We start from the raw sequence: 57,671 nt of genomic DNA, 5'->3' as shown, positions 1-57,671 counted from the left end.
CAGCATACAGCCCACATTTTTCTCGATACAAAGATCGCGAATAAGTTTTAGGATTTGATCTTGAATTGATACATCCAACGCTGTAGTTGGCTCATCTGCAATGATTAAATCGGGCTCACCCGCTAGAGCGATGGCAATAACAACACGTTGACGCATACCACCAGAGAACTGGTGAGGGTATTGCTTCAAACGGTTTTCAGGCTGTGGAATCCCCACTTGATTCATTAACGACAAAGCGCGTTCATACGCTTCTTCGGCCGATACTTTCATATTGGCATGGATCGTTTCGGTCAATTGCTGCTCAACCGTGAATAGAGGATTAAGAGAGGTCATCGGATCTTGGAAAATAAAACCAATTTTCGATCCACGAACTTTTCGCATTTGCTCAGGAGTTAGGCCAGATACCTTTTCTCCATCTAAAAACACTTCACCACTTGCGATAAGGCCAGGAGGGCTCAGTAGATCAATAACGGCGTTACCGACCGTTGATTTACCTGCTCCTGATTCGCCAACAACACCTACAATTTCACCACGTTCAATATTAAACGAAAGTGATTTAACCGCAGCGTGAACCCCATGACGAGATGGGTACTCAATACGAAGATTTTGAACTTCTAATAGCGACATTTATCAGACCTCGACTGCTTTGACAGTTTTCTGCCCTGTCTGATACCAGTATTGCGCGCAAACATACTGATACAAATTGAATCCATTCTTGCCAGTAGAATGTTCTGGCAATTAACAAGGTCATCAATTTGGCAAAAAACTCACAGAAAAGCAACAAATAGAGGATAAAAAGTCGATATCAAACAGATTAGGAGCAAAGTGTGTGGATATATATGCAATAAAACTGCATTTAATATTGGTAATACCAATTAAGTGCATCTTGCACCAAGATAGAATTCAACAGCACTTTCACCTAAAAGTATTACGTAAACCCGTAGATCATAAAAACACATTCGTGAATAATTTCTCACAAATAATATAACGGTTAAAATTAACAAAACAGAAACATCAACCAATAAGCTATATAGTTGTAGTTAAATAAACCATATCCATAGTAAATAAGTAGATGATAAAACCAAATCAATCCAACTTTCATTTAAGTAGTGACGATTAGTTTCAGGAACAATATAGGTTAGCTCAATATAAAAACTCCAGTGTGATTCAGTTCAAAAATGCTAGGGAGAGTTTCATTAGAGCATGAGCACCTAGACTTCAGGCCCTATAGCTAACTATTTTATTCTATTTTCAGTAAACATATTTTTACAAAAATGAGGCTGCTCTTGAGATACCCCAACCAAACATTCATTCAACTAAGCTTCAGATGTAAAAAAGCCCCGTCATTTCTGACTGAGCTTCTTAATGCTGGTCGGTGAAGAGCCTTATTTAGAAACCATTGGGAACCCCCGAGCTTCTAGCCCCAAACCAAGCTTCAATACTCCGATCTACAGATGTAAAAAAGCCCCAGTCTTTCGACTGAGGCTTCTTAAGGTGGTCGGTGAAGAGCCTTATTTAGAAACCATTGGGAACCCCCGACCCTCTGACTCCAAACTATGCTTCAATACTCCGATCTACAGACGTAAAAAAGCCCCAGTCTTTCGACTGGGGCTTATTAAAGTGGTCGGTGAAGAGGGATTCGAACCCCCGACCCTCTGGTCCCAAACCAGATGCGCTACCAAGCTGCGCTATTCACCGACAAGGTTTTATTTCGATTTAACGAAAAAGGAAACTTACGTTACCAAAATTAATGGGGTGGCTAACGAGATTCGAACTCGCGACCACCGGAATCACAATCCAGGGCTCTACCAACTGAGCTATAGCCACCACTAATTTTTTATATAACCGCTGTTGCGATTATTGAAATAGTGGTCGGTGAAGAGGGATTCGAACCCCCGACCCTCTGGTCCCAAACCAGATGCGCTACCAAGCTGCGCTATTCACCGACATTGTATTTTTTTACTTGGTTTGAGTTGTACTTAAACAACCTTTCCAATTTCGTTTCGATTCTTAGGGTGTAACTTGAATCAAAACCGGAAGCTTTTATTTACTGAGTAAACTGAGCTACCTAAATAATGGGGTGGCTAACGAGATTCGAACTCGCGACCACCGGAATCACAATCCAGGGCTCTACCAACTGAGCTATAGCCACCATTATGTTTTTTGCCAATATGCCACTTACTTGTGCAAGCATCCGGATGGCGCGCCCGAAAGGATTCGAACCTTCGACCTTTGGCTCCGGAGGCCAACGCTCTATCCAGCTGAGCTACGGGCGCATGCCCTATCGGCGGAGTGGAATAATACGTATATCACCCTAGGCCGTCTAGTACTTTTTCAACTTTTTTTATCGTTTGGTGTCTTTTTGGGCAATTAAAGTGTGACAAAGACCTATTTCACAAATAATAATCATTGAATGGACGATAACTTGTTGTTTAATGCAACAACTTATCAGGATATAATCACCCACTGTTTACATTGATTTAACAGACTTTGGCGTCCTTAGATCAACATAAAAACTATTAACTATATAATTGGTAAGCATGTACTTACCTTGGGAATTTAAAGTGAGTTTAATGGATATGTCTCAACGAATCTTAACTGTATTTTTCGCCGCTTTACTAAGCTCTACAGCAGCATACGCAGGTAGCGTTAGCCCAGAAGAGTACGATGCCATTTCTGAACGCATCAAGCCTGTAGGTAATGTATACCTAGCTGGTAGTGAGCCAGTCGTCGCTGAAGCAACTGGCCCTCGTGACGGTAAAGCTGTGTATGGCATGTTCTGTACCGCTTGTCACAGCATTGGCGTAAGTGGCGCTCCTAAAACAGGTGACGCGGGTGATTGGGCTCCTCGAATTGCTCAAGGTAAAGATGTTCTTGCTGACCACGCGATCAACGGCTTCAATGCAATGCCTGCAAAAGGCGCGTGTATGGATTGTTCAGATGATGAAATCATCGCTGCTATTGAGCACATGATTGAAGGCATTTAATAACACCCTTCTCCTTATAAAATAGAAAAGGCTCGGTTAACTATATCGCTATAGTTAACCGAGCCTTTTCTTTATTCAGCATTCCGCTTATGACGTTACGTTTACTTTTTAAACATGGCTCGCAGGTTGGCAATATGCGCTTGCCCTTTTTCCATTCTCTCTTCTGCTGAGACTGGCTTCTTGGTTGATTCCCACTCAATATCATCTTGTGGCAACTCATCAAGGAAACGGCTTTGCGATGGCTTAATAAGTTCACCGTACTGACGACGCTCTTTACACATAGTAAAGGTCAGCTCTTTTTGTGCTCGTGTAATTCCTACGTACATCAAACGACGTTCTTCTTCGACATTATCTTCATCAATGCTGGTTTGATGCGGCAAGATACCCTCTTCAGAACCTAGTAAGTAGACGTAAGGGAACTCTAGCCCCTTAGATGCATGAAGCGTCATCAATTGAACCGCATCGTTGTCTTCGTCATCTTCACCGCGCTCCATCATGTCTCTTAATGTCAGCTTGAGGACCACCTCTTTTAATGTTTTCTCTTCTTGGTCATAGTTATCACCTTCTAAATCAGCAACAATCCATGAATAGAGATCAGAGACGTTTTTCATTCTCATCTCAGCCGCTTTAGCACTTGAAGAAGTTTCGTATAGCCAATCTTCATAGTTGATATCACGAACCAATGAGCGAACCGCTTCAACGGTATTGCCACGCTCGGAATTGTCCGAAATGGCCACAATCCACTGTGTGAAACGTTGCAGATTTTCTAGACCTCGCCCGGTTAGATGCTGTTCTAAGCCCATTTCAAAGCTTGCAGCAAACAGGCTTTTTCCGCGCATATTGGCGTAACTGCCTAATTTTTCTAAAGTAACAGGGCCAATTTCACGTCGCGGCGTATTAACGATTCTCAAAAACGCATTGTCATCGTCTGGGTTCACTAAGACGCGTAAGTACGCCATGATGTCTTTAATTTCAGCACGTGAGAAAAACGATGTGCCACCCGATAGTTTGTAAGGCACTTTGTTTTGTACTAGCCACTTTTCAATCAGACGTGATTGGTGATTACCACGATACAAAATTGCGTAATCTTTATAGTTGGTTCGGTTTAAGAACTTGTGAGCAATAATTTCACCCGTAACACGCTCAGCTTCATGCTCTTCATTTTTAGCAAGAAGTACTTTGAGCGGTTCACCTTCTGGGATCTCTGAAAACAGCGTTTTTTCATACACGTGGGGGTTATTAGCAATCAAAATATTGGCTGCGCGCAGAATTCGGCACGTTGAGCGATAGTTCTGCTCAAGCTTAATCAGCTTCAAACTTGGGTAATCTTGCCCAAGAAGCACTAAGTTCTGCGGTTTGGCACCACGCCATGAATAGATTGACTGATCATCATCACCTACCACGGTTAATCGCTCTCGCTCACCGACCAAAAGCTTCACCAATTCATATTGGCTTGTGTTGGTATCTTGGTATTCATCCACCAACAGATACTTAATGCGGCCTTGCCAGCGTTTACGTACGTCTTCATTCGTACGTAGTAACAATACAGGTAGTGAGATTAGATCATCAAAATCAAGCGCGTTGTAGGCTTTCATCTGCTTTAAATACATCTCGTAGCAGAAAGCAAACAGCTGATCTTGCTCACCTACCGCTCTTGCTAAAACTTGCTCGGAGGTGAGCATGTCGTTCTTCCAATTAGAGATGGCACTCATCAATTGGCGCAGCAGATCTTTATCACCGTCCAACTGCTTTTCAGTTAGCTCTTTCAATAACGCCATCTGGTCTTGGTCATCAAACAGGGAAAATCCCGCCTTTAAACCAAGAACTTTATATTCACGACGAATGATATTGAGACCCAAAGTGTGAAAAGTTGAGACCATCAAACCTTTTGATTCCGCTTTCCCTAATGTTTGCCCAACACGCTCTTTCATTTCTCGCGCGGCTTTATTGGTAAAGGTCACCGCAGCAATATTTCGTGCTTTATAACCACACTGCTGAACCAAGTAAGCAATCTTATTGGTGATTACCCTGGTTTTACCCGAACCAGCTCCCGCTAGCACAAGGCATGGCCCTGATACGAACTTTACTGCTTCATCTTGTTGTGGGTTCAGCTTCATGATGTTCTCAATTTTGTACTCATTAGGAGAGCTATAATAATCCTGCAGCCCAACGAATGCTATCGTCCAATTAATAACATTTCCTTACAGTGATTCAATTAAATGTTGCATTGAATACCACTTATCGATCTATAATGAATGAACGTTCATTCACTTCTGGTGTCCTATGACAAGCAAACCAACAGATGATAAGCGTCAAAAGATTTTGCTCGCGGCTGGAACTGTCATTGCTGACGTAGGCTTACAAGGGCTTTCAATGCAACGACTGGCTAAAGAAGCTGGTGTCGCTGCAGGTACAATTTATCGTTACTTTGACGATAAAGAGCATCTAATTGAAGAACTTAGGTTGCACGTCGCGCAACGCGTTGCTGATGTGGTACAAACCGACGTTGATGAGTCTATGCCACTTAAAGAGCGCTATCGAAAGATGTGGCTCAATATTTGGGGCCTAGTGGGATCAGATATTGCGATGCTAAAAAATCGCATTCAATACGATTCAACACCGATAGGTCATTGCAGTGCTACTCGTCAAGAGGAGCGCGGTATGTTTAAAGAGGTTTTTAATCTATTTAAACAAGGAAAAGAACAAGGGGTATTTAAGCCCCTTGATAACGAACTGCTTTCGGCGTTGAGCTTGGAAACAAGCGTAACACTCGCTCGTAAGCACACTTTTGGATTATACCAACTCAGTGATGACGCTATTGAAGCAGCAATCAACGCCAGTTGGGACGCTATTACTAACCACTAACTTTGTTAAGAACAACTAACTCGGAGTCACCAGCAAAATGAAAAAGTGGACTTTCTTTATGCTACTTATCGCCATTGTCTTATTTGGCAGTGTGATAGGTTTCAATCTATTCAAACAGCAAAAAATTGCTGAGTATTTAGCAAACCGCCCTGAGCCAGAGTTCCCTGTGACTGCTGTTGAAGTTGAAGCAGTTAACTGGGTTCCTGTTATTGAAGCAATTGGTTTTATTGAACCTAACCAAGGTGTGACCATTGCTAACGAAACCAATGGTGTGATTGATAAGATCACTTTTGATTCAGGTACTCAAGTTGAAGAGGGTCAATCTTTAGTTCTGCTTGATTCTGATGTAGAAAAAGCAAACCTAAAAAGTGCCAAAGCTCGTTTACCTGCAGCAGAAGCGAAATATAAGCGCTACCAAGGCTTGTATAAGAAAGGCTCCATCTCAAAAGAAGCATACGATGATGCAGAAGCAAGCTTCTACTCTCTTTCTGCTGACCTTGAAAGCCTAAGAGCCTCTATTGATCGCCGTGAAATCAAAGCACCGTTCTCTGGCGTGGTTGGTATTCGTAATGTCTACCTAGGTCAATACCTACAAGCAGGTACAGATATCGTTCGCCTAGAAGATACGAGCGTGATGCGCTTGCGCTTTACTGTTCCGCAAACCGATATTTCTCGTATTCGAATTAACCAATCCATTGATATCTTTGTTGATGCGTACCCAGAAAGACCATTCAAAGGATCAATCAGCGCTATTGAGCCTGCAGTCAGTGTACAAAGTGGTCTAATTCAAGTTCAAGCGGACATTCCAAACAGCGACGGTCAGCTTCGTAGTGGCATGTTTGCGCGTGCCAACATCATTCTTCCTGAGCTAGAGAATCAAGTCGTGCTGCCACAGACTGCGATTACTTACACGCTCTACGGTGATAACGTCTATATCGTTAGCGGAAAAGATGGCGAGCAACGTGTGAAACAGCACGTAGTTAAAATCGGTGAACGCAGTGCAGATATTGCGCACGTTTTAGAAGGCGTCACTGTAGGTGATATGGTCGTGACTACAGGTCAAGTTCGCTTAAGTAATGATGCTAAAGTCCGTATCGTTGAAAGTGATGCGACGACTACCCCTGCTGAAACACCAATGCTGTAACTGGAGGAATTATGCGCTTTACTGATGTTTTCATAAAACGTCCAGTTCTGGCTATCTCAATCAGTTTCTTGATTGCCTTGCTTGGTATGCAGGCGATCTTCAAGATGCAGGTTCGTGAATACCCAGAAATGACGAACACGGTAGTAACGGTAACCACCAGCTACTACGGGGCAAGTGCTGACTTGATTCAAGGCTTTATTACTCAGCCCTTGGAGCAAGCAGTCGCACAGGCCGATAATATCGATTATATGACTTCGCAATCGGTGAATGGTAAGTCAACCATCACGGTAACGATGAAGCTTAATACCGATCCTAACGCGGCGTTATCTGATGTTCTAGCTAAGACTAACTCGGTTCGATCACAGCTGCCTAAAGAGTCTGAAGATCCAACGGTAACTATGTCGACAGGCTCTACAACCGCGGTACTCTACATTGGTTTTACCAGTGATGAGCTGGCGTCTAGTCAGATCACCGACTACCTTGAGCGAGTGATCAATCCACAGCTCTTTACGGTTAGTGGTGTTTCTAAGGTCGACCTTTACGGTGGTATGAAATACGCACTGCGCGTATGGCTAGACCCATCTAAAATGGCGGCTCTGAACCTTACAGCCACTGATGTAATGGGCGTTCTTAATGCCAATAACTATCAGTCTGCAACAGGTCAGGTAACAGGCGAGTTCGTTATTTATAACGGCAGTGCCGATACTCAAGTATCCAATGTTTCTGAGCTTGAAAACTTAGTCGTCAGGGGTACTGAGGGTGAGATTATTCGCCTAGCGGATATCGCTAAAGTAAGTTTAGAAAAGAGTCACGACGTTTATCGAGCGAGTGCAAATGGTCAAGAAGCGGTTGTTGCCGCAATTAATGCTGCGCCAAGTGCTAACCCAATCAATATCGCTGCTGATGTTCTAGACCTACTACCAGCACTTGAGAAGAACCTTCCAAGCAACATCTCAATGAACGTGATGTACGATTCAACCATCGCGATCAATGAATCAATCAATGAAGTTGTAAAGACTATCCTTGAAGCGGCGTTAATCGTTCTGGTCGTAATTACTCTGTTCCTTGGGTCATTCCGAGCTGTACTTATCCCTATCGTCACTATCCCACTGTCTCTTATCGGTGTGGCAATGGTGATGCAGGTAATGGGTTTCTCTTGGAACCTGATGACACTGTTAGCAATGGTACTTGCCATCGGTCTAGTGGTTGATGACGCTATCGTTGTACTTGAGAACGTAGACAGACACTTAAAACTTGGCGAATCCCCGTTTAGAGCAGCGATTATTGGTACGCGTGAAATCGCGGTTCCCGTTATCGCAATGACATTAACGCTGGGTGCGGTATATGCGCCAATCGCGATGATGGGCGGTATTACAGGTTCTCTATTTAAAGAGTTTGCATTAACGCTTGCTGGTGCAGTATTTGTTTCAGGTATTGTCGCATTAACACTATCGCCAATGATGTGTTCAAAAATGCTCAAGGCAAATGAAGAGCCAAGCAAGTTTGAGAAAACTGTCCACCATATACTTGATGGCATGACTAATCGCTATTCACGTATGTTGAAATCAGTGATGGATCATCGCCCAGTTGTGATCGGATTCTCTGTCATCGTATTCGCGGTATTACCTGTTTTGTTTTCGTTTATTCCGAGTGAGCTTGCTCCTTCAGAAGATAAAGGCGTAATCATGCTAATGGGTACAGCGCCATCAAATGCAAACCTTGATTACATGCAAAATACCATGAACGATGTAAATGAAATTCTTTCTGCTCAACCAGAAGTTTCCTTTGCTCAGGTATTTACCGGCGTGCCTAATGCTAACCAAGCCTTTGGTATTGCCTCCATGGTGCCTTGGAGTGAGCGAGAAACGAGTCAAGAAGAAGTCGCCAATCGAGTAACGGGCTTGGTTAGTGGCGTTCCAGGTATGGCGGTAACGGCATTCCAGATGCCAGAGCTTCCAGGTGCAGGTTCAGGCTTACCACTTCAGTTTGTTATCACCACACCAAATAGCTTTGAAAGCCTGTTTACGGTAGCTTCTGATGTACTTAGTGAAGTAACAGCAAACCCAATGTTTGTTTATTCTGACTTGGACCTTAACTTTGACTCTGCAACGATGAAAATCAACATCGATAAAGACAAAGCGGGTGCGTATGGCGTAACGATGCAGGACATTGGTATTACGCTAAGTACTATGATGGCGGATGGTTATGTTAACCGTATCGATCTTAATGGTCGTTCATACGAAGTGATTCCACAGGTTGAGCGTAAGTTCCGCTTAAATCCGGAATCAATGAACAACTACTACGTTCGCGCGGCTGATGGTAACGCAGTTCCACTTGGCAGCTTGATCAACATTGATGTGATTGCTGAGCCTCGCTCACTGCCTCACTTCAACCAGCTAAACTCAGCAACAGTAGGCGCTGTTCCAGCTCCGGGAACCGCTATGGGTGACGCGGTAAATTGGTTTGAAGGCATTGCAACCGACAAACTACCAAGCGGCTATAACCACGACTACATGGGTGAATCGCGCCAATACGTGACGGAAGGCAGTGCTCTGTATGCGACCTTTGGTTTGGCACTGGCGATTATCTTCTTGGTACTGGCGATTCAGTTCGAGTCTATCCGAGATCCATTGGTTATCATGGTTTCTGTTCCACTGGCTATTTGTGGCGCCTTGATTGCATTGGCTTGGGGCGCGGCCTCAATGAACATCTACTCTCAGGTGGGTTTGATTACACTGGTTGGTTTGATCACCAAGCACGGTATTCTTATCTGTGAGGTTGCTAAAGAAGAACAACTGCATAATCACAAGTCTCGTATTGATGCGGTTATGGAGGCTGCGAAAGTACGTCTTCGCCCTATCCTGATGACAACGGCGGCGATGATTGCAGGTCTAATCCCACTGATGTACGCAACAGGTGCAGGTGCAGCACAACGCTTTAGTATCGGTATTGTTATCGTTGCGGGTCTTGCGATTGGTACGCTGTTTACTCTGTTCGTACTGCCAGTTATTTATAGCTACCTAGCCGAGAAACACAAACCACTCCCTGTGTTTGTTGAAGATAAAGATCTAGAAAAGCTAGCGCGTATTGATGAAGCAAAAGCAGCTCAACGTGAGATATCTCACCCGAGCTAACTAAATGCGTTAATGATTGGATAGATCACTTACTTAATAGGTCACTTCGGTGGCCTATTTTTTTACCTTGCCTTTGGCCACCATCCATCATCACCGAACATTTTTTCCACCAAGTAGCGACTTTTATGTCCGCTTTAAATAGAATGTAGGCAAATTGATAGGAGTTTAAGCCAACATGTTTGACCCAAAGAAATTAGAGCAAATTGCTAAACAAATTCATGATTCAATGCCAACCCCTGTTAAAGAGCTTGGTGCTGATGTTGATCAAAAGGTTCGCCAAGTAATCCAAGGCCAACTAAACAAGTTAGATGTTGTGAGCCGTGAAGAGTTTGATGTTCAAACTCAAGTACTTCTTCGCACTCGCCAAAAGCTAACAGAGATGGAGCAGAAACTTGCTCAACTTGAAGAGAAACTAACGGATAAGTAACCACTTACCTCTCCTCTTCATAAAGATCTAAAAAGGGCTTGGTCATCACTGACCAAGCCCTTTGTATTTTTAATCTAGAAGAACTTTTTGAAGCTATAGAGCTTAAGGTCGAGGCGGAAACACGGAGTTTGCGAGTAGCAAATGAGTATTTCCAACAAAGAGCTTAGGCTCTAGAGCAATAAAATTAGCCGCCTACTGCGATGTTCTTCATATCAGTCATATACCCACGTAGCTCTTCACCGATGTACTCAACTGGGTGATTACGAATGGCATCGTTCACTGCGATTAGCTTGCCGTTGTCTACTTGGTTAGAAGTCTCACCTAGACCGCGACCGATTACGTCAGTTGCTACTGAAGGCATGAACTTCTCACGTAGAAGTGGTGTTGCTACGTTAGCAAATAGGTAGTTACCGTATTCTGCTGTATCTGAGATTACTACGTTCATTTCGTATAGACGCTTACGAGCAACCGTGTTTGCGATTAGCGGCAGTTCGTGTAGTGATTCGTAGTATGCAGACTCATCGATGATGCCAGATGCTGTCATTGCTTCGAATGCTAGCTCAACCCCTGCACGTACCATTGCAACCATTAGGATGCCGTTATCAAAGTACTCTTGCTCTGAGATTTCTACATCAGACGACGGGTAGTTTTCAAATGCCGTTTCGCCTGTCTCTTCACGCCAGCCAAATAGGTTCACGTCATCGTTCGCCCAGTCAGCCATCATAGTGCGAGAGAATTCACCTTGGATGATGTCATCCATGTGCTTGTTGTAAAGTGGACGCATTAGGTCTTTAAGCTCTTCAGAAAGGTCAAAAGCTTTTACCTTAGCTGGGTTTGATAGACGATCCATCATGTGAGTAATACCACCAAACTTAAGCGCTTCAGTGATTGTTTCCCAACCGTACTGTAGAAGTTTACCTGCGTAGCCTGGTTCAATACCGTCAGCAATCATCTTCTCGTAAGAAACGATAGAACCCGCTTGAAGCATGCCACAAAGAATTGTTTGCTCGCCCATTAGGTCTGATTTAACTTCAGCAACGAAAGAAGACTCTAGACAACCAGCGCGGTGACCACCTGTACCTGCTGCCCAAGCTTTAGCGATATCCCAGCCTTCTGCTTTAGGGTCATTTTCTGGGTGAACAGCGATTAGCGTTGGAACACCAAAGCCACGCTTGTACTCTTCACGTACTTCAGTACCAGGACACTTAGGTGCAACCATAACAACCGTTAGGTCTTTACGGATTTGCATACCTTCTTCAACAACGTTGAAGCCGTGCGAATAACCCAGTGCAGAACCCTCTTTCATTAGAGGCATTACCGTTTCAACAACATTTGTGTGTTGCTTGTCTGGAGTCAAGTTTACTACTAGATCAGCTTGAGGAATTAGATTCTCATAGCTATCAACAACAAAGCCGTTCTCTTTTGCGTTTTTGAACGACTGACGCTGCTCGTCTATCGCAGCTTGGCGTAGTGCGTAAGAAACGTCTAGGCCTGAATCACGCATGTTTAGACCTTGGTTTAGGCCTTGAGCACCACAACCTACGATAACCACTTTCTTACCTTTTAGGTAATCTGCTTCTGTAGCAAATTCACTGCGGTCCATAAAACGACAACGACCTAGTTGGTCTAGTTGCTCACGTAGATTTAAAGTATTGAAATAGTTAGCCATGTTGGGCGCTCCTTGTTGATTCTTCCGTTATGGTCGGCGCATTATCGCCGAATGAGTTCATACTAAAGCAGACATCTAATTGCCGAAAGTGATATATTCACAATTAGTAATTGCAATTAATGCAACGTACAGAAAATTGGTGCAGGACTACTTTTGTACATAAAAACGCTCTTGTTACCAAACAAAGTTCGCTTAGAAGATCATTATGGATATTAAAAACCTGCAGATGTTTATTCATCTGTGCGACAGTAAAAGTTTCAGCAAGACGGCTTCTGCCATGCATATCAGCCCTTCTGCTTTAAGTCGCCAGATTCAAAAGCTAGAACAACAAACCAGTCAAACTCTATTCTTACGTGACAACCGCAGCGTCGAGTTAACCCCTGCCGGAAAACAATTATTGCCCGTAGCAATGAAAATCCAGACTGAGTGGCAACAGTATAATGCTCAAATTAAGGGGCATGAATTAGAGTTGAAAGGCGAAATTCGACTATTTTGTTCAGTCACCGCCAGCTATAGCCACTTACCTGAGCTCCTTTCTGAATTTCGTTTGCAGCATCCATTTATTGAATACAAACTTTCAACCGGTGATCCTGCTCAAGCGATCGATAAAGTACTAAAGGATGAAGCCGATATCGCTATATCTGCGAAACCCGATCAGCTTCCTGCTCGCGTTAAGTTTGAAACGGTCAGCGAGATCCCTTTATCAGTCATCGCTCCATCAGGTGTCAGTAGTTTTGCGGATCAGCTTCAGCAAGAGAAGCCTGACTGGTCGAATATTCCCTTTATTGTACCTGAAGCCGGAACGGCACGTGACCGTGCTAATGCTTGGTTCAAAAGCATGAGAATTAAACCGACCATTTACGCACAAGTCTCTGGTCATGAAGCTATAGTAAGTATGGTTGCACTCGGCTGTGGCGTTGGCATCGCTCCTGATGTGGTGATCAACAACAGCCCAGTAAAAGAGAAAATTCAGAGATTAAAGGTTAAACCAGTAAAGCCATTTGAACTTGGGGTTTGCTGTAAGCGTTCTCAGCTTGATAAGCCACTGATAAAAGCGCTCTGGGATGTAGCCGCTGGAAAGTACATCGCTCCTTAGTTTGCTCTCTTTAAACGAAAAAGCCACGCAATAGCGTGGCTTTGTTAATTTGAGCATCTTACGATTTAGATAACTCGTGAGAACTGCTGCTGACGCGCTCTATCACGGAGGTATTTATCAAAACACATACAAATATTACGAATAAGCAGTCGTCCACGTAGCGTCACTCGGATTTCTTTGTCATCAACTTCGACTAATTCATCATCGATAAAAGTTTGTAGCAACTGTAAATCTTCTTTGAAGTATTGGTTAAACGTCACTTTAAACTCAGACTCAATGATGGTTTTATCCAGTTTGAAGTTACAAATAAGTTGTTTTATCACTTCACGACGCAGTAAGTCGTCACTATCAAGGGCAACCCCTTTCCATAAAGCATGACGCAGCTCATCAACCTGAGCGTAATATTTCTTAAGCTCTTTCTGGTTTTGCGCGTACGCATCACCAACCATTGAGATTGCTGACACGCCGAAACCAACCAGATCAGCTTCGCCTTGAGTGGTATAGCCTTGGAAGTTACGATGCAGAATGCCTTTTCTCTGAGCGATAGCCAGTTCGTCATCAGGCAGAGCAAAGTGATCCATGCCAATAAATTGGTAACCTGAGCCAGTAAGGGTCGCGATACTCTCTTGTAGAATACCCATTCTTTCACTCGCTTCAGGTAAATCTTCTTCTTTGATTTTACGCTGTGCAGCAAATAGCTGAGGCATATGAGCATAATTAAACACAGAAAGACGCCCTGGCTTCATCTCTAAGACTTGTGCCAATGTTTGTGCAAATGACTCTTTAGTCTGCTTTGGTAGGCCGTAAATCAAATCTAGGTTCGTTGAGCGGAAACCAAGCTCTTTAGCTCGTTCAACCATCGCGATGATGAAGTCTTCGTCTTGTTCGCGGTTAACCAGCTTTTGAACTTCTTTATTAAAATCTTGTACACCAATACTGAGTCGGTTGAAGCCTTCACCACGCAGGTGATCAAGCATATCAAGCTCGATCTCACGAGGGTCAACCTCAATACTAATTTCACCACCATCGGTAAATTGGAATTCAGCGCGTAGAATTGCCATCAAACGGCTGATTTGCAGTTTAGTGAGGAACGTTGGTGTGCCGCCACCAAAGTGAAGCTGAGTAACTTTACGTCCTTGAAGCAGTGATGCGCGTTGGCGAATCTCATGCTCAATCACATCAAGATATTCATCTGCTTTGTGAGAGTGACGAGTAATGACCTTGTTACAGCCACAGTAGTAGCAAAGCTTGTGACAGAACGGGATGTGGATATAGAGAGAAAGTGGGCGCTCAGGGTATTGAGCACACGCCATGTCATAGTCAGCAACAGTAAAAGCCTCATGAAATTCCAACGCTGTTGGGTATGAGGTGTAACGAGGTCCTGAATAGTTGTACTTATCCAGAATAGCTTGATCCCAGACAATTTGTTGCCCGGATACGACTTGCTGCGACATGGGATTATTTCCGTTTCTAACTGTAATCGGCGTAAAGATTATTTTGACTGGCTATTTTGCCACATGACTATGGCTTAGGTAGGAAAGCTAAACACATTTTTGTAAGAAAATTTCATAACTGCTAACTCGATCACTCACTCTAACGAATGAGTAACCCAGTTTTTAGCATCGGCACAAAATGTGATTAGATAACTTGGATGTTTATCTGATTATTTAGTGGCGCTATATTTTTTTGCAACGTCTTAAGCTCTTCAACAACAGCTTCTGCCAACTTCACTTCAGCTTTATGACGAAGTAAATTTTGTTCCATCTTCTCTTTTTTTGCTAACGCTTGGCGATCATCAGCTCGCGCCATATCTTTAACCACATGATAAAGCTCAGAGAGTGCAGGATAATGCTGGTCAAAATCAATGCGACTATCACCTTGAACGTAATCCATAATGTTATACACACGAATACTGATTTCAGATAAATCACACTGACCTTGAATACCGGCTAAGCAGAGCGCATTAACGTTTTCATAGATATTAGCATTACGCTTATCTATCGCTATCTTATGCTGTTGTTGCTGCAAATCCTTTTGCTTCTTAACTTGGAGCAGAAGGTAACCTGCATAGCATGCTAGCCCTGCAATAATCAGCGATCCTATCAAAGCTAATATGGTTACGTTCATCAGCTAATTACTCTTTAAAGTCGTTGATATCAAGACCTTCAAATTGAGATAGAAGCTCTTCATCTGTCGATGGCTTATTACTTTTCTTAATTGATTTAGGCACAACAAAAGACTCTTCTTCAGAATCCTCGAACTCACCTTCATCTTCGAACTCTTCTTCAACGAAAAGACCAAGCTGCTTCATCAGCACTTCGATGCGATCTAGCTTTTCATCGACTAACTTCTGCAGACCCGCACCTAGGTTTTCACCATTTTCGATGCGATCAAGCAATACGTTCAACTGCGTATCTGTTTCAAGCATCTCTAGCTCTTTTTCAGCAGATAGTCGACGCTCTTGCTTGTTAGGTTTTTTCTTCTCTTCAACCACTAAAGCAATTTTCTTTTTGCTGCCTAAACGTGGATCACGCTTCGGTTGGCCTTGGTGTTGTTTTACATCGTCCACTTCTGAATTACGGTTACCCGTTTTCAGACCTTTGCGGTTTTTAACACGCTTGCGTAAGCGGCCTTGAACATCAGATTCACTGCGATTACGGGTTACGTTTTGCTCTGGAGCGCCTAGAGCTCCTGGCTTTCTTGATTTCTTACTACGGCTCATTACTGGGTCTTCCTCAGTAAAATTACATCATTTCCAACAAATTCTAGTTCGAGCTTATCTCGCTCAGCCAGATACTCAAAGGTCTTACGGCTAAAGAAGATGACATGCGTAACATCATTCTTATAGTGCCAGTTTTTAAACGCTTCAAGATCAATAACCATTTTGGTCATAAGACCAATCCAGCCACAAGGCTTAACTAAATTTAACCATTGCTGCCACACGAGGTCGGGCTGATAAACATGCTCGATCACCTCCGTCGCAGTCATAAAATCGTAAGTCTGTGCCAACACCGTTTTGTCTGGGTGGTAGTAGAGATCATACAATTCAATACTGTGGCCTTGCTCTTGCAACATTACGGACAATGTAGGACCAGGACCACAGCCAAAATCTAACCCATGAGCGTTAGATGGGATTCTTTCTATTATAGGATCTGCAATTCGTGATAAAAATCGACGATACCCCTCATCACTCGGATCATTCTCATGAAGATCATAGTGAGCTTTTTCTGCTTTTGCATCTAAGCGCTGAGTTGGGTCAACAAATACCAAATCACATTCTCGACATTGTAAATAAGCTCGGCGCTTATCCTCAAAATAGTGTTGAGTGTCTTGATTGTGGCATAAAGGACAGTTGTGCATGCATTCATCCTCAAACAGGGATGCGAAACATACCAGAAAGTGAGATCCAAGTGGAGTGATATTGTGCAATTAAACGGCAGATCAGTGAAATAATGGCTTTTAATAAGATAAAAAAGCGATAGGTTTCCCTATCGCTTTCAAAGTGCCATGGTTTGGCAAATATGTCTGCACACAGATGGTGCTCAACTATCCTGTTGTTATTGATGCTTTCCCTGCAAAAATTTTGTTCTTCATCGTCCTGATGAATTTTAATAATCCTTTCGACATCCTGTATCTGGGCTATCCATTAGCCTGATCCTTTTCGACGTCTAATCCTAAGACAATTCAATCATCCTTATCTAGCCAGCTCCTAGCCCGCTACTATCCTTCGTCCAACTTTCAGGTATTCCTTACCTGCTTCCTTGGAGACCACCTTGGTCTAAGTTCCTATTCAGCTCCTTGCCGATGGGGGTAATTTACCGTGATTAGTAACAGAAACAACACCATCACTTCAAAGTTCACATCTAATATTCTGCAACAACTTACAAAGTGTTAAGTTTCAGCCGCTTACATTAACACCAGCTACAACTTCTGATTAAGGTATGGCAAATCTCTTACAAGACTACGAGTGAAAAATGAATCTAGCTCTTTTGTATAAGATCAGTATTGCTATCGTTTAGATATGAAAAAGCCCTAGCATTTATGCTAAGGCTTCTACGTACTGCTTTCTGTCAGCTAAAACAGATGCTCGAACAGGTGATCCGTTAGTGAAGACCACCGACGTATTGAGATAATACTTCAATATCGTCATCGGTAAGCTTTTTAGAGATATCACGCATCATCTCATTCATATCATTGTTACGTGTTCCATTACGGAACTTAATTAACTGAGCTTTAATATATTCTGCGTGTTGGCCAGAGACTTTTGGAAAGCCTGACAACTCAGTACCATTACCACGAGGCCCGTGACATGCGATACAGGCAGTGATGCCTCGTTCGATATCTCCAGCGGCGTAAAGCGCCTTACCTTTTTCTACAACATTTTCAGGTGTTGTTTTCGCAGCAATAGGTAATGATGCATAGTAGGCAGACAGGTCAGCAATATCTTGATCGCTTAGAGCCATCGCCATACCACTCATCACAGGGTCCATACGACCTTGTTTACCACCACTAGTCATACCCAGTCGTAGATCTTTTAACTGCTTTTCTAGATACTTCGCATGTTGACCAGCAATACTTGGGTACATAGCTAGTTGGCTATTACCATCAGCGCCATGACAGGCACCACATGTTATTGATTTTGATTTACCAGCTTCGATGCTGCCTTGAGCCCATACTGTGCAGCTGGCTAAAAGACTCAAGATTAGCGCTAATTTTTTCATGACATTCCATTATAATTATAAAGCTTCCAGTACCACTCTGTGTTGCCACACGTGATATAATAGCCGATCATATGTCGAGCACAGTTATTTTACACAATTTCACAAAAAAGTAATCAATCGACTACACAAAGTCGAGATGGAGTTAACAGTGAGCGTAAAAATTCATTACCAAAACACGCATTTTATTACCAGTGCGCCAGATATTCGTCATTTACCAGAAGACGAAGGGATCGAAGTTGCGTTTGCAGGTCGCTCTAATGCTGGTAAATCTAGTTCCCTCAACACCTTAACGAATCAGAGAGGCTTAGCGAAAACAAGTAAAACGCCTGGTCGAACTCAGCTGATTAACTTATTTAAGGTTGATGAAGGTTGTCACATTGTTGATTTACCCGGCTATGGTTATGCTCAAGTTCCTCTGAAGTTGAAGGAGAAATGGCAGAAATCACTGGGTGAATACCTGCAATGCCGTAAGTCCCTAAAAGGCCTTGTGGTACTGATGGATATTCGTCATCCAATGAAAGATCTAGACCAACAGCTGATATATTGGGCAGTTGATAGCAACATTCCGGTGCAAGTACTACTGACAAAAGCTGATAAGCTAAAAAGTGGCGCTAGAAAAGCACAAGTGTTGAAGATACGTGAATCGTCTAAAGGATTTGGTGGCACGGTTAAAGTTGACGCATTTTCGTCACTAAAAGGGATCGGTGTTGACGTTCTACGTAGCACTCTTGATGGCTGGTATGCCCCTGCTTTTGAAGTGACCGATGAAGAGCTTATCGACGTTGTCGATGAACAAGAGAGCGTCTCTGATAACGACTAAGTGAATCATTTAATCGGAAAAACATCAAATTAAAGCCTTACTGTTGTGAGGCTTTTTTATGCTCGCTAATCAATGTATACCTCGATTGAAGCAGGCACAGCATCCGGAAAGAACCTTAAATTGCAGGCATAAAAATCCCCACCATCCTGGTGGGGCAACGGGAGAGAAAATATTACTCGTTATTATTATTCTATTAGCATCCTCTATCACTCGTCGTATTTCAACCGCTTAACACCTGTCAACAGATGCATCCACGCACTCTCGAAATAATCGTAAGCAACTGATTTAAATCAATTAAAACAAACTCACAAGCCAACAATATATGTCTTGTTTTTTTTGAGAAAATAATAGAAGTGTGAGTGGTATAAAATTACAACTAAGTTTAAAAAAATCAAAAATAGATCGATTTATTTTTGGTAATTCAGTCACGGAAGAGGAAAATAAGTGCTGTTCAAAGAGAGATATATGGGTATTTAATTTTTTCTTTGCCACAAGAAAAAACGCCCCAGTCAAATACTGACTGGGGCGGCTGAATCAGCCTAATCCAATAACGTGAAACAAAAGGTCTGAAAGATAGAACATCTTACCTCTGTACCCTACGCAGACTAATGTACAACAATTGGTCAGAAATGAAAACTTTTTTTGTAGTTTATTTTCAGCTATTTTTGTTTTGCCTACACTTTTAGAAATTGAATCATTTCTTTTTTTACTCGCACAAAAAAGCCAGCGTTTGTGCGCTGGCTCATGTTATTGATTACTATTAGCTCAAAAAGTGTCTAATGAGCCTGATCCCAGTTGTCACCATGACCAGCTTCAGCGATTAACGGAACATCGAGATCCGCTGCTGATTCCATTAATTGTTGTACTTTACTTTCAATTTCGCCCAATACCGACTCTTCGACTTCAAGTACCAATTCATCGTGTACTTGCATCAGTAACTTAACGCGTCCTTCCCCATGAGACTCTATCCACTCATCGACAAGCAGCATCGCTTTCTTGATGATATCAGCAGCAGTACCTTGCATGGGTGCGTTAATCGCTGCGCGTTCAGCCGCTTTACGACGCATTCCATTACTCGACTTAATTTCCGGAAGATACAGACGACGCCCATAAATGGTTTCAACAAACCCTTGTTCAGTCGCTGCGCTTCGCGTGTCTTCCATGTATTGCATCACACCAGGATAACGCTCGAAGTAAGTATCCATATACTGCTGTGCTTCACCACGGGCAATGCCCAGTTGCTTCGCTAAGCCAAATGCGCTCATACCGTAGATAAGACCGAAGTTAACGGCTTTAGCTTGACGGCGCTGTTCGCCGCTGACTTCCTCAATAGGAACAGCAATAATCTCTGCAGCAGTTGCTGCGTGGATATCTTTGCCTTGTTGGAAAGCTTCAAGTAGAGCCTTGTCACCAGAAAGATGCGCCATAATACGCAATTCAATTTGCGAGTAATCGACAGCAAGAATTTTGTAGCCATGCGGTGCCACAAAGGCTTGACGAATGCGTCGGCCTTCCTCATTACGAATTGGGATATTCTGTAAGTTTGGATCAGTCGAAGACAAACGCCCTGTTGCTGTCACCGCTTGATGGTAAGACGTGTGGACACGACCTGTTTCTGCGTTAATCATCTTAGGCAGTTTATCGGTATACGTTGATTTTAGCTTCGCCAGACCGCGGTACTCCAAAATCAGTTTTGGCAATGGGTAATCTAGCGCTAGTTCTTGCAGTACCTCTTCATTGGTTGAAGCGGCCCCAGAAGGCGTTTTTTTAATAACGGGCAAGCCCATTTTTTCAAACAATATTGCTTGAAGCTGCTTTGGCGAACTTAAGTTAAATTCTTGTTCCGCAATTTCATACGCTTTTTTCTCTAGCTCATCGAGACGAGCCGCAATCTCTTGGGATTGAGTTCCAAGCATCATGTCATCGACTAATACGCCTGTTCTTTCAATGCGTGACAATACCGGTACTAGCGGCATCTCAATCTCTTCGTAGACTGTTTTAAATTGGCTATCTTTTGCTAACTGCTCTGCAAGGCGATTATGCAAACGTAGCGTAACATCCGCATCTTCAGCAGCATAAGGCGAGGCTTGCTCAAGATCGATCTGATTAAAGGTTAACTGCTTTTTGCCTTTACCTGCAATTTGTTCAAACGAGATACAGCTATGCTGAAGAAAACGAAGTGCCAAGCTATCCATATTGTGCTTACCGCCTACGCTGTTAAATACGTAAGAAGCAAGCATGGTATCGTGCTTGATACCTTTCATGTCGATATCATAACGAGCTAAAACACTAGCATCGTACTTTAGATTCTGACCGACTTTCGCTTGACTGTTATCTTCTAAGATAGGTTTTAGCTGCTCTAGTACCCAGTCACGATCAAGCTGCTCTGGTGCATCTAAATAATCGTGAGCAACAGGAACATAAGCCGCTACGCCTTCTTCAGTGGCAAACGATAAGCCAACCAAGTTAGCAACCATATAGTCTAAGCTGTCAGTCTCAGTATCAAAGGCAAATAGTTCTGCACCTTTTAACTTCTCTAGCCACGTTGAGAATGTCTCTTTATCTAAGATAGTTTCATAGAGACTGCGATCAATAGTGACTGCTGAAGTATCTAGCTCGCTTTCCGAAGATGTTGACGAAGTAGATTGACGCATTGCACCAGATTTTTCATCCGCTTGTACAACACCCGTTCCACCTTCTAGTAACTCATTTAACCAAGACTTAAAGACCATTTGTCCATATAGCTTAATTAGCTCATCAACATTAGGCTCAGACTTAACCAGTGATTGCGGTGTCTCTTCTAATTCCACATCAAGCTTAATGGTTGCAAGCTTGTAAGACATGTCAGCGTTTTCTTTATTATCTACTAGCTTCTTAGCCATGGTTTTAGAACCACGGAAACCTAGAGCAGCAATGTCATCAAGATTGTCATAGATCTTTGTAATACTACCGAGACCTTGTAGTAGAGCCGTAGCTGTTTTATCACCTACCCCAGGAACACCTGGAATGTTATCAACCTTGTCTCCCATTAGAGCCAAGTAATCGATGATCAACTCGGGTGGAATACCAAACTTTTCAATCACGCCTTCACGATCCATCACCACGTTCGTCATGGTATTGATCAGTGTGACATTCTCATCAACAAGTTGAGCCATATCTTTATCACCAGTACTGATCAGCACTGGCATGCCTGCGGCCGAAGCTTGAGATGACAACGTACCAATAACATCATCGGCTTCTACGCCCGGAATAGAGATCAGAGGCAAGCCCATTGCTCGAATCATATTGTGCAACGGCTCTATTTGGCAGCGCAGTTCATCCGGCATAGATGGACGATTTGCTTTGTACTCTGGATACATATCATCACGAAAAGTTTTACCTTTCGCATCAAAGATCACGGCAATACGCTCAGAAGAGAACTGACGCATCATACTGCGTAGCATGTTGACTACACCATAGATGGCATTAGTTGGAATATCTCCATTGGTCATCGAGTCTGGGTAAGCATGAAATGCGCGGTATAGATAAGAAGATCCATCAATAAGAATGAGCGGATTGTCGGGAATGCGAGCCATAGTCTTTTGTATCCAAAGAATTGCATTTAGTAAGATCTGCTTAGGATGCCATGACTATTAACATGAATCCATTTTAACTCTTCAATGGAGCTAACTCATTTTTAAAATTATTCAACTCAAAAACAACCAAACTGTGGATAACTCTGTTTATACTTTTATTTACCTCATTGCTTACTTATAATAAAAAACACCATGCAACAAATTAAACCCTTGATTTAAAGTGTAATTTAAACAGATCGAATATTCCCACAACGATCCTCAAACGATCCGGCACTGTGGAAAAAAATAGCCAGTTTATTTTATTCACCGTAAATTGATCATAAATTGCAAGCAAAAAAAAGCGACATCTAAAAGATGTCGCCTAGCAAAACAAGGTTGAAGCTGAAAACAGAAATTCTGTTCAACTCTACCAGAAGCTATAAATTACACTGGAAGCAATGTGAGCAATGTCGTGTCAAAAAGAACTTGTGCAAGTTCGTCTCGTTCAATTCATTACCTTCAGCGTATTCGATTCTGGTAACGTCATGTCCTTATGAACTTTCTCTCATTCCCTAAGACAAGGTTAATAATAATGATTCTCATTTAATAATCAATACCTAAATGATAAAAATTCTCATTTAATTTATGTATGTCTTGAAAAACTCTCACTTTAGAGTAATGAAACCACTTATAAATCTCATGATTTCAACAAGATATGACCAAGTAGCCAAAATTCAAATACGAGAAGATTATTATTTTCGACCTCACTTTAATTGTTGAAACACTATGTACTGCTCTTTCTGATAGCAACAAAAAAGGCTAGCAAGTGCTAGCCCAGTTATTCGCTTCTTAAATCGTATTAGTCTTTATTAAGGTGCGTAGCCGCTTGAGCATTGTCAGACGCTAACCACTCAGCCACATCTTTAGCAAAGTAAGTTAAAATACCGTCTGCACCAGCGCGTTTAAAACACATTAATGACTCCAGTACCGTATCTCTTTCACTTAACCAGCCATTTTGAATTGCCGCTTTATGCATGGCGTACTCACCAGAAACTTGATACGCAAAAGTCGGCACCTGAAGTTCTGATTTAACACGACGAACCACATCAAGATAAGGCATACCCGGCTTCACCATCACCATATCCGCACCTTCATTGATGTCCATTGCCACTTCTTGCAATGCTTCATCGCTGTTCGCAGGATCCATCTGGTAATTCTTTTTATTGCCACCTTTCAGATTTGAAGATGAGCCAACCGCGTCTCTAAATGGACCATAGTAGCTTGAAGCATACTTAGCAGAGTAAGCCATTATCTGAGTATGAATATACCCTGCTTCTTCTAATGCTTCGCGAATTTTACCAATGCGTCCATCCATCATATCTGAAGGAGCTACAACATCAGCGCCCGCTTCTGCATGGGATAAGGCTTGTTTAATGAGAACCTCTGTCGTTTCATCATTAAGAACATAGCCGTCTTCATCAATAATGCCATCTTGACCGTGCGTCGTGAACGGGTCTAAAGCAACATCAGTGATGACACCAATTTGTGGTATATGCTCTTTCAATAAACGAACAGCTCGTTGGACAAGCCCATCTGAGCTGTAAGCTTCGGTAGCACATAAGCTTTTTGCATCTTGGTTAACAACAGGAAAAAGAGCAATTGCTGGAACGCCTAAATTAGCAAGGTACTGTGCTTCTTCAAGCATTAAATCGATCGAAAGGCGTTCAACACCCGGCATTGACTCAACACTCTCACGTCGATCTTTGCCCATCAGAATGAACATTGGATAGATCAAATCACTGACTGAAAGCTGATTTTCTGCCATTAAACGACGGCTAAATTCATGTTTACGCATACGGCGCATACGGCGGCCTGGGAACTGGCCTTGGATAGATACAGACACCTGATTCTCCTTGTCTGATGAAAATGCAAAGCAAAATCATATCACTCCTTGTGCCTGGCGCTAGCATCTATGAATAAAATTCCTAAAAATGACCAAAGGCTCACACTGCCGTATACTCAGAAAAATAATTCGGCACACAATCAAATGAGAAAATCATGATCGATACCCACGCCCACATTTACGCCAGCGAATTTGATGGTGACCGTGATGAAGTCGTGCAACGCGCTCTACAGCAAGGCATCACCAATATTCTAATGCCCAATATCGACCTAGAGTCGATTGAGCCTATGCTAAAGACTCAAGCTGCTTATCCGGATATCTGTCGCTCTATGATGGGATTACACCCTTGCTACGTTGACGGCAATGTTAAAGAGACTTTAGCAACCATCCACTCTTGGTTTGAAAAACACAACTTTATCGCTGTCGGTGAAATAGGTATCGACCTCTACTGGGACAAAACCTTTAAAGCAGAACAAGAGATGGCGTTTATAACCCAGCTAAACTGGGCTAAGGAGATGGATCTTCCGGTTGTTATCCACACGCGAGACTCAATTGAAGAGACACTTGGGCTGCTTAGCAAAGAACAAGATGGTTCTTTACGTGGTGTATTTCACTGTTTTGGCGGCAGTGTTGATGAAGCAAAAGCGATTAACAATCTAGGGTTTCATTTGGGGTTGGGTGGCGTTTCAACATTTAAAAACGGCGGTATGGATAAAGTCATCCCACACCTAGACATGAACTATATACTCCTTGAGACAGACTGCCCTTACTTAGCACCTGTCCCACACCGAGGAAAACGTAATGAGCCTGCGTACACTCGGCTTGTTGGAGAAAGAGTTGCGCAACTTAGAGGCTTGGATTTAGAAGAAATAACAAGTATCACCAATAAAAACGTCAACTCGTTGTTTTTATTGTGAATACTATCAATATAACACTTAAGAGTTACATACCATAAGTGTGATACTGATCCAAAGTATATGTTTAATGTGACATGACTTTCACATAAAATCGGGCGCATAATAACAAGTGAAGGCGTCAGTATGTGTAATCATAGTAATTATTATCAAAGGGCTCACCGAACTTTTTGGCAAAAGTTGTTTGGTGTTAAAGAAGTATATAAGTGCATCAATTGCGGTCATGTTATGACTGTAAGATAAAAAGCACTACTTCACGGGCTTAAGTTAAATAGAAAAAAGGTTGGCAAATGCCAACCTTTTTCGTTTCATATTCAAACAGAATTAAGACTCTTCTTGCTCAGACTCTTCTCTATCTTCATCCTTCTTCGTATAGAAACGAGCAAAGAAAAGACCGACTTCGAATAGTATACACATTGGAATCGCGAGTAACGTCTGAGAAATCAAATCAGGCGGGGTTAGCATCATGCCGACAACGAATGCACCAACCACTATATATGGTCGCTTTTCAGACAATGACTTAGGCGTTGTTGCCCCTGTCCAGCACAGTAAGATGATCGCTACTGGCACTTCAAACGCGATACCAAAAGCAAAGAACAGTGCGAGCACGAAATCAAGATAGCTTGATATGTCCGTTGCGAACTCTACCCCACCCAATGAAATCGCGGTGAAGAAGCTGAATACTAACGGGAAAACTACAAAGTAAGCAAAAGCGACACCACAGTAAAAGAGCAATGAGCTTGAAAACAGCAAAGGCATAATCAAGCGTCGTTCATGTTTATACAAACCCGGTGCTACAAAAGCCCAAACTTGATACAAGATAAACGGTACTGCTATAAAAACAGAAGCAATCAGCGTCAGTTTTAGTGGAGTAAAGAACGGTGATGCAACGTCTGTTGCGATCATTGTTGCCCCTTCAGGAAGACGATCTACAAGGGGGGCGGAAACAAATTCGTAAATATAGTTAGAAAAATAGATCAAACCTAGAAAGATAATCAATATCGCAAGCATTGCTCGCAATAAGCGATTTCGTAATTCTAATAAGTGACTGATCAAAGGTTGAGTCTGCTCAACAGAAGCCATGTCAAACCTCTATGCTAAAACATCGAATAAACGATAAGATCAAAAAGGAGCCGCGCATAAGCAGCTCCTCGAATGCGAGACTATTCGGCTTTTTTATCTGCCGTGGTATCTTGTTTGTCAGTAACCGATTCAACTACCGTGCTATTTTGTACGGGAGTTGCAGCTTTAACTGAATCAGAACTCTTTGTATTAGAGGTTTCTGACACTAAGCTTTCTGTGCTCGTGCTACTGGCAAATGGTCGCTGGACGTCTTGCGCTGCTTGTTTAAGCTCTTCGACTGAAGATTTTAGCTCTGGAGAAAGATCTTCCATCCCCATCTGCTCTGCTTTTTTCAAGTTATCTTGCAACTCTTGAATCTTCAATTCATGAGTTAGCTCGTCTTTCACGCTGTTTGCCATGCTTTTCGCTGAACTAATAAATTTAGTAACACTACGAATCGCATGTGGCAAACGTTCAGGACCAAGAACAACAAGCCCTACAACAGATATCAATACCAGTTCCCAAAAACCGATATCAAACACTATCTATGCCTGCTCTTTGTCTTTCTTCGTTTCTGTAGATTGAGCATCAGCATTCACTGACTCTGCTTTGGTCTGCTCAATATTTTTTTGCTCAAAGTCTGCGTCTTTTTTCGCAGTCTCATCTTCGCTCATCGCTTTCTTAAAGCCTTTTACTGCACCGCCTAAATCACCACCAATGCCACGCAGTTTTTTTGTTCCAAATAACAATACAACGATCACAGCAATAATAAGAAGTTGCCAAATACTGATACCACCCATTCTATTTACCTCGGGTTATTATTTACGAAATTAATATAAGTTTACCGCCTATTGACGGTAAGCTCGCCAACTAAGCAACCAAAATGTGACACCACAAAGGCCGCTTGCTAAAGATAACTGCTCATACGGACTGTTAATTAAGATCGCTGAGCATACAATTAATGTTGCACCAACACCAAACAAAAACCGACCTGTTGCTTGCTGTCGCTTACTTTGACGGTACCCTTGATAAAAAGATTCCATCCTTTGATTCAGTGTATTTCCCTGCTTTAAGCTGTCATATAACAGTTCTGGTAACTCAGGTAGTTTCTCTGCCCAGAAAGGTGCACGATCTTTAACAGCGTTAATAACAGCTTGCGGGCCTACTTGCTGCATCATCCATTTTTCTAAAAATGGTTTCGCGGTTTCCCATAAATCCAACTGAGGGTAAAGCTGACGCCCTAACCCTTCGATGTACAATAATGTCTTTTGCAATAGAACCAGCTGAGGCTGTACTTCCATATTAAAACGACGCGCTGTATTGAATAGGTTAAGCAGCACATGACCAAAAGAGATTTCGCCCAAAGGCTTGGCAAAAATAGGCTCACACACAATACGAATGGCAAACTCAAATTCATCGACGTTGGTTTCACGTGGAACCCAACCTGAGTCGACGTGCAATTCTGCCACACGACGGTAGTCTCTATGGAAAAATGCCAGTAAATTTTCTGCAAGATATCGTTTGTCTTCGCTATTTAGCGTACCAACAATGCCACAATCTAACCCTATCCACTGTGGATTTTCAGGGTGATCATGTTGGACAAAAACATTGCCGGGGTGCATATCGGCGTGGAAGAAGCTATCGCGGAACACTTGTGTGAAGAAGACACTCACGCCACGTTTGGCCAATAGTTTCATATTGGTGCCATTCGCTTGCAGTGTTTCAATGTCTGAGACCTGAATACCATAAATACGCTCAGAAACCATGAGGCTTTCGCTACTAAAGTCAGGGATGACCTCCGGAACGTACAGCTCTTCACTACCTTCAAAATTTCGACGCAGTTGAATCGCATTCGCCGCTTCTCTGCGCAGATCGAGTTCGTCTAGGATGGTTTTTTCATATTCACGAACCACTTCAACAGGCTTTAATCGTCTTGCATCAGGTAGCGCTTTAGCAACAATACGAGCCATGCGATACATCAGCTTAATATCTGATTCAATTACGGCATGAATATCAGGACGAATGACCTTTAAGACAATTTCTCGGCCCGACTCTTTCAGCTTAGCAGTATGAACTTGAGCTATAGAGGCCGATGCGAGTGGCTCTATATCAAAATCAGTGAACCAATTCTCAATTGGACCACCAAGTGACTTCTCCATGTGGTGCTTTGCAAGAGCGCCATCAAATGGGGCAACTTGATCTTGCAGCAGCGCGAGCTGGTCAGCAATAAACGGAGGAAACAGATCACGACGTGTCGACATCATTTGACCAAACTTAATCCAAACAGGCCCAAGCTCTTGTAATGCCAAGCGAAGTCGTTCACCCAACTCTTTATCCGGGTGTTTATTCTTAATCCAAAACAACGCTTTTCTAGCAAGCAATGGCGTCTTAGTCAGCTTGTGTTCTGGCAGAAGTTCATCTAGGCCATATTCTAGCTGAACCTTAATAATTCGATATAAGCGCTTTAGCTCTGTTGGGGTCATGCTTTCTCTAACAATTTATTTAGTAGTGTTTCAATACGCTCAGCTTGAGAGGCAAGCTCTTCAACTTGGTCACAAAAGTAAGCAATCTCTAACGGTGGTGGCGTAATTTGCCACTCTTCCGTGATGACTTGAGCAAGATGAGACTGTTTTTTACACGCTTGTTTTTGAACAAAGCCAGAAAGGTCTTTTACGCTTTGTACCAAGCTATGCGCCACAACATCACCAGTTAAACGTGACAGCCACTCTTCAATGTCTGGCTTACAATCTTTCATCAGTTGGGCAAACTTTTGTGCCAGCTGGATATCACCTTGCAGATCGAGCTTATCTTGCTTAATCAGATCGGTGATGTTGGCTTGTTCTCGTAACTCAGGCAGGACAGAAAGATTAAGTGATAAATAACAATCCGCTTCACCTTCATAATCCGCCAACACATCAACTTGCTGACTGAATACAAAAGTCAGTGTTTTATTGAGCTCTTTAAGATGAACTTGGATCACCTGACCTTTTAAGCGCGCTAAACGACGGCCTAGCTCAGGATCATCTTGAATCAGTCGATTTAACGAGGTTTCCACCACCGCTGTGACTAAGGGATCGAATGGCATAATTGTCCTTCCTGCTGTGTCCGCTTTAATGTTCTAACCTTTTGATTAAAACTTATAGCCACGGTGAAGTGCAACAATGCCACCGGTCAAATTGTAGTAATTGGTTTTTTCAAATCCTGCGCCCTGCATCATTCCTTCTAATGTATCTTGATCAGGGTGCATGCGAATAGACTCAGCTAAGTAACGGTAACTATCTGCATCGTTAGCGATCAACTCGCCCATTTTTGGCAATAGGTGGAAAGAGTACGCATCATAAACTTTAGATAATGGCTCTAGAACGGGCTTTGAAAATTCAAGCACCAACAAACGACCGCCTGGTTTTAATACACGGTACATAGAGCGCAGTGCTTTATCTTTATCAGTCACGTTTCGCAGGCAAAAGCTAATGGTAATGCAATCGAAGTAGTCATCAGGGAATGGCAACTCTTCTGCATTGGCTTGAACGTAATGAACGTTGCCGACAATACCGCTGTCGCGAAGTTTATCGCGGCCAACGTTCAACATAGAGTTGTTGATATCAGCAAGAATGACATGACCTTTCTCACCGACAATACGAGAGAATTTAGCCGTTAAATCACCAGTACCACCACCAAGATCGAGAATACGCTGACCAGGACGAACGCCACTGCAATCAATCGTAAAGCGTTTCCATAATCGATGTACACCACCTGACATAAGGTCATTCATGATGTCGTACTTTGCCGCAACCGAATGGAATACTTCGGCAACCTTAGCCACTTTTTCTTCTTTGGCTACGGTTTCAAAACCAAAGTGAGTGGTTTCTGCGTCTTGTGTTGATGGATTTGATTCTAAAGCTGTATTTGATTGCACACTGGTGTCCGTCATTGTCATTCCTCATCTACAGTACTGTTAAATCGAGTACCGCGGGCGATTAGTTTACTTTATCCTCAAGCGGATGTCTTTCTACTAACGAGTCATTTTGTGCGACTTCCACCAAGTTACTTGAGATTGGCTTTTTAACCTCAACCCCTAGGGTTTTAAAGCTTTCAGCTTGCTTAATGACATTTCCTCGCCCTGTGGCTAATTTATTCATTGCCCCTTGATAACTTTGATTCGCTTTATCTAATGCACCACCTAGCCCTTCCATATCATCAACAAACAAACGAACCTTGTCATAAAGTTTACTAGCCCGATCTGCGATTAGCTGTGCATTTTGGTTCTGCCTGTCATTGCGCCACAGATTGTCAATTGTGCGCAGTGCCACCAGCAGTGTGGTTGGGCTGACGATAATGATGTTTTGCTCCATCGCCTCTTTCACAAGGCCTGGGTCTGCTTGAATCGCGACTTGGAATGCCGGTTCAACCGGAATAAACATCAATACGTAATCAAGGCTCTGGATACCTTTGAGCTGATGATAATCTTTTTGGCTTAATCCTTTTATATGTGCTCGAAGCGCGACAAGATGGTCGCTTAAGGCTTGAGCTTTATCTTGATCGTTTTCTGCATTGAAATAACGCTCAAATGCGATCAGCGCCATCTTCGAATCCACCACTACCTGTTTGTTGTGAGGTAAGTGAACAATCACATCAGGCTGGAATCGCTTACCCGCTTCATTTTGCAGGCTCACTTGAGTTTGGTACTCATGCCCTTCTCTTAAACCCGATTCGGCGAGTACTCGAGCAAGCACCACTTCACCCCAGTTACCTTGCTGTTTATTGTCGCCTTTCAGTGCTTGAGTCAGATTTACCGCCTCTTTGGTCATCTGCTCATTAAGTCGCTGCAAGCTTTTAAGTTCATGCACAAGCGTATGACGCTCTTTGGCTTCTTGGCTAAAGCTGTCATTGACCTGCTTCTTGAACCCTTCTAACTGCTCTTTCAGTGGTGAAAGTAGTCCATTAAGGCTCTGCTTATTCTGCTCATCTACCTTGGCGGTTTTGGCTTCAAACAGTTGATTGGCTAAATGTTCAAACTGCTGCTTTAAACGCTCTTCTGCTTGCTCCAATAATTGAAGCTTTTCTGCACTGGCAATGTTTTGTTGCTCATGACGAGCTTCCTGCTCACGCAGCTGAGCTTCAAGTTGAGATTTCGCTTCTCGAACCCGAGTGACTTCATTAGCGTATTGCTGACGTTCTTGTTTCACTGTTTCAAAATGGCGTAGCTTCTCTAATACTGCCATCAACTTACCATGAGATTGTTTAAGCTCATGAGCAGACTGATCTCTAGCCACATCCATCTCATCAAGATCTTTTTGCGCTTGCTTAAGGGCACTGCTTAATTGGTTGTGCTGACTAAGGTACAGCTGTTTTTCAGACTCAATCTGCTGCTCCAATCGTAAAGTGGTTAACTGCATCTTCTGTTTAACCCACCAACCGACAGCTGTTCCAGTGACGACTGCGCTCGCTATTGAGCTAGCGAATAATGTTTGATGTTCAATAATCCATTGCATTAGATTGTGTTAACTCACTTTCTGACGATAAATATAATGGTATTTCTATACTGGATAAATGTCCAGTTTGTCGCTATTCGCATCCCCCGTTAGACTAAGCGCCTAAACCGCACGGATGTATCTATATTGTTCATAGATTAAAGAAGTGACGAACTGAATAAATGAAATAGGTAATGTATGAACGAACGTCGCGCCATTGGTTTTGGGTTATCTGCTGTTTTATTGTGGTCTACTGTTGCTACTGCTTTTAAGCTCACTCTCGCAGAGTTTACACCAATACAAATGCTCACCATTGCTAGTATGGTTTCTGCTCTCGCTTTAATCATGATCTGTTATTTCCAAGGTAAGCTTGGGCAACTCTCCACGACCTTTGTCTCAAATCCTTGGTACTACTTACTGCTTGGATTGATAAACCCACTCGCTTATTACCTAATATTATTTAAAGCCTACGATTTGCTTCCAGCTTCTCAAGCGCAAGCGATCAACTACAGTTGGGCCATCACTCTGACCCTAATGGCTGCGGTTTTTCTAGGGCAAAAGATTCGTGGGAAAGATTGGATTGCTTGTGGCTTCAGTTACTTTGGCGTGATTGTCATTGCAACAAAGGGCGACCTATTAGGTTTAGACTTTGATAGCCCTATGGGTGTTGCTTTAGCTCTTTTATCAACACTACTTTGGGCAGGTTATTGGATTCTAAATGCCAAAAACAAAGCCGACCCTGTCGTGGGTGTCTTACTTGGATTTTTAGTCGCCATACCGTTTGCCATAGGTCTGAGTATTTATGAAGGCGAAAGCTGGAACCAAATAAGCCCCAAAGGTTGGTTAGCGGTTACTTACGTCGGTTTATTTGAAATGGGTATTACTTTTGTCCTGTGGCTTAGTGCTTTAAAGCTTACTGAAAATACAGCCAGAATCAGTAATCTAATTTTTGCTTCGCCTTTTATTTCACTGATGCTTCTTTCCACCATCATTGGCGAAGAGATTCATCCAACCACTCTAATTGGTTTGGTTTTGATTATTACTGGCTTGGTCATTCAACAAGTTAAGTGGGGAAAGAAGGCTCACCGTTCAGAGGCGTAGCCTTCAAATAAAAATTCACGTAATGAATCGTCTATAACCTAGCGTATTAGAACAACTGATACGCTAACTCACTTCCCTGTCCTCTAATTTCATCGACTTTATCTATTAGGTCTATATTTAGTGATAGAGCCTTACCTACAGGATGATTGGCGAGGTAGGCTTGTTTCTCATCAGCGCCTAGCATGGAATCCCATTTAAAATGAATATCACGAGCAAGATACAAAACACACGCTAACTTTTTAGAGTCAACCGCTTTCCCAGGGTGATTAACATTAGCAATCGCATCTATCATTTCGGGTGGGAACTGCCAAGCCTTAGCAAGTGCCGCGCCCAGTTGTTGCGAATCAGTCTCTAGTATCTCTCGTTGGACTTTAACAACGTTCTCACCCGCCTCAACTCGCGTGGTGATCTCCACTGCTTGTTCAGGGACCAGTGAGTGGATCATCAACTCTCCAATATTGTGCAGAACGCCTGTCGTGAAGGTTTCATTCGCATCCAATTTCACCGTTTTTGCAATGGCACTGGCAATGATGGAAACTTCAAATGTATTGGCCCAATAGTCTTTAAGGTTGAGTGTTTCGAGTTTCGGGAAGGTTGTCGATAAAATTGACGAGGATATTAATGTTCGAATAGCGCCGGCCCCAACTCGAACAATCGCATCATTGATGGTGGAAACCCCCTTAACACCGCCAAAGTGAGCAGAATTCGCCATTCTTAATACCCGCGCACTTAACACTTGGTCCATCGACATTTTGCGCGATAACTCCCCGAAATCGATCGTTTCTCGATTAACCATATCGAGTAGTTCTTGCAGCAAACTTTCAATTCGTGGAAGCTCGTTAATACGGGAAATCAGTGCGTGTTGGCCCATGAAGTCACTCCTTTGATCGACATTTGTCTTTCTTTAATATAGGTCAAAATCAGATGGTCAGAGCGACTTTGCTGCATAAGTTGAAATAATTCCCTCGCTATCCATAAGATTATCATCATCAATCATTCACATAACCAATATGGGTAGGCTACAAATTCATCAATAGTGATACACTGTGCAGATAACATTCGCGCTCATCTAAATAACAATAACTTACAACTGAGCAGTGATGGCCAATGAATATTCGAGAATAATTATGTTTCGCATTGCCTTACCTTTTTCTTATGTCGATCAGTGGAAAAACCTGTTAGAGCAACAAAGTGATACGTTTCATACCGCGCATCAACTTTACCAATACTCAACAAGTGACCAATGGAAGCCACTCTTCAATGACGAAACTAAATCGTACATTTTAAGTGATTGTTTAGAGATCTCAGAGAGCTTAAACCTTGAACGACTCAAGAGAAGTCACTCTCAATTAGGCTACCCAGACGCCACCAGCCTAAAACATCAAGTCGACCATAAGACATATTGGAGCACACCTGTCTGGCATACCGATGGAACTCTATTTGGCATTCTATTGACCACCAGTGTAAATAAGGTATCAGAGCAACTGCCGCTTGATTCTTGGCTAAGTACACTCTCAGGAAAGGTGAGTCACGATCTAGCCTGCTTACAGCACTTGCATGGGCAACAGCTCCCCTCACTTCAAGAGTTTCTCGATGGATTAGAAGACCATGCGTGGGTTAAAAACAACCAAGGTGAATACATTATTTGTAACCGTGCTGTTGAATCGGCATGGGGTCGGAATATCGAATCCATTATTGGGGCAGAAGACCACCAAATATTTGATAAAGAAATGGCAGAGAAGTTTCTTAGAGCGGATGATCACGTCATCAAAACAGGTCAGCAGCATATCGTAGAAGAGTGCTCAGGTATGAGCCAGACTAATGATGATATCTGGCTGGAAACAATCAAGTCTCCAGTAAAGAACCATCACGGTGAAATGCTCGGTGTGCTCGGGATGACCCGTAATGTAACTCGACGTAAAACAGTCGAAAATCAATTAAAAATCACGGCAAAAATATTCAACAACTCCTATGAAGGGATGATGATTACCGATCACCTTGGTAACCTCATTGAGGTCAATCGAGCGTTTACCGAGATAACAGGTTACCACCCTGACGAAGTTCGTGGCAGAAACCCTCGATTATTAAAGTCAGGCCAGCAAGCCGCTCCCTTTTATAAACAGATGTGGCAGCACTTGAGCCAGACTGGGCAATGGAAAGGTGAGCTATCGAATAAGCGCAAAGACGGCACAATTTACCCACAAAAATCGACCATTACAGCGGTTCTGGGAAAAGATAACCAACCACTTAACTATCTTTGTGTCTTTGAAGATATCACCACACGTAAAGCGCATGAGCAGAAGCTTGAAAAGATGGCCTTTTATGATCTGCTAACAGATCTGCCAAATCGTACTCATTTAATCCAGTTACTTGCACAACAGATTAAGCGATCTCAACCTTTCGCTACCCTATTTCTTGATATTGACCACTTCAAGCACATCAATGATAGTCTAGGTCACCATTGCGGTGATCAGGTTCTCATTGAATTGGCACAACGATTAAAGTCTACAATGCACAGCAGTAATCACGTGGCTCGAATTGGGGGAGATGAATTTGTCATTGTAGTGACAGACTTAGATCAGCCTCAATACTTAATGACCATGATTAATCAAGCATTGAGCCTGTTCAATTCTCCTTTTTACCCTAATGATAGCCATCCGCTCCACCTATCCACCAGCATTGGTGTGTCGCGCTACCCGCAGGATGGTGAAGATACAGATACATTATTAAAGAACTCCGATACTGCAATGTACTTGGCGAAAAAAAATGGACGTAACGGATACGCGTTCTATTCACCAGAACTCACCGACGAATCGAAATCTCATGTGCGCTTTCATTCTGCCCTTCACCAAGCAATTAAAAATGAAGAGTTCCACTTGGCCTATCAGCCTCAATTCGATTTGACCAATGGACGCTTAACAGGGTTAGAAGCGTTACTGCGCTGGCATAACCCAACCATAGGTAACATACCACCCGATCAGTTTATTCCCATCGCGGAGAAGACGGGTCTTATCAATGAACTTGGTAACTGGGTAATAGAAACCGCCTGTAAGCAAGGCAGGCAGTGGCTTGATAAGGGTTACCACTTCTCAAAGATCGCAGTTAATGTTTCAGCAATTCAACTGCAACAACGAGGCTTTTCTCAAAACCTTCAAGCTATTTTGGAACGCACACAGTTTCCTGCTCAATATTTGGAAGTTGAAATTACAGAAGGCTTCTTAATGCGTGACCCAGCCCTTGCTACTCACGACTTGAATCAGCTAAAAGCACTCGGGATTGAAGTTTCATTGGATGACTTTGGAACCGGCTACTCTTCACTCTCTTATTTGAAAGGGCTTCCTTTGGATAAGATAAAAGTAGATCGCTCATTTATTCACGATATACCACAAGACAGTGATAGTGTTGCTATTGTCAGCGCTATTATTGCCATGGCAAAAAGCTTATCTTTGACGGTGATTGCTGAAGGGATTGAATGCCAACAACAGCAAAAGCAGTTATTGGATCTAGGGTGTTCTTTAGGTCAGGGGTTTCATTTAAGCCGCCCACTCAGCCCGCATTTAGCAGAGCATAACAGCACTCTAATCAATCACTTTACCAATATGAATACATCAATGGGTTAATACCCCTATAACGCTTTAACTAGCATCATTTTGTGATAGCTCTTTCTTGATTTTGTAAAAGGTGGTTTTTCCGATTTCCACCTTTTCCATAATCTCTCTCGGTTTCTTACCATTGATGATCATCGCTTCTATTAGTGTTTTAGCTTCATCGCAAGTTGGCTTTCGCCCTTTATACTTACCCTCTGCTTTCGCTTTTGCAATGCCTTCTCGCTGACGACACCTAGTGACTTCACGTTCAAACCGAGCAATAGATTCAAACACGGATAACATTTCTAACCCCTGCGGTGTCAAAGTATCTAACCCAAGCTCATTCACTCTCAAACCAACATTTTTCGCTTGGAGTTCTTTCTGAATCTGGCAAAAATCGGCAACTGAGTTCGCTAGGTGTTCGAGTTTGGTGACTAGAATCGCGTCCCCGTCACTACAAAAATCGATGCATGCTCGCAGTGTTTTTCTATTGGGTGCTGTACTGAGTTCCTCAATAAAAACACTATCACAGCCCAAAGAGTCTAACTCTTCAGTTACCGCTTCGAGTTCTTCTTGCTGTGTGATAACCGATGCTCGCGCGTATCCAATTAGCAATGGTTTTGCCTTTGTCAGCTAGGTTAGGTACTTAAACATTAGTAGAGAATCGTTCATAGATACAAAAAACAGCTCTAAATGAACTGTTTTTTGCGTTGAATAGCATTTACCCCGGTTTATTTAGGGTGAGATTAAAGCGGAGATATTAAAAGTAGAGAATCTAAAGATTAAACCCACTGTCCTGCTACGAAGCCACTCGACCACGCCCACTGGAAGTTATAACCGCCCAACCAACCCGATACATCCATCACCTCTCCAACAAAGTACAGCCCAGAAACGTTCTTACATTCCATCGTTTTTGAAGAGAGTTGATCGGTATCAACACCACCTAAAGTCACTTCGGCCGTTCGATACCCTTCGGTTCCATTTGGTGCTACTTTCCACTGCTCTAGCAGAGTAACCACGGCTTCAAGTTCCTTTGAATTAAATTGCTTTAGTGGTTTATCCGTTAGCTCTTTACGCTCAATAAGGACTTCAAGTAAGCGCTTAGGCAGTACTTTAGCTAACGTGTTCTTTAAGCTCTGGTTTGGATGCTGCTCTTTTGCTTGTTCTAGTAATTGTTCAACATCAGCGTTAGGCACTAGGTTGATAGAAACGCTTTGTCCTGCTTTCCAAAATGAAGACACTTGTAGAATTGATGGGCCAGAGAGACCACGGTGAGTAAACAGAAGAGCCTCTTTAAACAGGGTTCCATCTTGTGTCGTCACCTCAGCAGGAACCGCGATGCCTGATAATGATGCCAAATCGTCTTTATCTTTGTTATGTAGCGTGAAAGGAACAAGCCCTGCCGATGTAGGTACAATAGACAAACCAAACTGCTCAGCAAGCTTATAACCAAATGGGGTTGCTCCCAGTTTTGGCATCGACAATCCACCCGTTGCAACCACCAGCGACTGGCACTCTATAGCATCACCGTTCACTTTGAGCGTAAACCCAGAATCTTGCTTCTCAACATCAGTAATTTCGCCTTGATAGCGTTGTGTCACGCTATCTAGCTTACACTCATCAACCAGCATGCTGACAATTTGCTTAGCGCTGTCTTGGCAAAACAGTTGACCATGCTCGCGCTCTTCAAAGTCGATACCGTATTTACTCACCAATGAGATAAAGTCCCAATTGGTGTATTGAGACAGTGCAGATTTTACGAAATGTGGGTTACGGCAAAGGAAATTGTTGGCCGTTACGTCGTAGTTGGTAAAGTTACAGCGACCACCACCAGAAATCAGGATCTTACGACCCGGCTTTTTTGCATGATCAACCAATAATACTTTTCGTCCTCTTTTGCCCGCTTCAGCAGCACACATTAATCCAGCTGCGCCCGCGCCAATAATAACGACATCAAATTGGTTACTCATGAAAATGCTCTTCTTTCTGTTACGTAAAAATAAAAAAGGATGCGCAAAAGCACATCCTTAGTGAAGGTATAGCATTCTAACTCCAAAAAGGCGCATTGCCAATTTGAAGCGATGAGTTCATTAAATAACGAGTCTAGTCCGCGGGATTAAACCATAAAGGCAATCAGCAGCGTCACGCTTAATAAACCAGAAGAGAGGATAAATAGTTCCCTAACTCTGTCACACTTACCTGTAAACACAGGGTCATGGTGATGGTGATACTCTTTGGTTTTTAAATAACTATAAAGACGCACCTGCTTGGTCATATTGCCATGGGTGGTAAAGAACCCCCCACCATCGACCTGTTGATACAGCAGCGGATGAGCTTCTCGCATAATGTAGATTAATGAACGCAGCGCGGTTAGATATCGAGCCATATTGATGCACGTTACTAACAATAGCGCTAATAAAATAGTGTCTCCACTGATCATCTTCTCCTCCCTACACCTTCTACCAGAGCCCGGAAAGAAAAGACGATTCAGTGAACAGTCTTTTTGCTGATTTTACGCAGCAGGGGCGTCCATAATAGAAGATGAACCTTCTTTAGCTAGCACAGCTAGGTCTTTGTCGATAAAGAACAGTGCCTTACCATCTTCACCAACCAACTCAAGCTTATCTAAGATCCCTTTAAATAACTTCTCTTCCTCGTGCTGTTCCGCAACGTACCACTGCAAGAAGTTAAACGTTGAGTAATCTTGGTTTGTAAAAGCAACATGCGCGAGTTTGTTGATCTTTTGAGTAATCATTTGCTCATGTTCATAAGTCAAACGAAACACATCACCTAAACTTTCAAACTCGTGCTGTGGCGCTTCAATTGCACCAAGAATTGGCATTGAACCTGTTTCACTGACATAGGTAAAAAGGCGCTGCATATGTTGCATTTCTTCTACGGCATGAGCTCTAAGAAACTCAGCTGCACCTTCGAATCCTTTGTCTTCACACCAAGCACTCATTTGTAAGTATAGGTTGGATGAGAAAAATTCTAGATTTATTTGCTCATTCAATTGTTCAACCATGGCTTGTGGTAACATTTTTTTCTCCTAATTCAGTTATCTAACTGTTTTTACTAATCTGTCAAACAAACCATAACATGAACATTACTCAATGTGGATCTGAGATCACTCTGGCAAAAAAGCTCTCTGTCAGATGCTAAAGTAATACTATCTACCTCAATAAGGAGCGAGCCAAATGAGCTATCAACATATCTTAGTCGCGGTTGACCTCTCTGATGACAGTAAGTTACTGGTCGATAAAGCTGTCGCACTTGCTAGGCCTCTGGAAGCTAACCTCTCTTTTATTCATATCGATGTGAATTATGCCGAGTTATATACTGGGCTTATCGATATCAATCTCGCAGAGACCCAACATCAAGCAATGGAAGCCTCTCAACAGCAGCTACAGCAATTTGCCGATCACGCACAGTATCCAATCAAACATACTTTGGTTGGCAGTGGTGATTTAAGTAATGAGCTGTGCGATACCATTAATGAACACAGCATTGATCTGGTTGTCTGTGGGCACCATCAAGACTTTTGGAGCAAGCTGCTCTCTTCAACTCGCCAGCTAATCAATAGCTCTCCGGTTGATATGTTGGTTGTGCCGTTAAAAGAGTAAATGGGGACACTTTTCCTAATAGTGCGTTTCGTCGACATCTCTGTATAGGGACGGATAATTAGGTTAGACTGCGGTTACTTTATTGATAACGAATCTTATTTATGTTTTATCTATCCGCAGTTACCCTACTTTGGGCATTTTCATTTAGCTTGATCGGTGTTTACCTTGCCGGTCAGGTCGATTCGTGGTTTTCGGTGTTAATGCGTGTGGCATTGGCAAGCTTGGTCTTTATTCCTTTCACTAAGTTCCGTGGCGTTCCCAATAAACTGAAATTGAAGTTGATGATCATTGGCGGCATTCAGTTAGGCTTAATGTACTGCTTCTACTATCAATCCTTCTTACTGCTTTCGGTTCCTGAAGTTCTGCTTTTCACCGTTTTTACGCCCATTTATGTCACGCTTATCTACGATCTGTTAAAGCGTCGATTTTCACCATGGTACTTAGTCACGGCAGCTATAGCGGTATCGGGAGCGGCATTTATTAAGTTTGCAGGGGTAAATGAAAGCTTTCTCTTCGGGTTCTTAGTCGTGCAAGGCGCTAACCTCTGTTTTGCGATTGGCCAAGTTGGCTATAAATACCTAATGGAGCAAGAAGAGATAACGCTGCCACAGCACTCTATTTTCGGTTACTTCTATTTTGGTGCTCTTTGTGTCGCTACCGTTGCCTTCCTTTTAATGGGGAATATCGACAATCTTCCGACCACGTCTCTGCAATGGGGTGTGTTGGTTTATCTTGGTATTATCGCATCTGGCGTCGGTTATTTTGCGTGGAACAAAGGTGCATGTCTCGTAAACGCTGGTGCACTCGCAGTGATGAATAATATCTTAGTTCCGGCTGGGCTTATCGTGAATCTTGTTATTTGGAATAGAGATGTAGACTTGATTAGCCTCTCTATTGGCGGAGCGATTATCTTACTGTCGCTGTGGGTCAATGAGACTTGGGTAAAAAAGCGCGTAGCTCAGCAGTATCAGTCGAATACGTAATACTAGCTAAATCGACCTGAAGTCTAGGTGCTGTAATCTATCCACAAAAATGCTCACTAACTAGTGAGCATTTTTATGTGGGTTAAACCTGTCGATTGGTCATCAATATTAGTCACTCATTGATGCCAATACATACACATCAAATCGATTCTTCTTAGTTTCGATCGCCATGCTCGGTTTTTTCTTACCAAGCCACGGGGCATAATCCGGGCGCTTAACCACAACCCTTTTACTGGCAAGAGCTAACGCTGGTGTAATCAGATCATCAGCATCATTATCTGCCCCTACAAGTGACTGAAAAACTCGCATCTCTTTTTTAACCAGTGCCGACTTTTTCTTATTTTCAGGGTGCGGATACATTGGATCTAAGTAGACGATATCCGGTTGTTCAAAGCTCTCATCTTGACTAAGTTTATCGAGCGCATCATGACTTGAAGCATGGATAAGTGACATTCTTTCCCCTACCCATTGACCTATTTCAGGGTCCTGAGTCGCTCGTGCTAATCCATCATCAAGTAACGCAGCAACAACTGGGTGACGTTCCACCATCTGAACGCGACAACCTAAGGATGCCAGTACAAACGCATCACGGCCAAGCCCTGCTGTTGCATCAAGAATGGTTGGGGTTACGCCTTTATTGAGCCCTGCTGCCTTGGCAATGGACTGCCCTTTACCACCACCAAATTTACGACGATGCCCGACAGCGCCACCAACCAGATCCACATATATCGCACCAAGTTTAGGCTCGTCTAATTTACGTAGCTCTAAATGCTCTTCAGTGAGTACCAATGCAAAAACGCTAGTAGAGTCATGTGTTAGACCCCAGCGTTTAGCAAGGTTATCGAGAGTATCTTGCTGTGATAGGGCTTCGCAAATCAATTGTAGCTGCAACGTGGGCTCCAGAAATAAGTTAGTTGGTATCAACGACGGCAGAAGTCTACCTGCTTTTGCTAGTGCATCCTAATTTTCTGAGCTTTCTCTGTTATCTAAGCACAGCAAGCAATATACGATTTATCAGCCATTAATATCATGGCTTTCTGATTTTAGTATTTGAGTAATGAATTCATCGAGTGGCATCGGTTTACCAATCGCATAGCCTTGGCCGTAATCAACACCAAGCTCTATCAAGCGATCGATGATGTTGTTGTTTTCAACAAATTCAGCGACCGTTTTTTTGCCCATTTGCTTGGCGAGATCGTTGATTGAACGAACCATCACATAGTCCATTTCATTTACGTCTATGTCACGTACAAATAGTCCATCAATTTTAACAATGTCCACTGGAAGTTTCTTCAAATAACCGAATGAAGACAGACCTGAGCCAAAGTCATCTAATGCGATCACGCAGCCTAACGCTTTTAACTTGGTAAAAACTTCAATGGATTGATCCATATTATTCATCGCAGCGGTTTCTGTTATTTCAAAGCAGAATTTTTCACAAGAGACAGGTGTTCGCTCCAATGCCGATAATAAGAAATCAACGAACTCGTGGTTACCTATAGATTGACCAGATAGGTTTATTGAACACGCGCTAACTTGGCTGCTCTCCTCCGGGTGCTCTTCCAACCAATTAAGTACTTGTGTGACTACCTGCTTATCAATGAGGTGAGCTATATTATAACGTTCAGATGCTGGGATAAATATTGCAGGAGAAATGTATTCACCTTCCTGGTTTCGAATACGACAGAGTATTTCAAAGTGCAGTTTTGAACTGGCACCATCAAACCCTAAAATTCTCTGTGCAAATAGTTCGATTCGGTCATGCTCGAGTGCGCCATGAACTAAATTAACACACTCCATCTCTAGCGCACGATGCTTCACTTCTTTATCATCAATGAGATAAAGATTGTATCGATTCCGTCCTTCTTCCTTCGCAACATGGCAAGCGGTATCAGCCTGTGCATGAACCATTTGCGGCGAAGCAGCAGTATGATCGATTAATCGGATACCGATAGAACATGTTAATTTCAAACGGATGTGGTCCCATAAGAAGGCCTGCTCACCAAGTGTGCCTATGATGCTGCGACAAAGCTTTATTGCATCTAATTCAGTGCAATCCCTTAGTAAGATGGCAAACTCATCAGCCCCCATTCGAGCCAATATCGCGTTATAAGGCAATACATGCTCAAGCATACTCGCAGTAAACTGAATGGCAGCATCGCCCGCTTCATGCCCTGCAGTATCATTGAGTACTTTAAGTTGGTCTATATCGAGATAAAGCATCGCATGTGAACGTAGATGGCTTTCTACCTCTTTGAGCGCTTTTTCCAATTCTAATTCGAAGTGATTACGATTATAAGTATTGGTCAGCAGATCGAATCGAGCTTGATACTCAAGTTGGTCAGCCAGTTTTCTCATCTCTGAAATATCCTCACCGACAATGAGCAGCAGCCCTGACTCAACCATAGAGCGAATATTTTCCCGCACACAAATAACCGAGCCATCTGCATGTTTATATTCAATTTCTCTACGCCAAACACCTTTCATTGCTTGGTTGGGTTGCAATAATACTTGCCTTGCTGAAAGCGAGTCCGACTTAAGGTAAAGCTTGCCTAATTTATGCCCGAGCAATTCATTTGATGAATATCCCAATAACTGCTCAGTAAAACGATTGACCTGCTGAACTCGGTTGTTTTCATCAAGCGTAATCATCATGACGGGTTGCTGGTCATAATAGTGGCTGAGCTTAGCTTCTCGTTGGAATAGCTTATCTTCAGTGATCTTTCGGGTTGTTATATCCCGAGCTTCAAGTAGGTATCTAGGGGATTTATCTTCAAGCTTATTCAGCGGCTTCAATGATAACTCAAGAACCAAAACCCCATGATCTCGATGCCAGATTTCTCCTTCAATTCGCTTTGCCAACAAGCTCTTTTCATCAGTAAAGTACTGCTGGATTTGATCTGCCACGAGTGTGTGCCAGTGTTTGTGGTACCAGATTGGTTTATCAAGTTGGTAGGATTGATCGTAGATTAAACTTTGTAGTTTGCTGTTGCTTGAGATAAGCCGACCATGCGTATCTAAAATACCAATGTAGTGATAGCTTTGATCAAATATGGCCTCAAGCATCAGTTGACTCTCTTGAGCGCTCTGACGACTGGCTTTCAGTTTATTAAGGTAATAAACCAAAGATAGAATCACCGCGAGCATTCCAAGCAACAAAGAGACTAATAGCTTAAGCTCGCGATTATATAATTCGGTATTAAAGGTAGGATTATTAAGAGATGCTATTCTTTGCTCTGCAAATGTGGTCGGGTTACTGTCACTAACAACCGCTGCATCTAGTTTATCCAACCTAGGTTGAAAAAAATCAATATTATGAGGTGTCGATTGAAATGAACTAACCGAGTTCATTTCTACTGCTTGAACATAGCCTGACACAACCGCTACGAATGTTAGCAAAAAGAGATAGATACGCACTCAAGTTGTCTCATAATGTAAACTATTGCTTATAGTATCATCGCAGTTGATAAAATATACTAGCTTTCAAGCCGTTTACTTTCTCTTAACTTAATAACCTACAAGGCAAATGCGTCATGCAACAAGCAAAACTTGATGACCTCGATAGAGCAATATTAAAAACCTTAATGGAAGATGCTCGTAAGCCTTATGCTGAGATGGCAAAGAGTTTTGACGTAAGCCCCGCCACCATTCATGTTCGAATTGAGAAGATGAAATCCGCTGAGATTATTCAAGGTACTGAGGTGATAGTAAACACTAAAAAGCTAGGCTACGACGTATGCTGCTTTATTGGAATTAACTTGAATGCCGCGAGAGATTATCACTCCGCCATTGCAAAGCTAAATGCGCTCGAAGAGGTTGTTGAAGCGTATTACACGACTGGGGCTTACAATATTTTCGTGAAGTTAATGTGTAAATCAATTGAAGAACTTCAGTTTGTTTTAATCGACAAGTTACAAGCGATTGATGAGGTTCAATCAACAGAAACACTTATCTCGCTACAAAACCCAATCAATCGAAACGTAAATCCATAATAAAAATGGCCTAATTGAATGAGGCCATTTTTATTCTAATATCGCGTTTAGAATCAGTTAACGATTCAAATACTCTTTTAGCTCTTCTGGTGAAATGCCCTGCTCTGCAAGCTGTTTCGCCAGTATATCAACCTGCTCACCTTTTCTTGATTCAATCACTTGTTGAAACTGAAAGATGATATCGCGCAATACATCAACAGGAACTTGCTTCGCGGCACTACGAATACGCTCACCACTTTGGTTACCCATCTCGTTGAGAAGTTTACCAAACATGACTTTTTCTGGTGCTTCTTCCAGCTGTTCTAGAATGCGCGCCATTTCGTACGTTGTCATCGACATTATTGTTGAGTATCCACTGCGTAATATTTTTAATATGAGAGGCTAAATATACACCTGTTTCATCTCTAATAATACACCATATTAAATATGTTATATCTACACCCGTATTTCATGCCATTTATAGCCAATCTTTGAGCATAGAACGACTAGACTAGGTGCTGTTAACCACATAAGTAAGGTGATTAGCATTTCAGGTTGAAGTGATAGTCTTTGCGTTACACCGACCACTAGCCCTGCTCCACTCATTTGAAATAGCCCAAGCAAAGCGGCAGCGGTCCCTGCTTTATCACCGAATGGGGCAAGAGCTTTGCCCGCTGCTGCACCCAATACCCAAGCGAAGCCAATGGAAGAAACAAATATAGGCAGCATAAATGCTAATGCTGTTTGCTGACTTTGCAGTGCCAACATCATCACTCCGGCTATATTAAGCATGACCACACCAATAATGATCGTCATTCTGGTACCGAATTTTTCCATACACTTTGGTGCGGTCATACAAGCAATAATATTGAATACCGCATTGATACCAAACCAAAAAGTAAACTCGTCCATCGACAAGCCATAGCGGTCCATCAATACACCTGGTGCAGATGTTACATACGCCAGTATCACTGCCATCGAAAACATACAAAGAGACGCATGGAAAATGAACATCGGATTCTTTAATACTTGCGCATATCGGCTCGGCTTAAATACCGCTTCCGTTGTTTTGGCAGGGTTCGTTTCTTTATGGTTGAAGAATAGAATGATCCACACGACCAACGCAAAAATAGCCATGAAAGAGAAGTTCGAACGCCAACCAAATTGTTGGGTAAGCCAGCTTCCCAGTATTGGAGCAAGTGCAGGAATAAAGCAGATAGCGCCATTGAGGTAGCTGATCATTTTCCCACTTTTTTGTGCTCCAAATAGATCGCGAACAGTCGCAAAGGCCGCTACTGCGGTCGCACATGCGCCCAAGCCTTGTAGTAGCCTTGCTATTAGCATCCACTCAATGGTTTGTGCAGCCCACGCCAAGCAAGCACTCAAACCGTAGATACCAACACCGACCAATGCAACTGTTCGACGCCCGTGTTTGTCTGCCAAGGGGCCAGCGAATAACTGCCCAACACCCATAGCAAACAAGAACCAAGTAATGGTTTCTTGTACTCTAGTTTGTTCCACGTGAAACGTTTCAGACATTAGAGGTAAAGCAGGTAGATAGATATCGATGGCCAGCGGACTAAACAGCACTAACATCGTTAGTATTGCCATTTGTAACTTACTTGGAGTATCGAGTTGGGATGTGTTCACTGCATGTACCGTTTCTATTCTAGAGTTGGCAAGAGTTTAGCGCACGCATGTTATTCGATATAATGGTATATACTCATAGCAGTTATTCTAATTTGGAAAATCACAGTGTCCGTAGAAGCTTTGTCTCGTATTGATTTGAATTTGTTGGTTTGTCTCAACGTGTTAATTGAAGAGCGCAGTGTTACGAGAACCGCGCATAGATTGTGTTTAAGCCAATCTGCCGTGAGTAAATCTCTGTCTAAACTAAGAGAGCAGTTTGACGACCCACTCTTTATCCGAACTTCTCATGGTTTAAAACCAACGCCCAAATCTACATTTCTAAAACCAAAGCTCGAAGTGTTGGTTAATCAACTTGAATTGATTACCCAGCCCGAAGAGTTTTCTCCAAGTTCTAGTGAGTACCGTTTCCATATAGCAGCCGTTGAGAGTGTTTATCCACTGATATTACCTCATTTCCTTCCTGCTATATTTCAACACGGTCCAAATTTGAATATCTCAACTCACCCTTGGACAGACCAAACATTCAAACGCTTACAACTCGGTGAACTCGACTTGGGGATCACGGGACGTGATATTGATATCAACGATGCCAAGTTAACAATGCTTCCACCAGAAGATATTTGTGAACAAGAAATCTATCGTGATGCACAAATGTGTGTGCTTCGTAAAAACCACCCAGCACTAAAAAGTAATTGGACACTTGAGAGTTATCTGTCTCTACGTCACGTACAAGTAAGGTGCGACGGCAATGATCGTTGGCTACTGGATTACCGGTTGGCCGATATTGGTGCAGAACGAGACATCGCCATTACTGTCCCTGATTTTAATAGCGCCGCTAGCTTATGTACCTATACAGACTTTATATTTACCGCACCTAGCCATTTTACTCATTTGGTTGCTAAACAGATGGATTTGGTTGTCCTCCCCTTACCAATGGAGTTCCCACCAATGGCTTATACCTTATTCTGGCACCGTGATAGAGAAAACGACCCCGCACTTACTTGGTTAAGAAATATAATAAAGCAGAAGACGCTTCACCTGAGATAATTTGCAGGTAGAAGGTAAAAGGAGTAGCTTATTTAACTTCGCTACTCAATGAGTAGCAGGCTGAAGCAGTAGGACAATACAATAAGGACAATTTGATGCATCAATCTATTTCAGAACGTGTTCAAGCGATTAGAGCTTGGCTGACCAAACATAATTATGACGCTATTATCATCCCTCACGAAGATGAATATCTTGGTGAGTATATCCCCGCTCATAATGAACGCCTACATTGGCTGACTGGATTTACTGGCTCTGCAGGTTGTGCTGTCGTCACCCAAACGAAAGCCTCTATATTCGTTGATGGTCGTTATACCGTTCAAGTTCGTAAACAGGTCCCTGAATCTGTTTTTGAATATCGGCATTTAATTGAAGAGCCTGCTCTAGATTGGGTATCACAATCCCTTCCTGTAAATAGTAAAATTGCTTTTGATCCTCGTATGCATACTGGCTCTTGGTTAACCTCCGCACAGGCGAAGTTATCAGCACGTTATAATTTATCTGCCATCACCTCTAACCCTATTGATGCGCTATGGAGCGACCGTCCGAAGGCTGAACTATCTTCCGCCAGATTAATGGGGAATGACTTTGTCGGACAATCTAGTGCATCGAAACGAGATTTGGTTGCCGAACTAATCCACAACCAAAGTGCAGATTGTGCGTTGATTACCGCCCTCGATTCGATTGGTTGGCTGTTGAATATTCGTGGTCTTGATGTCTCTAGGTTGCCGGTTCTACTATCACATGCCATCTTACATACAGATTCTAGCATCGATTTCTTTATCGACCCGACGAGACTACCCGCTGAATTCGAGGCACATGTCGGTAAAGGAGTTAGAGTTCGCCATCCCGAAGAGTTAGAAACGGTTCTATCAACGATGACCGGTAACAAGATCATTGTTGACCCTGCCACGAGTAATGCTTGGTTCACTCTACAGCTACAAAATAATGGTGCGAGTTTGATCAGCTCAGCCGACCCATGCCTATTGCCTAAAGCACAAAAGAACACGACTGAAATTGCAGGAATGAAAGCAAGCCATGTTCGAGATGGTGTCGCTATGGTTAAGTTTTTGTCTTGGTTTGATAAACAAGTTGAACAAGGGTTATTACTTAATGAGGCAGAGTTGTCTGATCAACTTCAATCTTTTAGAGAGCAAGACCCGAGCTTAGTTGATTTAAGCTTTGACACTATTTCAGCGGCTGCTACTAATGCAGCGATGTGCCATTACAATCATGAGAATGAGCCACAACCGACTTCATTAGCGATGAACTCACTCTACTTAGTGGATTCAGGTGGTCAATATCCAGATGGTACGACCGATATCACTCGAACGGTAGCCATTGGCCAACCAAGTGATGAGATGATAAAACAATTTACTCTGGTACTAAAAGGTCATATTGGCATAGCACGTGCTCGTTTCCCTGCTGGTACTTGCGGTTTCCAAATCGATGCTTTGGCTCGTCAACATCTATGGGCGGAGGGCTATGATTATGATCACGGAACCGGTCACGGTGTTGGACACTTCCTAAGTGTTCATGAGGGGCCTCAAAGTATCTCTAAAAGACAAATCAACGTACCGCTTATGAAAGGAATGGTTCTATCTAATGAGCCTGGCTATTACCGTGCAGATGCTTTTGGTATTCGAATAGAGAACCTAGAGTTAGTGACTGAGATTGAAACTAACGGTGACTTCCCTGTACTTACTTTTGAATCGTTAACACGTTGTCCTATCGACTACCGAAACATTAATGTCGATATGCTGACTCGTCCCGAGCTTGCTTGGCTGAACGAGTACCATCAGAAAGTTTGGGATGAGCTTAGCCCTCTAGTCGAAGGAGATGTTAGAGTTTGGTTGAGGCACGCGACACAAACATTATCCCACTCTTAGTAGGCTGATCTTGTTATAACGTATGTACAAAAAAGGGCTACGAAATCGTAGCCCTTTTTAATGTTTCACGTGAAACATTAAAGTGTAATAGAGTTATCCAGAATACCCGCTGTGCCAATCTTTCCAAACAGGATCGAAACCCTTTTTCTGAATCATATCAGCCACCATTGATGCACTACGTTCGTCACTAATTTCAAACTGTTCTAGTTCAACATCATCCAAAGCATAGCCACCTGGCTGCGTTTTTGACGCAGCGGACATGGTCGTTATTCCTAGTGGTAGTACATTGTCTCTAAACAACGCCGATTCGCGTGTCGATAAGGAGAGTTCTACCTCAGGGTTTAATAAACGATAAGCACAGATGAGTTGAACCAACTGCCTATCTGACATAACCGACTTAGGTTGTAATCCCCCCTCACAAGGGCGTAAACGTGGAAAGGATATCGAGTAGCGTGTTTTCCAATAAGTACGCTCTAGATAATCAAGGTGACTTGCAGCAAAAAAGCAGTCAGTTCGCCACTCCTCCAATCCAATTAGAGCGCCAATGCCAATTTTATCAATCCCAGCTTTTGCTAAACGATCTGGTGTTTCAAGTCGATAATTGAAATCCATCTTGTTGCCACGAAGGTGGTGTTGAGCGTAGGTCGAAGGATGATAGGTTTCTTGGTAGACCATAACCGCATCTAAACCTAGCACTTTTAATTCTTGATACTCTTCTTGCTCTAATGGCTGAACTTCCATCGCTAAATAGCTGAAGTTCTTTTTGATTGATGGAAGCACTTGTCGAAAGTATTTCATCCCCACTTTTGTTTCATGTTCGCCTGTAACCAATAATACGTTATCGAAGCCCATCGACTTAATCGCGGAGACTTCCGCCGATATCTCATCATTGTTAAGCGTTCTTCTCTTAATCCGGTTTTCCATCGAAAAACCGCAATAAGTACATGCATTAGCACAAAGGTTCGATAAATACAGAGGTATGTAGAGCCCAATGGTGTTTCCAAATCTTTGCCTAGTAAGCGCCAAAGATCGTTGTGCCATCCGCTCTAAGTAAGGTTCTGCTGCAGGAGAAATAAGTGCCTTAAAGTCTTCCAGATTACACTTTTGTTTTGCGAGCGCTCGCTCCACATCCGAAGCCGTCTTACTGTTGATTGATAAGGTAACATCGTCCCAATTCATTTGATTAAATGTATTTAGAAAACTCATAGCGACTCCTGAGGATTACGAAACATTATCAAGAAATGATGTTAATGGGCTTGACGCAACAGCTTGCTTCGCAACCGTAGCAAGCCCTGACAAGTAGGCTGTTCTACCCGCTTCTACGGCATATCTGAACGCTTTTGCCATCTCCACTGGATTTTGAGAAGAAGCTATTGCTGTATTAACCAGAACAGCATCTGCGCCAAGCTCCATGGCGAATGCAGCATGTGATGGCGCACCAATGCCCGCATCAACCACTACAGGGACATTTGCCTGATCGATAATGATTTCTAGGAAGTCTTTACTCACTACGCCTTTGTTCGACCCGATTGGCGCACCTAACGGCATAACCGCGGCACAACCCACTTCTTCCAATCGCTTACAAAGAACAGGGTCTGCATGGCAATATGGCAACACGATAAACCCATCTTTAACTAGCTGCTCTGCAGCTAACAGAGTTTCAATCGGATCTGGCATTAGATATTTTGGGTCCGGGTGAATCTCTAACTTTAACCAATTAGTTCCAATCGCTTCGCGAGCTAAATGTGCAGCAAAAATAGCGTCCTTCGCGTTTTTAGCTCCGGAGGTATTCGGCAATAGATTAACCCCAGCTTTCACAATCGGGTCGAGTATATCGTCCTGTTCGGCATTTACATCAACTCTCTTCAAAGCCATCGTGGCCAACTGGGAGCCAGATACCTTAATTGACTCAACCATCGACTCTTTGTTGGAAAATTTTCCGGTGCCGGTAAATAAACGAGAGTCAAAACTTCGATCGCCAATGACCAACTTATCATTCGTTAAAATCATAATTACCCTCCTGCAAATGCTTGGAATAATGAAATGGAATCACCCCTATTAAGTGGGGTCTTACTCCAATTACTTTTTGCCACAATGGCGTTATTGATTGAGAACACACAGCCTTTCTCGGGAAGGTTAAGAACCTTAATCACGTCAATCAGAGTCGAGTCTGATGCGATTTTTTGACTAGCACCATTAATTTCGATTTCTATTGAACTCACGAAGCTACCTCACTCTCTTTATCGTTAATTTTTTCGCTAGATAATTCATTCGGTTTGGAGCCACAAATCTTGCAAGTTGCGTCTCTCGATAGCGATAGGTTTTGCCACGTCATAGTACTTCCATCAAAAATTTGAAGTACTTCCGTTGCGCACTTGAATTCACCAAGCGCAAGCTTTTGGATGCTGGCTAATGCTTGAAGGTTTCCTATTGTTCCAACAACAGGTCCTATTATTCCCATATCAACACAACGCTTAGATTCCGTGTGCTCATCTGCAGGATACAGACATTGATAACACGCACTTGAGTCATCGAAACTAAATACAATGAACTGTCCCTGCCAACCAATAGCAGCACCAGAAACGAGAGGCTTTCTATTTACTGAACACACTCTATTAATCAGATGTCGACTCTCAAAGTTATCCGTACAATCCAGAACCAAATCAGCCAAGCTAACCTCTAATGCTAATTGTTCTTCCTTCAACCGATAGTCGATTGCCCTAACTCTGCAATCACTATTTAGAGAACCAATTTGATTACGCATAGAGCGAGCTTTGTTAGAGCCTATATCTTCTTCGCGGTAGATAACTTGCCTTTGAAGGTTACTACTTTCGACAACATCGTCATCAACAATAACTAAGCTCCCTACTCCTGCAGCAGCAAGAAATAGTGAAACCGAACTACCTAAACCACCGCACCCTATGATGAGCACTTGGGACTTCAGTAAATTAGTTTGCCCCTCATCACCAAAATCAGGAAGGCACACTTGTCTTTGATAGCGAAGGAATTGCTTATCTGAAAGCATCTTCAGACTCCATTGATATATCATTAAGGCTAGGGTTTGAAGTTATCTCTGCTGGGCTCCAGAGATCTTTCATTAACTCGCTGAAAGGACGAATAGCCGCTTCAGTATCTTCAGCCAAAGTAATAGCACGTACGACAGCAAGACTTGAAACACCGCATTCCCAAACACGGTTTGCTGTGAAATGATCAATCCCTCCAATGGCAACCGTTGGGTATCCATCTTTCAAATTGGTGTAAGGAATAGTATCTATCAATGATTGGTACAATGCCAAACGCAACAAACCTTGAGGCTTAGATGGCATCTTTTTAGTGGTTGTTGGGAATATATGCCCTAGTGCAATGTAGCTAGGATTAACCTGCACAATACGTAAGAGCTCATAGTAACCGTGTGTTGAAAGTCCAAGTTTAATATTTGCAGTTGATAGCCGGTGCAAATTAGACTCCTCAATATCCTCTTGACCTAAGTGGACACCAAAAGCTTTGTGTTTTATCGCTAGTTGCCAGTAATCATTTATAAACACTTGAGCCCCATACTGCTCACCAAGCGCGATTGACTCGATGATCTGTTTCTCTAGATCGGATTGTTTCGGGTTCTTAATACGTAATTGAATAGTGCTGATTCCAAGAGGAAGAAGCTTTCTAATCCAACGGACATCATCAACAACAGGGTAAAGACCTAAGCTACTCTTCTCCAACTCTGGAAATGAAATTTTAGAGTCTTGATTCAACCACCCGACTTTAATGTCCAATCGAGAATCATCAAGAATTGGAATTGGGAAATAACGAAAATCTTTGGGCCATGTTTCACGTGAAACATCATTCGACACAGCCGCTCTCGCAATAACTAAGCTGTCTTCAACTGGAAAATCCAATGCTAATACAGTAAGAACCCAGGCTAAGTGAAGATGATTATCATCAACTTGGTCAACATAACGAATAGCCTTATTGTTACTAGATGGCAGATAAACACAAAGGGACGACCATGCATCAATAAATTGCTCGCCATCGATGATTCCAATAACAGCCAACGAAGAATCACGACCAAGGCCCTCATGCGCACTGGAAACTGTATTAGTGGTGCCATACTGAAGCGTAAGGTCACTAGGTTCTATATGAGCGACAGTACTAGTTAGCTGCTCTGAAGCACCACAAACATTAACCCGATATGGATTCGATTCACCGATGAGAACGAACTGCTGAGTTGAGCTTACGCCCAACTCAACATGATGAATGCCAAATCCCTCTTTTTTTGCTGCTAGTAAACAACGCTGAATCAAACCAGTCAGTTCAATATAGCTAGATGGGATAAGAATCTTCATTTTTAGCCTTCTGTTTCTACTTGTTTTTCACCAACAGCCGGATGGTACAACTCTGACCCGGTAGCCAGAAATTCTTGAGACTTCTTACGCATACCCTCTAGAGGATCATCTAGCATCTTAATTTCAATGGCCTGATCTGCTGCAACCTGTTCTGAATTTTTCGCGTACTCACGAACTTCTTGAGAAATTTTCATTGAACAGAATTTTGGACCACACATAGAACAAAAGTGCGCTACTTTACCTGATTCTTGAGGTAAGGTTTCATCGTGGAATGCTTTTGCTGTTTCTGGGTCTAGTGATAAGTTGAACTGATCTTCCCATCGGAATTCGAAACGTGCTTTTGACAAAGCATTATCACGGATTTGAGATCCAGGGTGACCTTTCGCCAAGTCAGCTGCGTGAGCTGCCAGTTTATAAGTGATAAGGCCGGTCTTCACATCTTCTTTGTTAGGAAGCCCCAAGTGCTCTTTTGGTGTAACGTAACAAAGCATCGCACAACCGTACCAACCGATCAGAGCAGCACCAATACCAGATGTAATATGATCATAACCAGGTGCAATATCTGTTGTTAATGGGCCAAGGGTATAGAATGGTGCTTCATGACAATGCTCAAGTTGCTCATCCATGTTTTCTTTAATCATATGCATTGGTACGTGGCCAGGGCCTTCAATGATTACTTGAACATCATACTCCCAAGCCACTTTCGTTAATTCGCCAAGGGTACGAAGCTCAGCAAACTGAGCTTCATCGTTCGCATCAGCAATAGAACCTGGACGTAAGCCATCACCTAACGATAGTGCTACATCGTACTTTGCACAGATTTCACAGATTTCTCGGAAGTGTGTATATAAGAAGCTTTCTTGGTGATGAGCAAGACACCACTTAGCAATGATTGAACCACCACGAGAAACAATGCCAGTAACACGTTTAGCCGTCATTGGTACGTAACGGAGTAGTAAACCAGCGTGAATAGTAAAGTAATCTACGCCCTGCTCAGCTTGCTCAATTAGCGTATCGCGCATAACCTCCCAGTTCAGGTTCTCAGCTACACCATTCACTTTCTCTAGCGCTTGGTACATTGGAACTGTACCGATAGGAACTGGACTATTACGAAGAATCCACTCTCGAGTTTCGTGAATGTTACGGCCTGTTGAAAGGTCCATTACTGTATCGCCACCCCACCGAGTTGACCATACTAGTTTCTCTACTTCCTCTTCAATCGATGAGCTAACAGAAGAGTTTCCGATATTTGCATTCACTTTTACCAAAAAGTTACGGCCAATAATCATCGGCTCTGCTTCTGGGTGGTTTATATTTGAAGGGATAATTGCGCGCCCTTCAGCAACTTCTTTACGAACGAATTCAGGTGTTATCTCTTTCGGCAAGTTTGCACCGAAATTGTGTCCAGGATGCTGGTGATTCAGTTGCTCGTCTGCAAATTTTTGGCGACCCATGTTCTCACGAATAGCGATGTACTCCATCTCAGGAGTGATAATACCTTTACGTGCATAGTGAAGCTGAGTAACGCAGCAGCCCTCTTTCGCACGGCGGATTTCAGGTAGATTACCATAACGAAGATCGTCTAATGTATCGTCTTCTAGGCGTTCTTTAGAGAATGCAGAGCTCACTCCATCTAGTGGTTGAGTATCATTTCTTTCAACAATCCAATCATGTCTTAGCTTTGGTAAGCCACTGTATAAATCGATTGTATGGGTAGGGTCAGTATAAACACCAGATGTATCGTAGACGTGAATTGGTTCGTTTGGCTCAAATATTGGTGTATCTTTACTACCACCGACCAAACTATCTGCTAATGATATTTCTCGCATTGGAACTCGAATATCGCTTCGAGACCCTTCAATATAAACTTTATTTGAGTTTGGATATGGTTCGACAGACAAAGAATCAATGAAATTCTTGGCTTCGAGTCTTGATTGTTTACGGTTCGACATAGCATTCTTCCTTATTATAATCATGGATAAAAATGCTTGGCGGATAAGATGCTACAAGAGGAATCGACTCTATGGATAGAGGCGATTGAAGGATAGAAAACGAGAATGGATCTGGTTTGATATCTTTCTCTTGTTTCCTTCGCAGGTATTAGCCTGATCAGGTTCAACGGATCCCGAATTAACGGTCTCAGCCTTATGGCACTCCGACAAGTAGAAAGTAGTATATGTAATCAGTTTGTTGAATCCAAGCTAAAGTGATTAATTTTTAGCTAGTATTAAATAAAACTAGTTTTTAATCATCAATTGGAAGCCAATCCAAGCTGCGGTAATACTCAGTACAACATTGAGTAATACATTCAAGCCCATCTTAAAAAAAGCACCCTGCTGCATCAGTAAAACGTTATCCATCGAGAACGTTGAAAAAGTCGTTAACGCACCAAGAAATCCAAGACCAATAATTTGTCTCCAAGGCTCCGTAGGTAAACTTCCATTTTCGAATGCTGCGATTAATACACCCATAGCCAACGAGCCAACTATATTTACGGTTAATGTTCCATATGGAAAGCCACGACCAAACATTGCTGCACAAAACTCAGTAACGAGATAGCGGGTACAAGCACCAAATGCGCCACCAAAAGCAATAAAGCCGAGAATAGATAATTGTCCCATGATATATCCTTAAAACCACAATGACGTAATTGTATGCTCTATTCTTCGAAAAACTAGATCTACTTGAATAAATTACCGAAATAACTAAGCAACTTAGCTTCCATTCTAGTATGGATTCAAAATGTTACAGGAGTCACTTTTACTATAGATTGCAGTTGTTGAGAGTAATATGAAAGCCTTTGGACGTTACGACACTAATTAGTATTCAATACTAAAATGAATCACATAGTGATTTATAGGAAGAATTATGAAAGGTAATAGACCGAGATAGTTCGAATTCCAACAGGCGTTATTTGAATATTGAAGAATCCCCAACTTGATTCTTAACGTATAAGAGCAGAAAGCAAAAAGGCTCCAGCATTTCTGCTAGAGCCTTAAATATGGCAGGGGTGGAGAGATTCGAACTCCCAACACGCGGATTTGGAATCCGCTGCTCTGCCAATTGGAGCTACACCCCTAAAATTTTTATGTTTCAGATTCAAAAAAACCTCGCATTAGCGAGGTTCTCTGAATAAGTGGCGGAGTGGACGGGACTCGAACCCGCGACCCCCGGCGTGACAGGCCGGTATTCTAACCAACTGAACTACCACTCCGCAGTGGCATACTTGCAAAGCAAGTGTCCATCTGTTTTTAGGTCTTGACCTAAAAACGATATTTAAAGCCTGGCGATGTCCTACTCTCACATGGGGAAACCCCACACTACCATCGGCGCTACTGCGTTTCACTTCTGAGTTCGGCATGGAATCAGGTGGGTCCGCAACGCTATGGTCGCCAAGCAAATTCTAAAATTCGGAAAACTGATTAATAAAAGTTCAAACACGCATTCAATGTTCTTATATTGAGTCCAATCAAAACCCCTTGGGTGTTGTATGGTTAAGCCTCACGGGCAATTAGTACAGGTTAGCTCAATGCCTCACAGCACTTACACACCCTGCCTATCAACGTTCTAGTCTTGAACAACCCTTAAGGGCACTTAAAGTGCCAGGGAAGACTCATCTCAGGGCTCGCTTCGCGCTTAGATGCTTTCAGCGCTTATCGATTCCGAACTTAGCTACCGGGCAATGCCACTGGCGTGACAACCCGAACACCAGA

48 protein-coding genes, 7 tRNA genes, 2 rRNA genes, 1 pseudogene and 1 riboswitch (1 of these 59 running past the window's edge) are annotated in these 57,671 nt (G+C 42.7%); of the genes and pseudogenes, 15 read left to right on the top strand and 43 right to left on the bottom strand.

Going from position 1 to position 57,671, the window contains the following annotated elements; all coding sequences use genetic code 11:
• The 6 genes from L4C54_RS21870 to L4C54_RS21845 all read right to left on the bottom strand — a co-directional run.
• On the bottom strand, window positions 1–627 hold the start of the coding sequence (locus L4C54_RS21870) for a dipeptide ABC transporter ATP-binding protein (RefSeq protein ID WP_428803693.1). Its footprint begins 1,089 nt before the window's first position; the window shows 627 of its 1,716 coding nt (coding positions 1–627); its start codon is at window positions 625–627; its stop codon lies beyond the left edge, outside the window.
• A 994-nt stretch (window positions 628–1,621) separates the two neighbouring features.
• A tRNA-Pro gene (locus L4C54_RS21865) sits at window positions 1,622–1,698 on the bottom strand.
• 53 nt (window positions 1,699–1,751) lie between these two features.
• Window positions 1,752–1,827 (bottom strand) — tRNA-His (locus L4C54_RS21860).
• A gap of 42 nt (window positions 1,828–1,869) precedes the next feature.
• Window positions 1,870–1,946 (bottom strand) — tRNA-Pro (locus L4C54_RS21855).
• Between the two features lie 130 nt (window positions 1,947–2,076).
• Window positions 2,077–2,152: transfer RNA gene (locus L4C54_RS21850), tRNA-His, on the bottom strand.
• 47 nt (window positions 2,153–2,199) lie between these two features.
• Window positions 2,200–2,276: transfer RNA gene (locus tag L4C54_RS21845), tRNA-Arg, on the bottom strand.
• A gap of 297 nt (window positions 2,277–2,573) precedes the next feature.
• Here L4C54_RS21845 and L4C54_RS21840 point away from each other — a divergent pair.
• Window positions 2,574–2,987 (top strand): c-type cytochrome, encoded by a 414-nt coding sequence (locus tag L4C54_RS21840; RefSeq protein WP_428809794.1) that lies wholly within the window; start codon window positions 2,574–2,576, stop codon window positions 2,985–2,987.
• 101 nt (window positions 2,988–3,088) lie between these two features.
• On the opposite strand, the gene rep is transcribed toward L4C54_RS21840, so the two are convergent.
• Window positions 3,089–5,104 (bottom strand): DNA helicase Rep, encoded by a 2,016-nt coding sequence (rep, locus tag L4C54_RS21835; RefSeq protein WP_428809793.1) that lies wholly within the window; start codon window positions 5,102–5,104, stop codon window positions 3,089–3,091.
• A 166-nt stretch (window positions 5,105–5,270) separates the two neighbouring features.
• Here rep and L4C54_RS21830 point away from each other — a divergent pair, with 166 nt between their 5' ends.
• From L4C54_RS21830 to ubiK, 4 genes are all read left to right on the top strand, one after another.
• Complete coding sequence (locus L4C54_RS21830; RefSeq protein ID WP_428803696.1) at window positions 5,271–5,852, top strand: TetR/AcrR family transcriptional regulator; 582 nt, start codon at window positions 5,271–5,273, stop codon at window positions 5,850–5,852.
• Window positions 5,853–5,889: 37 nt separating this feature from the next.
• Window positions 5,890–6,996, top strand: coding sequence for an efflux RND transporter periplasmic adaptor subunit (locus L4C54_RS21825; RefSeq protein ID WP_428809792.1), 1,107 nt, complete (start codon window positions 5,890–5,892; stop codon window positions 6,994–6,996).
• An 11-nt stretch (window positions 6,997–7,007) separates the two neighbouring features.
• The gene (locus L4C54_RS21820) at window positions 7,008–10,130 is read left to right on the top strand and encodes a multidrug efflux RND transporter permease subunit (protein WP_428809791.1); all 3,123 of its coding nucleotides are present in this window, start codon (window positions 7,008–7,010) and stop codon (window positions 10,128–10,130) included.
• Window positions 10,131–10,305: 175 nt separating this feature from the next.
• Window positions 10,306–10,557, top strand: a complete 252-nt coding sequence (gene ubiK / locus L4C54_RS21815; RefSeq protein WP_428809790.1) for a ubiquinone biosynthesis accessory factor UbiK — start codon at window positions 10,306–10,308, stop codon at window positions 10,555–10,557.
• Between the two features lie 184 nt (window positions 10,558–10,741).
• Here the strand turns inward: ubiK and ilvC are convergent, their stop codons facing one another.
• Window positions 10,742–12,226, bottom strand: coding sequence for a ketol-acid reductoisomerase (ilvC, locus tag L4C54_RS21810; protein ID WP_428809789.1), 1,485 nt, complete (start codon window positions 12,224–12,226; stop codon window positions 10,742–10,744).
• 205 nt (window positions 12,227–12,431) lie between these two features.
• Between ilvC and ilvY the strand changes: the two genes are divergently transcribed.
• Window positions 12,432–13,322: an HTH-type transcriptional activator IlvY gene (ilvY, locus tag L4C54_RS21805; protein WP_428809788.1), complete on the top strand. Its 891-nt coding sequence runs from the start codon at window positions 12,432–12,434 to the stop codon at window positions 13,320–13,322.
• Window positions 13,323–13,387: 65 nt separating this feature from the next.
• Here the strand turns inward: ilvY and hemN are convergent, their stop codons facing one another.
• From hemN to L4C54_RS21780, 5 genes are all read right to left on the bottom strand, one after another.
• Window positions 13,388–14,776 carry an oxygen-independent coproporphyrinogen III oxidase gene (gene hemN, locus L4C54_RS21800; RefSeq protein WP_428803701.1) on the bottom strand — a complete coding sequence of 463 codons (1,389 nt, stop codon included), beginning with the start codon at window positions 14,774–14,776 and terminating at the stop codon, window positions 13,388–13,390.
• Between the two features lie 184 nt (window positions 14,777–14,960).
• Window positions 14,961–15,449: a DUF2489 domain-containing protein gene (locus L4C54_RS21795; RefSeq protein WP_428809787.1), complete on the bottom strand. Its 489-nt coding sequence runs from the start codon at window positions 15,447–15,449 to the stop codon at window positions 14,961–14,963.
• Window positions 15,450–15,456: 7 nt separating this feature from the next.
• Window positions 15,457–16,044, bottom strand: coding sequence for a Der GTPase-activating protein YihI (gene yihI, locus L4C54_RS21790; protein WP_428809786.1), 588 nt, complete (start codon window positions 16,042–16,044; stop codon window positions 15,457–15,459).
• Window positions 16,044–16,682, bottom strand: a complete 639-nt coding sequence (locus tag L4C54_RS21785) for a class I SAM-dependent methyltransferase (protein WP_428809785.1) — start codon at window positions 16,680–16,682, stop codon at window positions 16,044–16,046. The genes yihI and L4C54_RS21785 overlap by 1 nt, the downstream gene beginning before the upstream one ends.
• Before the next feature lie 743 nt (window positions 16,683–17,425).
• Window positions 17,426–18,043 carry a c-type cytochrome gene (locus L4C54_RS21780; RefSeq protein ID WP_428803705.1) on the bottom strand — a complete coding sequence of 206 codons (618 nt, stop codon included), beginning with the start codon at window positions 18,041–18,043 and terminating at the stop codon, window positions 17,426–17,428.
• 148 nt (window positions 18,044–18,191) lie between these two features.
• On the opposite strand from L4C54_RS21780, the gene yihA reads away from it, so the two are divergent.
• On the top strand, window positions 18,192–18,863 hold the full coding sequence (gene yihA / locus L4C54_RS21775) for a ribosome biogenesis GTP-binding protein YihA/YsxC (protein ID WP_428803706.1): 672 nt from the start codon (window positions 18,192–18,194) through the stop codon (window positions 18,861–18,863).
• 534 nt (window positions 18,864–19,397) lie between these two features.
• On the opposite strand, the gene spfP is transcribed toward yihA, so the two are convergent.
• The 3 genes from spfP to hemB all read right to left on the bottom strand — a co-directional run bounded on the left by spfP (window position 19,398) and on the right by hemB (window position 24,320).
• Window positions 19,398–19,445: a small protein SpfP gene (gene spfP / locus L4C54_RS24155; RefSeq protein WP_438356636.1), complete on the bottom strand. Its 48-nt coding sequence runs from the start codon at window positions 19,443–19,445 to the stop codon at window positions 19,398–19,400.
• 194 nt (window positions 19,446–19,639) lie between these two features.
• Window positions 19,640–22,438, bottom strand: coding sequence for a DNA polymerase I (polA, locus tag L4C54_RS21770; protein ID WP_428809784.1), 2,799 nt, complete (start codon window positions 22,436–22,438; stop codon window positions 19,640–19,642).
• A gap of 838 nt (window positions 22,439–23,276) precedes the next feature.
• Complete coding sequence (gene hemB, locus L4C54_RS21765; RefSeq protein ID WP_428809783.1) at window positions 23,277–24,320, bottom strand: porphobilinogen synthase; 1,044 nt, start codon at window positions 24,318–24,320, stop codon at window positions 23,277–23,279.
• Window positions 24,321–24,475: 155 nt separating this feature from the next.
• Here hemB and L4C54_RS21760 point away from each other — a divergent pair, with 155 nt between their 5' ends.
• Complete coding sequence (locus tag L4C54_RS21760; RefSeq protein WP_428809782.1) at window positions 24,476–25,237, top strand: TatD family hydrolase; 762 nt, start codon at window positions 24,476–24,478, stop codon at window positions 25,235–25,237.
• 321 nt (window positions 25,238–25,558) lie between these two features.
• Here L4C54_RS21760 and tatC read toward each other — a convergent pair whose 3' ends face one another.
• From tatC to rmuC, 7 genes are all read right to left on the bottom strand, one after another.
• Complete coding sequence (gene tatC, locus L4C54_RS21755; RefSeq protein ID WP_428809781.1) at window positions 25,559–26,317, bottom strand: twin-arginine translocase subunit TatC; 759 nt, start codon at window positions 26,315–26,317, stop codon at window positions 25,559–25,561.
• A gap of 80 nt (window positions 26,318–26,397) precedes the next feature.
• Window positions 26,398–26,838, bottom strand: a complete 441-nt coding sequence (tatB, locus tag L4C54_RS21750) for a Sec-independent protein translocase protein TatB (RefSeq protein ID WP_428809780.1) — start codon at window positions 26,836–26,838, stop codon at window positions 26,398–26,400.
• A gap of 3 nt (window positions 26,839–26,841) precedes the next feature.
• Complete coding sequence (gene tatA / locus L4C54_RS21745) at window positions 26,842–27,096, bottom strand: Sec-independent protein translocase subunit TatA (RefSeq protein WP_428803712.1); 255 nt, start codon at window positions 27,094–27,096, stop codon at window positions 26,842–26,844.
• A 48-nt stretch (window positions 27,097–27,144) separates the two neighbouring features.
• Complete coding sequence (ubiB, locus tag L4C54_RS21740; protein WP_428809779.1) at window positions 27,145–28,779, bottom strand: ubiquinone biosynthesis regulatory protein kinase UbiB; 1,635 nt, start codon at window positions 28,777–28,779, stop codon at window positions 27,145–27,147.
• Window positions 28,776–29,381 carry a ubiquinone biosynthesis accessory factor UbiJ gene (locus tag L4C54_RS21735; protein WP_428809778.1) on the bottom strand — a complete coding sequence of 202 codons (606 nt, stop codon included), beginning with the start codon at window positions 29,379–29,381 and terminating at the stop codon, window positions 28,776–28,778. Before L4C54_RS21735 ends, ubiB begins: the two co-directional genes overlap by 4 nt.
• Before the next feature lie 45 nt (window positions 29,382–29,426).
• Window positions 29,427–30,227 carry a bifunctional demethylmenaquinone methyltransferase/2-methoxy-6-polyprenyl-1,4-benzoquinol methylase UbiE gene (gene ubiE, locus L4C54_RS21730; RefSeq protein ID WP_428803715.1) on the bottom strand — a complete coding sequence of 267 codons (801 nt, stop codon included), beginning with the start codon at window positions 30,225–30,227 and terminating at the stop codon, window positions 29,427–29,429.
• A gap of 46 nt (window positions 30,228–30,273) precedes the next feature.
• Complete coding sequence (rmuC, locus tag L4C54_RS21725; RefSeq protein WP_428809777.1) at window positions 30,274–31,788, bottom strand: DNA recombination protein RmuC; 1,515 nt, start codon at window positions 31,786–31,788, stop codon at window positions 30,274–30,276.
• Window positions 31,789–31,965: 177 nt separating this feature from the next.
• On the opposite strand from rmuC, the gene L4C54_RS21720 reads away from it, so the two are divergent.
• Complete coding sequence (locus L4C54_RS21720; RefSeq protein WP_428803717.1) at window positions 31,966–32,868, top strand: DMT family transporter; 903 nt, start codon at window positions 31,966–31,968, stop codon at window positions 32,866–32,868.
• A 46-nt stretch (window positions 32,869–32,914) separates the two neighbouring features.
• Here the strand turns inward: L4C54_RS21720 and L4C54_RS21715 are convergent, their stop codons facing one another.
• Window positions 32,915–33,739 carry an HDOD domain-containing protein gene (locus tag L4C54_RS21715; protein ID WP_428803718.1) on the bottom strand — a complete coding sequence of 275 codons (825 nt, stop codon included), beginning with the start codon at window positions 33,737–33,739 and terminating at the stop codon, window positions 32,915–32,917.
• Between the two features lie 256 nt (window positions 33,740–33,995).
• Between L4C54_RS21715 and L4C54_RS21710 the strand changes: the two genes are divergently transcribed.
• Entirely contained in the window at window positions 33,996–36,488 is a 2,493-nt protein-coding gene (locus tag L4C54_RS21710) for a putative bifunctional diguanylate cyclase/phosphodiesterase (RefSeq protein WP_428809776.1), read from the top strand.
• Between the two features lie 15 nt (window positions 36,489–36,503).
• Here the strand turns inward: L4C54_RS21710 and L4C54_RS21705 are convergent, their stop codons facing one another.
• The 4 genes from L4C54_RS21705 to ftnA all read right to left on the bottom strand — a co-directional run bounded on the left by L4C54_RS21705 (window position 36,504) and on the right by ftnA (window position 39,495).
• Window positions 36,504–37,070 carry a recombinase family protein gene (locus L4C54_RS21705; protein ID WP_428809775.1) on the bottom strand — a complete coding sequence of 189 codons (567 nt, stop codon included), beginning with the start codon at window positions 37,068–37,070 and terminating at the stop codon, window positions 36,504–36,506.
• Between the two features lie 167 nt (window positions 37,071–37,237).
• The gene (locus L4C54_RS21700; protein ID WP_428809774.1) at window positions 37,238–38,425 is read right to left on the bottom strand and encodes a BaiN/RdsA family NAD(P)/FAD-dependent oxidoreductase; all 1,188 of its coding nucleotides are present in this window, start codon (window positions 38,423–38,425) and stop codon (window positions 37,238–37,240) included.
• Between the two features lie 146 nt (window positions 38,426–38,571).
• The gene (gene uspB / locus L4C54_RS21695) at window positions 38,572–38,895 is read right to left on the bottom strand and encodes a universal stress protein UspB (RefSeq protein WP_428803722.1); all 324 of its coding nucleotides are present in this window, start codon (window positions 38,893–38,895) and stop codon (window positions 38,572–38,574) included.
• Between the two features lie 72 nt (window positions 38,896–38,967).
• Complete coding sequence (gene ftnA / locus L4C54_RS21690) at window positions 38,968–39,495, bottom strand: non-heme ferritin (protein WP_428803723.1); 528 nt, start codon at window positions 39,493–39,495, stop codon at window positions 38,968–38,970.
• A 157-nt stretch (window positions 39,496–39,652) separates the two neighbouring features.
• Here ftnA and uspA point away from each other — a divergent pair, with 157 nt between their 5' ends.
• Window positions 39,653–40,078, top strand: coding sequence for a universal stress protein UspA (gene uspA / locus L4C54_RS21685; RefSeq protein ID WP_428803724.1), 426 nt, complete (start codon window positions 39,653–39,655; stop codon window positions 40,076–40,078).
• A gap of 101 nt (window positions 40,079–40,179) precedes the next feature.
• Window positions 40,180–41,061 carry a carboxylate/amino acid/amine transporter gene (locus L4C54_RS21680; RefSeq protein WP_428809773.1) on the top strand — a complete coding sequence of 294 codons (882 nt, stop codon included), beginning with the start codon at window positions 40,180–40,182 and terminating at the stop codon, window positions 41,059–41,061.
• Window positions 41,062–41,169: 108 nt separating this feature from the next.
• On the opposite strand, the gene L4C54_RS21675 is transcribed toward L4C54_RS21680, so the two are convergent.
• Entirely contained in the window at window positions 41,170–41,952 is a 783-nt protein-coding gene (locus L4C54_RS21675) for a class I SAM-dependent methyltransferase (protein WP_428809772.1), read from the bottom strand.
• A gap of 123 nt (window positions 41,953–42,075) precedes the next feature.
• Window positions 42,076–44,346, bottom strand: a pseudogene (locus L4C54_RS21670) (putative bifunctional diguanylate cyclase/phosphodiesterase); the annotation flags it as partial.
• 248 nt (window positions 44,347–44,594) lie between these two features.
• Between L4C54_RS21670 and asnC the strand changes: the two are divergent.
• Complete coding sequence (gene asnC, locus L4C54_RS21665; protein ID WP_428803727.1) at window positions 44,595–45,053, top strand: transcriptional regulator AsnC; 459 nt, start codon at window positions 44,595–44,597, stop codon at window positions 45,051–45,053.
• A 57-nt stretch (window positions 45,054–45,110) separates the two neighbouring features.
• Here asnC and tsrA read toward each other — a convergent pair whose 3' ends face one another.
• Window positions 45,111–45,392, bottom strand: a complete 282-nt coding sequence (gene tsrA / locus L4C54_RS21660) for an H-NS-like global regulator TsrA (protein ID WP_428803728.1) — start codon at window positions 45,390–45,392, stop codon at window positions 45,111–45,113.
• A 96-nt stretch (window positions 45,393–45,488) separates the two neighbouring features.
• Window positions 45,489–46,643: a multidrug effflux MFS transporter gene (locus tag L4C54_RS21655; protein WP_428809812.1), complete on the bottom strand. Its 1,155-nt coding sequence runs from the start codon at window positions 46,641–46,643 to the stop codon at window positions 45,489–45,491.
• Window positions 46,644–46,787: 144 nt separating this feature from the next.
• Between L4C54_RS21655 and L4C54_RS21650 the strand changes: the two genes are divergently transcribed.
• The gene (locus L4C54_RS21650) at window positions 46,788–47,729 is read left to right on the top strand and encodes a LysR family transcriptional regulator (RefSeq protein ID WP_428803729.1); all 942 of its coding nucleotides are present in this window, start codon (window positions 46,788–46,790) and stop codon (window positions 47,727–47,729) included.
• 95 nt (window positions 47,730–47,824) lie between these two features.
• Window positions 47,825–49,615, top strand: coding sequence for an aminopeptidase P family protein (locus L4C54_RS21645; RefSeq protein ID WP_428809771.1), 1,791 nt, complete (start codon window positions 47,825–47,827; stop codon window positions 49,613–49,615).
• Between the two features lie 93 nt (window positions 49,616–49,708).
• Here L4C54_RS21645 and thiH read toward each other — a convergent pair whose 3' ends face one another.
• The 11 genes from thiH to L4C54_RS21590 form a co-directional block, all read right to left on the bottom strand.
• On the bottom strand, window positions 49,709–50,821 hold the full coding sequence (gene thiH, locus L4C54_RS21640; RefSeq protein ID WP_428809770.1) for a 2-iminoacetate synthase ThiH: 1,113 nt from the start codon (window positions 50,819–50,821) through the stop codon (window positions 49,709–49,711).
• Between the two features lie 15 nt (window positions 50,822–50,836).
• Window positions 50,837–51,625: a thiazole synthase gene (locus L4C54_RS21635; RefSeq protein ID WP_428809769.1), complete on the bottom strand. Its 789-nt coding sequence runs from the start codon at window positions 51,623–51,625 to the stop codon at window positions 50,837–50,839.
• Window positions 51,626–51,627: 2 nt separating this feature from the next.
• Window positions 51,628–51,837 carry a sulfur carrier protein ThiS gene (gene thiS / locus L4C54_RS21630; protein ID WP_428809768.1) on the bottom strand — a complete coding sequence of 70 codons (210 nt, stop codon included), beginning with the start codon at window positions 51,835–51,837 and terminating at the stop codon, window positions 51,628–51,630.
• Complete coding sequence (locus L4C54_RS21625; protein WP_428809767.1) at window positions 51,834–52,640, bottom strand: HesA/MoeB/ThiF family protein; 807 nt, start codon at window positions 52,638–52,640, stop codon at window positions 51,834–51,836. The genes thiS and L4C54_RS21625 overlap by 4 nt, the downstream gene beginning before the upstream one ends.
• On the bottom strand, window positions 52,627–53,958 hold the full coding sequence (locus tag L4C54_RS21620; protein ID WP_428809766.1) for a thiamine phosphate synthase: 1,332 nt from the start codon (window positions 53,956–53,958) through the stop codon (window positions 52,627–52,629). Before L4C54_RS21620 ends, L4C54_RS21625 begins: the two co-directional genes overlap by 14 nt.
• Before the next feature lie 2 nt (window positions 53,959–53,960).
• Window positions 53,961–55,910 carry a phosphomethylpyrimidine synthase ThiC gene (gene thiC / locus L4C54_RS21615; protein ID WP_428809765.1) on the bottom strand — a complete coding sequence of 650 codons (1,950 nt, stop codon included), beginning with the start codon at window positions 55,908–55,910 and terminating at the stop codon, window positions 53,961–53,963.
• Window positions 55,911–56,027: 117 nt separating this feature from the next.
• A riboswitch (TPP riboswitch) is annotated at window positions 56,028–56,126 on the bottom strand.
• 69 nt (window positions 56,127–56,195) lie between these two features.
• Window positions 56,196–56,579, bottom strand: a complete 384-nt coding sequence (gene crcB / locus L4C54_RS21610; RefSeq protein WP_428809764.1) for a fluoride efflux transporter CrcB — start codon at window positions 56,577–56,579, stop codon at window positions 56,196–56,198.
• A gap of 381 nt (window positions 56,580–56,960) precedes the next feature.
• Window positions 56,961–57,037, bottom strand: a tRNA-Trp gene (locus tag L4C54_RS21605).
• Between the two features lie 58 nt (window positions 57,038–57,095).
• Window positions 57,096–57,172 (bottom strand) — tRNA-Asp (locus L4C54_RS21600).
• A 67-nt stretch (window positions 57,173–57,239) separates the two neighbouring features.
• Window positions 57,240–57,355, bottom strand: a 5S ribosomal RNA gene (rrf, locus tag L4C54_RS21595).
• A 93-nt stretch (window positions 57,356–57,448) separates the two neighbouring features.
• A 23S ribosomal RNA gene (locus L4C54_RS21590) occupies window positions 57,449–57,671 on the bottom strand; the annotation flags it as partial.

The organism is Vibrio lamellibrachiae, from assembly GCF_050337265.1.
In the GTDB taxonomy this organism is placed as follows: domain Bacteria; phylum Pseudomonadota; class Gammaproteobacteria; order Enterobacterales; family Vibrionaceae; genus Vibrio; species Vibrio kyushuensis.
Note: the sequence above shows the minus strand (reverse complement) of the source record. Positions and strands in the feature narration are given on the sequence as shown.

Coding starts and splice junctions, on each gene's coding strand:
- tatC (WP_428809781.1), bottom strand. CDS start 26,317: ATGGCTTCTGTTGAGCAGACTCAACCTTTGATCAGTCACTTATTAGAA.
- ubiB (WP_428809779.1), bottom strand. CDS start 28,779: ATGACCCCAACAGAGCTAAAGCGCTTATATCGAATTATTAAGGTTCAG.
- L4C54_RS21715 (WP_428803718.1), bottom strand. CDS start 33,739: ATGGGCCAACACGCACTGATTTCCCGTATTAACGAGCTTCCACGAATT.
- L4C54_RS21785 (WP_428809785.1), bottom strand. CDS start 16,682: ATGCACAACTGTCCTTTATGCCACAATCAAGACACTCAACACTATTTT.
- tatA (WP_428803712.1), bottom strand. CDS start 27,096: ATGGGTGGTATCAGTATTTGGCAACTTCTTATTATTGCTGTGATCGTT.
- crcB (WP_428809764.1), bottom strand. CDS start 56,579: ATGGGACAATTATCTATTCTCGGCTTTATTGCTTTTGGTGGCGCATTT.
- ilvC (WP_428809789.1), bottom strand. CDS start 12,226: ATGGCTAACTATTTCAATACTTTAAATCTACGTGAGCAACTAGACCAA.
- L4C54_RS21795 (WP_428809787.1), bottom strand. CDS start 15,449: ATGAACGTAACCATATTAGCTTTGATAGGATCGCTGATTATTGCAGGG.
- hemN (WP_428803701.1), bottom strand. CDS start 14,776: ATGTCGCAGCAAGTCGTATCCGGGCAACAAATTGTCTGGGATCAAGCT.
- ubiE (WP_428803715.1), bottom strand. CDS start 30,227: ATGACGGACACCAGTGTGCAATCAAATACAGCTTTAGAATCAAATCCA.
- uspA (WP_428803724.1), top strand. CDS start 39,653: ATGAGCTATCAACATATCTTAGTCGCGGTTGACCTCTCTGATGACAGT.
- asnC (WP_428803727.1), top strand. CDS start 44,595: ATGCAACAAGCAAAACTTGATGACCTCGATAGAGCAATATTAAAAACC.
- polA (WP_428809784.1), bottom strand. CDS start 22,438: ATGGCTCGCATTCCCGACAATCCGCTCATTCTTATTGATGGATCTTCT.
- L4C54_RS21635 (WP_428809769.1), bottom strand. CDS start 51,625: ATGATTTTAACGAATGATAAGTTGGTCATTGGCGATCGAAGTTTTGAC.
- ilvY (WP_428809788.1), top strand. CDS start 12,432: ATGGATATTAAAAACCTGCAGATGTTTATTCATCTGTGCGACAGTAAA.
- rep (WP_428809793.1), bottom strand. CDS start 5,104: ATGAAGCTGAACCCACAACAAGATGAAGCAGTAAAGTTCGTATCAGGG.
- L4C54_RS21820 (WP_428809791.1), top strand. CDS start 7,008: ATGCGCTTTACTGATGTTTTCATAAAACGTCCAGTTCTGGCTATCTCA.
- L4C54_RS21645 (WP_428809771.1), top strand. CDS start 47,825: ATGCATCAATCTATTTCAGAACGTGTTCAAGCGATTAGAGCTTGGCTG.
- tsrA (WP_428803728.1), bottom strand. CDS start 45,392: ATGTCGATGACAACGTACGAAATGGCGCGCATTCTAGAACAGCTGGAA.
- L4C54_RS21710 (WP_428809776.1), top strand. CDS start 33,996: ATGTTTCGCATTGCCTTACCTTTTTCTTATGTCGATCAGTGGAAAAAC.
- L4C54_RS21625 (WP_428809767.1), bottom strand. CDS start 52,640: ATGCTTTCAGATAAGCAATTCCTTCGCTATCAAAGACAAGTGTGCCTT.
- L4C54_RS21780 (WP_428803705.1), bottom strand. CDS start 18,043: ATGAAAAAATTAGCGCTAATCTTGAGTCTTTTAGCCAGCTGCACAGTA.
- L4C54_RS21655 (WP_428809812.1), bottom strand. CDS start 46,643: ATGGCAATACTAACGATGTTAGTGCTGTTTAGTCCGCTGGCCATCGAT.
- L4C54_RS21830 (WP_428803696.1), top strand. CDS start 5,271: ATGACAAGCAAACCAACAGATGATAAGCGTCAAAAGATTTTGCTCGCG.
- L4C54_RS21735 (WP_428809778.1), bottom strand. CDS start 29,381: ATGCCATTCGATCCCTTAGTCACAGCGGTGGTGGAAACCTCGTTAAAT.
- ftnA (WP_428803723.1), bottom strand. CDS start 39,495: ATGTTACCACAAGCCATGGTTGAACAATTGAATGAGCAAATAAATCTA.
- L4C54_RS21680 (WP_428809773.1), top strand. CDS start 40,180: ATGTTTTATCTATCCGCAGTTACCCTACTTTGGGCATTTTCATTTAGC.
- yihI (WP_428809786.1), bottom strand. CDS start 16,044: ATGAGCCGTAGTAAGAAATCAAGAAAGCCAGGAGCTCTAGGCGCTCCA.
- L4C54_RS21720 (WP_428803717.1), top strand. CDS start 31,966: ATGAACGAACGTCGCGCCATTGGTTTTGGGTTATCTGCTGTTTTATTG.
- L4C54_RS21700 (WP_428809774.1), bottom strand. CDS start 38,425: ATGAGTAACCAATTTGATGTCGTTATTATTGGCGCGGGCGCAGCTGGA.
- L4C54_RS21620 (WP_428809766.1), bottom strand. CDS start 53,958: ATGAAGATTCTTATCCCATCTAGCTATATTGAACTGACTGGTTTGATT.
- L4C54_RS21840 (WP_428809794.1), top strand. CDS start 2,574: ATGGATATGTCTCAACGAATCTTAACTGTATTTTTCGCCGCTTTACTA.
- uspB (WP_428803722.1), bottom strand. CDS start 38,895: ATGATCAGTGGAGACACTATTTTATTAGCGCTATTGTTAGTAACGTGC.
- thiH (WP_428809770.1), bottom strand. CDS start 50,821: ATGAGTTTTCTAAATACATTTAATCAAATGAATTGGGACGATGTTACC.
- L4C54_RS21760 (WP_428809782.1), top strand. CDS start 24,476: ATGATCGATACCCACGCCCACATTTACGCCAGCGAATTTGATGGTGAC.
- L4C54_RS21825 (WP_428809792.1), top strand. CDS start 5,890: ATGAAAAAGTGGACTTTCTTTATGCTACTTATCGCCATTGTCTTATTT.
- rmuC (WP_428809777.1), bottom strand. CDS start 31,788: ATGCAATGGATTATTGAACATCAAACATTATTCGCTAGCTCAATAGCG.
- ubiK (WP_428809790.1), top strand. CDS start 10,306: ATGTTTGACCCAAAGAAATTAGAGCAAATTGCTAAACAAATTCATGAT.
- thiC (WP_428809765.1), bottom strand. CDS start 55,910: ATGTCGAACCGTAAACAATCAAGACTCGAAGCCAAGAATTTCATTGAT.